General features: G+C 62.9%; 55 protein-coding genes (2 of these 55 running past the window's edge). 40 read left to right on the top strand and 15 right to left on the bottom strand.

All coding sequences use genetic code 11. The features are described from left to right. The 13 genes from DMX11_RS10205 to DMX11_RS10140 form a co-directional block, all read left to right on the top strand. Positions 1 to 80, top strand: the 3' end of a protein-coding gene (locus DMX11_RS10205; RefSeq protein ID WP_003247965.1) for a type II secretion system protein. It extends 295 nt beyond the left edge of the window; the window shows 80 of its 375 coding nt (coding positions 296-375); its start codon lies beyond the left edge, outside the window; its stop codon occupies positions 78 to 80. After that, positions 55 to 582 carry a type II secretion system protein gene (locus DMX11_RS10200; protein WP_110744415.1) on the top strand — a complete coding sequence of 176 codons (528 nt, stop codon included), beginning with the start codon at positions 55 to 57 and terminating at the stop codon, positions 580 to 582. The genes DMX11_RS10205 and DMX11_RS10200 overlap by 26 nt, the downstream gene beginning before the upstream one ends. Next, positions 579 to 968 carry a curli production assembly/transport protein CsgE gene (gene csgE / locus DMX11_RS10195; protein ID WP_110744414.1) on the top strand — a complete coding sequence of 130 codons (390 nt, stop codon included), beginning with the start codon at positions 579 to 581 and terminating at the stop codon, positions 966 to 968. The genes DMX11_RS10200 and csgE overlap by 4 nt, the downstream gene beginning before the upstream one ends. Continuing rightward, positions 965 to 1,378: a curli assembly protein CsgF gene (locus tag DMX11_RS10190; RefSeq protein WP_110744413.1), complete on the top strand. Its 414-nt coding sequence runs from the start codon at positions 965 to 967 to the stop codon at positions 1,376 to 1,378. The genes csgE and DMX11_RS10190 overlap by 4 nt, the downstream gene beginning before the upstream one ends. A 34-nt stretch (positions 1,379 to 1,412) precedes the next feature. Next, positions 1,413 to 2,264 carry a CsgG/HfaB family protein gene (locus DMX11_RS10185; RefSeq protein ID WP_110744412.1) on the top strand — a complete coding sequence of 284 codons (852 nt, stop codon included), beginning with the start codon at positions 1,413 to 1,415 and terminating at the stop codon, positions 2,262 to 2,264. Between the two features lie 265 nt (positions 2,265 to 2,529). Then, positions 2,530 to 3,015: an Hcp family type VI secretion system effector gene (locus DMX11_RS10180; RefSeq protein ID WP_110744411.1), complete on the top strand. Its 486-nt coding sequence runs from the start codon at positions 2,530 to 2,532 to the stop codon at positions 3,013 to 3,015. Beyond that, positions 3,012 to 3,725 carry a DUF4225 domain-containing protein gene (locus DMX11_RS10175; protein ID WP_256590573.1) on the top strand — a complete coding sequence of 238 codons (714 nt, stop codon included), beginning with the start codon at positions 3,012 to 3,014 and terminating at the stop codon, positions 3,723 to 3,725. Before DMX11_RS10180 ends, DMX11_RS10175 begins: the two co-directional genes overlap by 4 nt. A 644-nt stretch (positions 3,726 to 4,369) precedes the next feature. Beyond that, on the top strand, positions 4,370 to 4,744 hold the full coding sequence (gene tssD, locus DMX11_RS10165; protein ID WP_256590572.1) for a type VI secretion system tube protein TssD: 375 nt from the start codon (positions 4,370 to 4,372) through the stop codon (positions 4,742 to 4,744). Positions 4,745 to 4,808: 64 nt separating this feature from the next. After that, complete coding sequence (locus DMX11_RS10160; RefSeq protein ID WP_110744409.1) at positions 4,809 to 5,192, top strand: DUF4225 domain-containing protein; 384 nt, start codon at positions 4,809 to 4,811, stop codon at positions 5,190 to 5,192. A gap of 668 nt (positions 5,193 to 5,860) precedes the next feature. After that, positions 5,861 to 7,771, top strand: a complete 1,911-nt coding sequence (locus tag DMX11_RS10155) for a sigma-54-dependent Fis family transcriptional regulator (RefSeq protein ID WP_110744408.1) — start codon at positions 5,861 to 5,863, stop codon at positions 7,769 to 7,771. A gap of 1 nt (position 7,772) precedes the next feature. Continuing rightward, positions 7,773 to 9,506 (top strand): ABC transporter ATP-binding protein, encoded by a 1,734-nt coding sequence (locus tag DMX11_RS10150; protein ID WP_110744407.1) that lies wholly within the window; start codon positions 7,773 to 7,775, stop codon positions 9,504 to 9,506. Continuing rightward, positions 9,496 to 10,173, top strand: a complete 678-nt coding sequence (locus tag DMX11_RS10145) for a peptidase S8 and S53 subtilisin kexin sedolisin (RefSeq protein ID WP_110744406.1) — start codon at positions 9,496 to 9,498, stop codon at positions 10,171 to 10,173. Before DMX11_RS10150 ends, DMX11_RS10145 begins: the two co-directional genes overlap by 11 nt. Then, the gene (locus tag DMX11_RS10140) at positions 10,166 to 11,458 is read left to right on the top strand and encodes an NAD(P)/FAD-dependent oxidoreductase (RefSeq protein WP_110744453.1); all 1,293 of its coding nucleotides are present in this window, start codon (positions 10,166 to 10,168) and stop codon (positions 11,456 to 11,458) included. Before DMX11_RS10145 ends, DMX11_RS10140 begins: the two co-directional genes overlap by 8 nt. A gap of 37 nt (positions 11,459 to 11,495) precedes the next feature. Here the strand turns inward: DMX11_RS10140 and DMX11_RS10135 are convergent, their stop codons facing one another. Next, complete coding sequence (locus DMX11_RS10135; protein WP_110744405.1) at positions 11,496 to 12,809, bottom strand: hypothetical protein; 1,314 nt, start codon at positions 12,807 to 12,809, stop codon at positions 11,496 to 11,498. A gap of 96 nt (positions 12,810 to 12,905) precedes the next feature. Further along, positions 12,906 to 14,399 (bottom strand): aldehyde dehydrogenase, encoded by a 1,494-nt coding sequence (locus DMX11_RS10130; protein ID WP_110744404.1) that lies wholly within the window; start codon positions 14,397 to 14,399, stop codon positions 12,906 to 12,908. 435 nt (positions 14,400 to 14,834) lie between these two features. Between DMX11_RS10130 and peaA the strand changes: the two genes are divergently transcribed. From peaA to DMX11_RS10105, 5 genes are all read left to right on the top strand, one after another. Next, complete coding sequence (peaA, locus tag DMX11_RS10125; protein WP_110744403.1) at positions 14,835 to 16,400, top strand: quinohemoprotein amine dehydrogenase subunit alpha; 1,566 nt, start codon at positions 14,835 to 14,837, stop codon at positions 16,398 to 16,400. A gap of 47 nt (positions 16,401 to 16,447) precedes the next feature. Continuing rightward, complete coding sequence (peaB, locus tag DMX11_RS10120; protein ID WP_110744402.1) at positions 16,448 to 17,878, top strand: quinohemoprotein amine dehydrogenase maturation protein; 1,431 nt, start codon at positions 16,448 to 16,450, stop codon at positions 17,876 to 17,878. A gap of 1 nt (position 17,879) precedes the next feature. Continuing rightward, a complete protein-coding gene (gene qhpC, locus DMX11_RS10115) occupies positions 17,880 to 18,203 on the top strand; it encodes a quinohemoprotein amine dehydrogenase subunit gamma (protein ID WP_014590799.1) in 324 nt (107 codons plus the stop codon). A 31-nt stretch (positions 18,204 to 18,234) separates the two neighbouring features. After that, the gene (gene peaD / locus DMX11_RS10110) at positions 18,235 to 19,356 is read left to right on the top strand and encodes a quinohemoprotein amine dehydrogenase subunit beta (RefSeq protein ID WP_110744401.1); all 1,122 of its coding nucleotides are present in this window, start codon (positions 18,235 to 18,237) and stop codon (positions 19,354 to 19,356) included. 77 nt (positions 19,357 to 19,433) lie between these two features. Further along, entirely contained in the window at positions 19,434 to 21,107 is a 1,674-nt protein-coding gene (locus DMX11_RS10105; protein ID WP_110744400.1) for a fatty acid CoA ligase family protein, read from the top strand. Between the two features lie 36 nt (positions 21,108 to 21,143). Here DMX11_RS10105 and mobA read toward each other — a convergent pair whose 3' ends face one another. The 3 genes from mobA to DMX11_RS10090 all read right to left on the bottom strand — a co-directional run bounded on the left by mobA (position 21,144) and on the right by DMX11_RS10090 (position 26,096). Continuing rightward, positions 21,144 to 21,719, bottom strand: a complete 576-nt coding sequence (mobA, locus tag DMX11_RS10100) for a molybdenum cofactor guanylyltransferase MobA (RefSeq protein WP_110744399.1) — start codon at positions 21,717 to 21,719, stop codon at positions 21,144 to 21,146. Between the two features lie 61 nt (positions 21,720 to 21,780). Continuing rightward, complete coding sequence (locus DMX11_RS10095) at positions 21,781 to 24,909, bottom strand: efflux RND transporter permease subunit (RefSeq protein ID WP_110744398.1); 3,129 nt, start codon at positions 24,907 to 24,909, stop codon at positions 21,781 to 21,783. A gap of 11 nt (positions 24,910 to 24,920) precedes the next feature. After that, positions 24,921 to 26,096: an efflux RND transporter periplasmic adaptor subunit gene (locus DMX11_RS10090; protein WP_110744397.1), complete on the bottom strand. Its 1,176-nt coding sequence runs from the start codon at positions 26,094 to 26,096 to the stop codon at positions 24,921 to 24,923. Positions 26,097 to 26,305: 209 nt separating this feature from the next. Between DMX11_RS10090 and DMX11_RS10085 the strand changes: the two genes are divergently transcribed. The 4 genes from DMX11_RS10085 (at position 26,306) to ilvA (ending at position 30,680) form a co-directional block, all read left to right on the top strand. Beyond that, positions 26,306 to 27,007 carry a response regulator transcription factor gene (locus DMX11_RS10085; RefSeq protein ID WP_110744396.1) on the top strand — a complete coding sequence of 234 codons (702 nt, stop codon included), beginning with the start codon at positions 26,306 to 26,308 and terminating at the stop codon, positions 27,005 to 27,007. Between the two features lie 6 nt (positions 27,008 to 27,013). Beyond that, a complete protein-coding gene (locus tag DMX11_RS10080) occupies positions 27,014 to 28,312 on the top strand; it encodes an ATP-binding protein (RefSeq protein ID WP_110744395.1) in 1,299 nt (432 codons plus the stop codon). Between the two features lie 196 nt (positions 28,313 to 28,508). Further along, positions 28,509 to 28,940 carry a PACE efflux transporter gene (locus DMX11_RS10075; RefSeq protein WP_110744394.1) on the top strand — a complete coding sequence of 144 codons (432 nt, stop codon included), beginning with the start codon at positions 28,509 to 28,511 and terminating at the stop codon, positions 28,938 to 28,940. A 180-nt stretch (positions 28,941 to 29,120) separates the two neighbouring features. After that, entirely contained in the window at positions 29,121 to 30,680 is a 1,560-nt protein-coding gene (ilvA, locus tag DMX11_RS10070) for a threonine ammonia-lyase, biosynthetic (protein WP_110744393.1), read from the top strand. Positions 30,681 to 30,787: 107 nt separating this feature from the next. Here the strand turns inward: ilvA and DMX11_RS10065 are convergent, their stop codons facing one another. Further along, positions 30,788 to 31,327: a type 1 glutamine amidotransferase domain-containing protein gene (locus DMX11_RS10065; RefSeq protein WP_110744392.1), complete on the bottom strand. Its 540-nt coding sequence runs from the start codon at positions 31,325 to 31,327 to the stop codon at positions 30,788 to 30,790. 232 nt (positions 31,328 to 31,559) lie between these two features. Between DMX11_RS10065 and DMX11_RS10060 the strand changes: the two genes are divergently transcribed. Next, positions 31,560 to 31,802, top strand: coding sequence for a hypothetical protein (locus DMX11_RS10060; protein ID WP_110744391.1), 243 nt, complete (start codon positions 31,560 to 31,562; stop codon positions 31,800 to 31,802). Then, the gene (xth, locus tag DMX11_RS10055) at positions 31,799 to 32,596 is read left to right on the top strand and encodes an exodeoxyribonuclease III (RefSeq protein WP_110744390.1); all 798 of its coding nucleotides are present in this window, start codon (positions 31,799 to 31,801) and stop codon (positions 32,594 to 32,596) included. Before DMX11_RS10060 ends, xth begins: the two co-directional genes overlap by 4 nt. Before the next feature lie 71 nt (positions 32,597 to 32,667). Here xth and DMX11_RS10050 read toward each other — a convergent pair whose 3' ends face one another. Further along, positions 32,668 to 34,455 (bottom strand): thiamine pyrophosphate-requiring protein, encoded by a 1,788-nt coding sequence (locus DMX11_RS10050; protein WP_110744389.1) that lies wholly within the window; start codon positions 34,453 to 34,455, stop codon positions 32,668 to 32,670. A 147-nt stretch (positions 34,456 to 34,602) separates the two neighbouring features. Here DMX11_RS10050 and DMX11_RS10045 point away from each other — a divergent pair, with 147 nt between their 5' ends. After that, positions 34,603 to 35,127, top strand: a complete 525-nt coding sequence (locus DMX11_RS10045) for a cupin (RefSeq protein WP_110744388.1) — start codon at positions 34,603 to 34,605, stop codon at positions 35,125 to 35,127. 54 nt (positions 35,128 to 35,181) lie between these two features. Here DMX11_RS10045 and DMX11_RS10040 read toward each other — a convergent pair whose 3' ends face one another. Next, positions 35,182 to 35,550 (bottom strand): hypothetical protein, encoded by a 369-nt coding sequence (locus DMX11_RS10040; protein ID WP_110744387.1) that lies wholly within the window; start codon positions 35,548 to 35,550, stop codon positions 35,182 to 35,184. A gap of 256 nt (positions 35,551 to 35,806) precedes the next feature. Between DMX11_RS10040 and DMX11_RS10035 the strand changes: the two genes are divergently transcribed. Further along, positions 35,807 to 36,916, top strand: coding sequence for a Gfo/Idh/MocA family protein (locus tag DMX11_RS10035; RefSeq protein ID WP_110744386.1), 1,110 nt, complete (start codon positions 35,807 to 35,809; stop codon positions 36,914 to 36,916). Positions 36,917 to 36,954: 38 nt separating this feature from the next. Here DMX11_RS10035 and DMX11_RS10030 read toward each other — a convergent pair whose 3' ends face one another. Continuing rightward, positions 36,955 to 37,419, bottom strand: a complete 465-nt coding sequence (locus tag DMX11_RS10030; RefSeq protein ID WP_110744385.1) for a hemerythrin domain-containing protein — start codon at positions 37,417 to 37,419, stop codon at positions 36,955 to 36,957. A 262-nt stretch (positions 37,420 to 37,681) separates the two neighbouring features. On the opposite strand from DMX11_RS10030, the gene DMX11_RS10025 reads away from it, so the two are divergent. Both DMX11_RS10025 and DMX11_RS10020 read left to right on the top strand, forming a co-directional pair. Further along, the gene (locus DMX11_RS10025; RefSeq protein WP_110744384.1) at positions 37,682 to 39,280 is read left to right on the top strand and encodes a histidine kinase famiy protein; all 1,599 of its coding nucleotides are present in this window, start codon (positions 37,682 to 37,684) and stop codon (positions 39,278 to 39,280) included. Between the two features lie 195 nt (positions 39,281 to 39,475). Beyond that, positions 39,476 to 41,545 (top strand): PAS domain-containing sensor histidine kinase, encoded by a 2,070-nt coding sequence (locus tag DMX11_RS10020; protein ID WP_110744383.1) that lies wholly within the window; start codon positions 39,476 to 39,478, stop codon positions 41,543 to 41,545. A gap of 105 nt (positions 41,546 to 41,650) precedes the next feature. Here the strand turns inward: DMX11_RS10020 and DMX11_RS10015 are convergent, their stop codons facing one another. The 3 genes from DMX11_RS10015 to DMX11_RS10005 form a co-directional block, all read right to left on the bottom strand. Further along, positions 41,651 to 42,508 (bottom strand): SDR family oxidoreductase, encoded by an 858-nt coding sequence (locus DMX11_RS10015; RefSeq protein ID WP_110744382.1) that lies wholly within the window; start codon positions 42,506 to 42,508, stop codon positions 41,651 to 41,653. Positions 42,509 to 42,649: 141 nt separating this feature from the next. Continuing rightward, the gene (locus tag DMX11_RS10010) at positions 42,650 to 43,471 is read right to left on the bottom strand and encodes a helix-turn-helix domain-containing protein (RefSeq protein WP_110744381.1); all 822 of its coding nucleotides are present in this window, start codon (positions 43,469 to 43,471) and stop codon (positions 42,650 to 42,652) included. Between the two features lie 2 nt (positions 43,472 to 43,473). Next, on the bottom strand, positions 43,474 to 43,692 hold the full coding sequence (locus tag DMX11_RS10005) for a hypothetical protein (RefSeq protein ID WP_110744380.1): 219 nt from the start codon (positions 43,690 to 43,692) through the stop codon (positions 43,474 to 43,476). A 19-nt stretch (positions 43,693 to 43,711) separates the two neighbouring features. On the opposite strand from DMX11_RS10005, the gene DMX11_RS25860 reads away from it, so the two are divergent. From DMX11_RS25860 to DMX11_RS09985, 5 genes are all read left to right on the top strand, one after another. Next, complete coding sequence (locus DMX11_RS25860) at positions 43,712 to 43,891, top strand: hypothetical protein (RefSeq protein WP_146230348.1); 180 nt, start codon at positions 43,712 to 43,714, stop codon at positions 43,889 to 43,891. A gap of 126 nt (positions 43,892 to 44,017) precedes the next feature. Next, positions 44,018 to 44,944 carry a universal stress protein gene (locus DMX11_RS10000; RefSeq protein WP_110744379.1) on the top strand — a complete coding sequence of 309 codons (927 nt, stop codon included), beginning with the start codon at positions 44,018 to 44,020 and terminating at the stop codon, positions 44,942 to 44,944. 149 nt (positions 44,945 to 45,093) lie between these two features. After that, on the top strand, positions 45,094 to 46,020 hold the full coding sequence (locus tag DMX11_RS09995) for a universal stress protein (RefSeq protein ID WP_110744378.1): 927 nt from the start codon (positions 45,094 to 45,096) through the stop codon (positions 46,018 to 46,020). Then, positions 46,011 to 47,378: an MBL fold metallo-hydrolase RNA specificity domain-containing protein gene (locus tag DMX11_RS09990; RefSeq protein ID WP_110744377.1), complete on the top strand. Its 1,368-nt coding sequence runs from the start codon at positions 46,011 to 46,013 to the stop codon at positions 47,376 to 47,378. Before DMX11_RS09995 ends, DMX11_RS09990 begins: the two co-directional genes overlap by 10 nt. Before the next feature lie 21 nt (positions 47,379 to 47,399). Next, positions 47,400 to 48,044 carry a hypothetical protein gene (locus DMX11_RS09985; protein ID WP_256590568.1) on the top strand — a complete coding sequence of 215 codons (645 nt, stop codon included), beginning with the start codon at positions 47,400 to 47,402 and terminating at the stop codon, positions 48,042 to 48,044. 72 nt (positions 48,045 to 48,116) lie between these two features. Here the strand turns inward: DMX11_RS09985 and DMX11_RS09980 are convergent, their stop codons facing one another. After that, positions 48,117 to 48,542: a potassium channel family protein gene (locus DMX11_RS09980; protein WP_110744376.1), complete on the bottom strand. Its 426-nt coding sequence runs from the start codon at positions 48,540 to 48,542 to the stop codon at positions 48,117 to 48,119. Between the two features lie 165 nt (positions 48,543 to 48,707). On the opposite strand from DMX11_RS09980, the gene DMX11_RS09975 reads away from it, so the two are divergent. From DMX11_RS09975 to DMX11_RS09945, 7 genes are all read left to right on the top strand, one after another. Next, positions 48,708 to 48,920 (top strand): hypothetical protein, encoded by a 213-nt coding sequence (locus tag DMX11_RS09975; RefSeq protein WP_110744375.1) that lies wholly within the window; start codon positions 48,708 to 48,710, stop codon positions 48,918 to 48,920. A 33-nt stretch (positions 48,921 to 48,953) separates the two neighbouring features. Next, positions 48,954 to 49,379, top strand: coding sequence for a YeeE/YedE family protein (locus DMX11_RS09970; protein WP_110744374.1), 426 nt, complete (start codon positions 48,954 to 48,956; stop codon positions 49,377 to 49,379). A 1-nt stretch (position 49,380) separates the two neighbouring features. Next, complete coding sequence (locus DMX11_RS09965) at positions 49,381 to 49,824, top strand: DUF6691 family protein (protein WP_110744373.1); 444 nt, start codon at positions 49,381 to 49,383, stop codon at positions 49,822 to 49,824. A gap of 148 nt (positions 49,825 to 49,972) precedes the next feature. Beyond that, positions 49,973 to 51,148, top strand: coding sequence for an MFS transporter (locus DMX11_RS09960; RefSeq protein WP_110744372.1), 1,176 nt, complete (start codon positions 49,973 to 49,975; stop codon positions 51,146 to 51,148). Positions 51,149 to 51,175: 27 nt separating this feature from the next. Then, entirely contained in the window at positions 51,176 to 51,832 is a 657-nt protein-coding gene (locus tag DMX11_RS09955) for an alpha/beta hydrolase (protein ID WP_110744371.1), read from the top strand. A gap of 127 nt (positions 51,833 to 51,959) precedes the next feature. Next, a complete protein-coding gene (locus DMX11_RS09950; RefSeq protein WP_110744370.1) occupies positions 51,960 to 53,315 on the top strand; it encodes an MFS family transporter in 1,356 nt (451 codons plus the stop codon). A 12-nt stretch (positions 53,316 to 53,327) separates the two neighbouring features. Continuing rightward, positions 53,328 to 54,371 (top strand): hydroxyacid dehydrogenase, encoded by a 1,044-nt coding sequence (locus DMX11_RS09945; RefSeq protein ID WP_110744369.1) that lies wholly within the window; start codon positions 53,328 to 53,330, stop codon positions 54,369 to 54,371. 75 nt (positions 54,372 to 54,446) lie between these two features. Here the strand turns inward: DMX11_RS09945 and DMX11_RS09940 are convergent, their stop codons facing one another. Then, complete coding sequence (locus DMX11_RS09940) at positions 54,447 to 55,025, bottom strand: TetR/AcrR family transcriptional regulator (RefSeq protein ID WP_158286171.1); 579 nt, start codon at positions 55,023 to 55,025, stop codon at positions 54,447 to 54,449. A 184-nt stretch (positions 55,026 to 55,209) separates the two neighbouring features. Further along, positions 55,210 to 55,867, bottom strand: the 3' portion of a protein-coding gene (locus DMX11_RS09935; RefSeq protein ID WP_110744367.1) for a CoA ester lyase. The gene runs 158 nt beyond the window's last position; only the last 658 of its 816 coding nucleotides appear in the window; the start codon falls outside the window, past its right edge; it ends in the stop codon at positions 55,210 to 55,212.

Genomic DNA, 55,867 nt, shown 5'->3' with positions numbered 1-55,867 from the left:
GTGTGGCGGGCGGCGTGGCCGATATCAAGAGCGGTGCCACAGGGAGGGCGCGTGATGGCAGCCTTTTCGCTGAATGGTAAAGCCAACGGCGGCTTCACCTACCTGGGCGTGCTGCTGCTGATAGCGGTCAGTAGCGTCGCCCTGGCAGCCACCGGCACCCTTTGGGCCAGTGCCGCCCAGCGCGACCGCGAACGGCAGTTGCTGTGGGTAGGCGGCCAGTACGCCCAGGCCCTGCGCAGCTACTACCGCGCATCCCCCGGGCTGGCCCAGTACCCGCAGGACCTGGCTGACCTGCTGCAGGACAACCGCTTTCCGCAGGCCCGCCGGCACATTCGCCGGCTGTACCCCGACCCCATCACCAACAGCGACGATTGGGGCCTGCTGCGTTCGATCGACGGCCGTATCACTGGCGTGCACAGCCGCTCGGCCGACACACCGTTCAAACGCAGTGGTTTCAACACCGAGTGGAGCGGTTTCGAAGGGCTTGAGCACTACAGCGACTGGCAGTTCGTCGCCGAACAGGCGTTTACCGATAGTGCCGCCGGCGGGCAGACCCACAGTGGCCCGGGAGATACGCCATGAAGCGCCTGGCTGCGTTGTGCCTGCTGCTGGCGTTGGCCACATCGGCCAAGGCCGGGGTGGAGGACGAGATGCAGGGGTTTATCGTCGACAACACCATCTCGCACATCGGCCACGACTTTTACTACTACTTCGCCGACCGCCTGCGTGCCACCAGCCGCCTGGACTTCAACCTGGTGGTACGCGAACGCCCCGATGCGCGCTGGGGCAGCCTGGTGACCGTGGAGTTCGAGCGCGAAGTCATGTACCGGCGCTTCCTGCCACCGAACACCACCGAGCTCAAAGACGAGGCCGTTGCAGCTGCCGACCTGGTCAAGCAGCAAATCATTCAACGCAAGCTGCAACGCCTGCTGCAGGACACCACCGACTTGGAGAGGGACGAGCTATGAACCACCGCATACCCCGTTGCATCGCCGCCTGCCTGCTGGCCAGCGCCTGTGCGGCCCAGGCCACGGAACTGGTGTACACCCCGGTGAACCCGGCGTTTGGCGGCAACCCGTTGAATGGTACCTGGCTGCTGAACAACGCCCAGGCGCAGAACGACCACGACGACCCCGACCTCGAGGACCGCGCCTCGGCCTTTACCGGCACTACGGCCCTGGAACGTTTCAGCAACCAGCTGGAGTCGCGGATGTTGTCGCAGTTGCTCGACAACATCAGTAACGGCAGTACCGGCAGCATGGCGACCGATGCGTTTCTCATCGACGTCATCGACGATTCCGGGGCCTTGAGCATCAAGGTCACCGATCGCGCCACGGGAGAAATTTCGATCATTGAGGTCAGCGGCCTGAACCCCTGAGAGGGAAGGGCTTTTATGTTGGGGAGAGAACACCATGAAACGTCTGCTGAGCACGCTGCTGATCCTCACCGCCCTGGGCCTGCAAAGTGGTTGTAGCCTGCGCGAACCCATGTCGGCCGAACAGGACTCGGAAACCCCGACCCTGACCCCTCGGGCCTCGACCTACTACGACCTGATCAACATGCCCCGGCCCAAGGGGCGCTTGATGGCAGTGGTGTACGGGTTCCGCGACCAGACCGGGCAGTACAAGCCGACCCCGGCCAGCTCGTTCTCCACCAGCGTCACCCAGGGTGCGGCGAGCATGCTGATGGATGCCCTGAGTGCCAGCGGCTGGTTCGTGGTGCTGGAGCGTGAAGGGCTGCAGAACCTGCTGACCGAGCGCAAGATCATCCGCGCGTCGCAGAAAAAGCCGGATGTCGCGGAAAACATCATGGGCGAACTGCCCCCGCTGCAGGCCGCCAACCTGATGCTGGAGGGCGGCATCATTGCCTACGACACCAACGTGCGCAGCGGCGGCGAAGGCGCGCGCTATCTGGGCATCGACATCTCCCGCGAGTACCGGGTGGACCAGGTCACCGTCAACCTGCGCGCCGTGGACGTGCGCACCGGGCAGGTGCTGGCCAACGTGATGACCAGCAAGACCATCTACTCGGTCGGGCGCAGTGCCGGGGTGTTCAAGTTCATCGAGTTCAAGAAGCTGCTGGAAGCCGAGGTGGGGTATACCACCAATGAACCGGCGCAGCTGTGCGTGCTGTCGGCTATCGAAGCGGCGGTAGGGCACTTGCTGGCGCAGGGGATTGAACGGCGGCTGTGGCAGGTGGCTGGGGATGGGGGGGAGGGCAAGGCTACGGTGGACAAGTTCTTGAGTCAGAATCAGCAGCCTTGATCGACCTTGAGGGCCTCTTCGCGGACTCGCCCGCTCCCACAGGGATCGCGTGACCCAAGGTGCGATGCCGTCCCTGTGGTTTTAACCATGAAGAGGTCGGTGCAGAACTGAGCTCATGGCACCCTGTCCACGGGCATGTGCAGCTTCACAGAGGCCCTAATAAACAAAAGGTTTAAAGCACGCCCAGAAAATTTCAGACGCAGCCGACATACAGCCTTTTCCTTGCTCCGTAATCTTGGGCATCCACCTACAAGGAAATTTGGCCATGGCTAGTAACGGATACATGCGGATAAACGGTGAGCGACAGGGCTTGATCTCCGCAGGCTGCAACTCGCAGCCGTCCATTGGTAACCGATGCCAGCTCTCTCATCAGGATGAGATCCTGGTGCTGGCGTTGAACCACGCAATGTCCAACACCGACAACACCCGACGCGCGACTCACCATCCCGTGTCGATCACCAAACTGGTCGACAAGGCCAGTCCATTGCTGGCTCAGGCCGTGGATTCCCAAGAGGCGCTCGTCTGTGAAATAGACCTCTATCGCACGCACTCAGGAGGTCACCAGGAAAAATATTTTTCCATCAAGCTGGAAGGCGCGGTGATCGTAGCTCAGGAGCTGGATATACCCCATGCCGTGTTGATGGCCGATCAGCAGGCGCAAGAGCAATTGCTAATTCGCTACCGCTCGATCAGATGGAGTCACCATGCTGCCGGGACAACCGGGCACGCGGCGTGGGGGGAGATACCATGAGCCGGCAAGAGGAATTTGGCGATCGCCCGGACCAGGCGTTCTGGGAAGTGAATGCTGCAGCCGCCGGGTTGATCAGTCACGGTTGTACTGTCAGTGCGCGGTACCTGCAGGATCGCAGGTTGCGTATGCAGTTCAATCGGGAGCTCGCCTATTACGCGCAGCGAGTGGTGGACGATGTAGTTCAGCGACGTATTAGTCCGGAGGAGGGGCTGGGGCGTATCGAAGTTGAGGCTAAGAGCATGGGCTCGGAAATACAGCGCGTGATTCAGCAAGCTATCGGCCTGGCCGCTGGCGCCTCTCAGGCAGCTACAGGTTTGGCAAGCTGCATGGCTAGCCTGGGTACCACGTGTGCGTTTCATGGCGTGCCCTTGATGGCCCATGGTGGGAATAACTTTTATGAGAACGGCCGTGGGCTTTATGAAGGGCGCACGGATGTGGTAGGGCCGGTTCGGAAACTATATCAGGAGGCCGCCAAATCGGTGGGTTATGGTGAGCTTGAGGGGAACATGGCTTATTACAGCGCAGATCTGGTTTTCTCTGGGCGGGCTTTAAGTCGGCGGGTTCCTAAAAAGGGTGCCTGGCGTTTATATCGCTATTTGGATAGTGATATGGAGAGAAAGTACAGGCAGCTAGGTAGGACTGGCCTAGTGTTTGAGTTTGGTTCGTCGGCGTCGACGCTGATACAGTTAAATAATGAATTCAAAAAATGAAATTTTTTCTGTTTATTATTTTTGTAATGGGTGATGTTGTATTTAGATTGTTTTTGAACAGGACTGTTTTCAGGTCCCTGGGGAGCAATTGGATGTTGATCTGTGCGCTCTGTTATTTTGCGTTCATGATGAGGGTTTATTTGGATATAGTTGGAGGTGGAGGTTTGTTCGGTTTTTCCTTTCGGTCTGGTGATGTTATTACAGTGTCAGTAGTGCCTGCTGTATGCGTTTTTATGCTATTTTTTCATGTGTGGGCAGTTACTTCTCGGATGGACAGCTAGTTATTCGGCCATGCGCATGAGCGGCAGGAAAAGGTTGTGCAGGCTTCTGGTGCTTGTGGGCTGTTTTTGGCATTTTTGATTTTATGCACGGTATGTGGTTGACCTTGAGGGCCTCTTCGCGGGTAAACCCGCGCCCACAGGGATCGCGTGACCCAAGGTGCGATGCCGTCCCTGTGGTTTTAACCATGAAGAGGTCGGCTGCAGAACTGAGCTCATGGCACCCTGCCCACGGGCACGTGCAGCTTCACAGAGGCCCGAATAAACAAAAGGTTTAAAGCACGCCCAGAACATTTCAGACGCAGCCGACATACAGCCTTTCCTTGCTCCGTAATCTTGGGCATCCACCTACAAGGAAATTTGGCCATGGCTAGTAACGGATACATGCGTATAAACGGTGAGCGACAGGGCTTGATCTCCGCAGGCTGCAACTCGCAGCCGTCCATTGGTGACCGATGCCAGCTCTCTCATCAGGATGAGATCCTGGTGCTGGCGTTGAACCACGCAATGTCCAACACCGACAACACCCGACGCGCGACTCACCATCCCGTGTCGATCATCAAACTGGTCGACAAGGCCAGTCCATTGCTGGCTCAGGCCGTGGATTCCCAAGAGGCGCTCGTCTGTGAAATAGACCTCTATCGCACGCACTCAGGAGGTCACCAGGAAAAATATTTTTCCATCAAGCTGGAAGGCGCGGTGATCATAGCTCAGGAGCTGGATATACCCATGCCGTGTTGATGGCCGATCAGCAGGCGCAAGAGCAATTGGTGCCTCTCAGGCCGCTACAGGTTTGGCAAGCTGCATGGCTAGCTTAGGTACCACATGTGCGTTTCATGGCGTGCCCTTGATGGCCCATGGTGGGAATAACTTTTATGAGAACGGCCGAAGGCTTTATGAAGGGCGCACGGATGTCGTGGGGCCGGTTCGGAAGCTATATCAGGAGGCTGCCAAGTCGGTGGGTTATGGTGAACGTGAGGGAAACATGGCTTATTACAGCGCAGATCTCGTATTTTCTGGGCGGGCTTTAACTCAGCGGGTTCCCAAAAAAGGCGCCTGGCGTTTATATCGCTATTTGGAAGCCGATAGGGAGAGGAAGTTCAAACAGTTGGGTAAGAGGGGGTTGTGGTTCGAGTTTGGTTCGTCGGCATCGACATTGGAACAGCTCAGTAGTGAGTCAAAAAAATGAAAGTGCTGCTGTTTGTTTTTTTGCAGTGTGTGATGTGGTGTTCAGGTTGTACTTAAATAAAACCGTATTTAGATCGCTGAAAAGTAATTGGCGATTGGGCCTTGCGGGTTGCTATTTCGTGCTTATGATGAGGGTCTATACAGATGCAATGGGCGGGGACGGTTTGTTTGGGCCATACAAACCTGATGACAGTGTTATCATAGTGTGGGTGGTTTCTACTCTCTGCGTTGTACTGCTGTTTTTTCATTTGTGGGCAATTACTTCTCGGATGGATGACTAGTTTTTTGGCCAAGCGCAGACCGGAAAGGGGCGGGAAAGGGTTGTACAGGCGCGGGGTGTTTGAAAGGCTGGTTTGGGCATTTTTGATTTATGCGCGGTATGTGGGGGATCTTGAGGGCCTCTTCGCGGGCTCGCCCGCTCCCACAGGTACAGCGCAGACCTCAGGCCTGGTGCGAACCCTGTGGGAGCGGGCAAGCCCGCGAAGCAGGCGACGCGGGGATGGCGCCGGCAAGCCAGCCCCCACAGGGATTGCGCCAGCTTCAGGTCACCAGCCCAGCTACACCCCAATCCATCCGCTACCTGATGACGCCCAGCCATTTCTCCCGCACACTGCGCAAAATTCCCAAGCCCGTCTCCCGCCACCTTGCGGGGCACAGCCGGAGTAGAAAATGGCGCGACAACTAATAACAAACGCCCAAGACCCGCTGCACGAATCCCGCGAGGCCCGCCTGAAGCTGGCCAGCGAAGGCGAACTACCACTGGGCATGCTGCGCGACGAGATCGACGCCTCCTGGCGCCGCAGCCTGGGCCACGGCCTGGACTGCCTGCAGGGCGAACAGGTGGGCCTGGGCCTGGAACAGGGCCATGACCTGCGCCTGCTGCTGGAGCGCAACCGCCTGCTGATCGATGCCGTTACCCCCGAACTCGACTACCTGGTCGCGCGCCAGGGCAAGGCTGGCATCGTCATCCTCGGCGATGCCCAGGCCAATGTGCTGGCCATCGAAGGCCAGAAGCATGTGCTGCAACGCGAGGGCCTGCGCGACCTGCACCCGGGCAGTTGCTGGAGTGAATCGTTGCGCGGTACCAACGCCATCGGCACCGCCGTGGTAGAAGGCCGGCCGACGCTGATCAACTGCGGCGAACATTACCTCGACCGCCTCAGCCCGTTCTCCTGCACCTCCGTGCCCCTGCGCGACCCGCGTGGCGAAGTGATCGGCGTGCTCGACATCACCCGCGAAGGGGTGATGGCGCAGCCGCAGGACAGCCTGACGACGCTGATGCTGGCCGCCGGCAATATCGAAAGCCGTCTGTTCGGCCTCTGCCACCCGGACCATTTGGTGCTGGCCTTTCACAGCCGGCCGCAGTACCTCAACAGTGCCTGGCACGGCCTGTTGGCCCTGAGTCTGGATGGCGAAGTGCTGGCTGCCAACGACAGTGCCTGCCAGCTATTGCAGTTGCCGCGTCACGAACTGCTTGGTCGGCGCAGCACCGACTTGCTGGGCGAGCGTTCGCCGGCCTTTATCGCTCGCTTGTGGCAAGGCGGGGTGAGCAGCGTGCAGACCGCCAAGGGCGAGTTCTATTTCCGTGCCCTGCAGCTGCCGCGCCATGGCCGGGTCAGCTCCAGCACGCCACCCAGCAAACCGGCCTTGAGCAAACAGTCGCCTGCACTCGATGCACTGGCGGGTGGTGATCAACGCCTGGCGCGCAACCTGCGCATGGCTCGCCAGGGGCTTGGCAATGGTTTGCCAGTGCTGCTACTGGGCGAAACCGGGACCGGCAAGGAAGTGGTCGCCCGCGCCTTGCACCAGGCCAGCCCGCGTGCCGACAAACCGTTCGTGGCAGTCAACTGCGCGGCCATTCCCGAAGGGCTCATCGAGTCCGAGCTGTTCGGCTATCGCGAGGGCGCCTTCACCGGTTCGCGCCGGGGTGGCATGGTCGGGCGGCTGATGCAGGCCCATGGCGGCACGCTGTTCCTCGACGAAATCGGCGACATGCCGCTGGCCCTGCAAGCACGCCTGCTGCGGGTACTGCAGGAGCGCCGCGTAGCACCATTGGGGGCGGGCGACGAGCAGGACATTGACGTGGCGCTGATCTGCGCCACCCACCGCGACCTCAAGCGCCTGGTCCAGGAGCAGCACTTTCGCGAAGACCTGTACTACCGGGTAAACGGTGTGTCGCTGCGCCTGCCGGCCCTGCGCGAACGTGATGACCTGGCGGCGATCATCCAGGGCCTCCTGGACAAGGCCGATGCGCGTGGCGTAACCCTCGACCCGGCGTTGACCGCGTTGCTCGAAGGCTTCGACTGGCCAGGCAACATCCGCCAGCTGGAAATGGTGGTGCGCACCGCCCTGGCCATGCGCGAGGATGGCGAGCAGGTGCTGACCCTCGATCACCTTACCGATTGCCTGCTGGACGAACTGGCCAGCAGCACAGCGCCCTCCGGCAGCCTGAAGGACAACGAACTGGAACAGATCCGCGGCGCCCTGGCCCGCCACCAGGGCAATGTGTCGGCCGCCGCCGAGACGTTGGGCATCAGCCGGGCGACGCTGTACCGCAAGCTCAAGCAGTTGCGCGGCTGACGTGGGCGGCCTGTTCGCAAGGCTGGTGGACTCCAGCGATCCTGTACTCATGCGCCAGGCGTTGGCCTGGCTGTATGGTTTCGTGCGCCCACACCGGGGTGCCATCGGCCTGTTGCTCGGCTTGTCGCTGGGTGCATCGCTGTTGGCGCTGGCGCAACCCTGGCTGGTCAAAACCCTGATCGACGAGGGGCTGCTGGCCAAGAATTACCAAACGCTTTGGCACATGGCGGCAATCATGATCGGCGCAGGCCTGCTGGGCACTGTGCTGGCTGGGGTCAACCGCTACCTGCATACGCGTTTGTCGGGGCGCATCCTGTTCGCCCTGCGCGACGACCTTTACCGCCATCTGCAGCAGTTGTCACCGACCTTCTACGGGCGGCGGCGTATTGGCGATATTCTTTCGCGGCTGGATGGCGATGTGGCAGAGATCCAGCGCTTTGCGGTGGACTCCCTGTTCTCGGCGGTGTCGGCGGTGATCGGCCTGGTGGGCGCGGTTGCGTTGATGCTGATGCTGTCGTGGCAGTTGTCCCTGTTGCTGGCGTTGCTGGTGCCAATCGAGGTGCTGTGGCTGCGCTGGATGCGGCGCAAGGTGGAGCGCGAAGTGCGCAACTTGCGTGAGCGTTCGGCGGATGTGTCGTCGTTCCTGGTCGAGACCCTGCCGGCGATGAAGTTCATTCAGGCAGCCGGCCAGCAAAGCCGGGAAGCAGGGCGGCTGGACCAGCTTGGCCAGGGCTACATGCGCCAGCTGCTGAAGGTGCAGGTGACCGAGTTCTTCACCCAGGCCATCCCCGGCACGCTTACCTCGTGGTGCCGCGCCTGTGCGTTTTTGGTCGGTGGGTGGTGGGTTATCCAGGGCACCTGGCAATTGGGCGCGCTGATCGCTTTTTCGACTTACATGGGCATGGCGGTAGGGCCGGTTCAGAGCCTGTTGGGCTTGTACGTGGCGGTGCAGCGCATGGCTGTGAGCCTGGGAAGGGTGATGGAATTGAAGCAGGAAGCGGTGGCGGTACATCAGGCCGCCAACCCGCAGCCCATCCCCGATGGCCCCGGCGAGTTGCGCCTGGAGGCGCTGAGCTTTGCCCATGAGGGGCGCCAGGGTGCGGTACTGAACAACGTGCAGGTGAGCATCCCGGGCGGCCTGAAAGTCGCCATCAGCGGTGCCTCCGGGGTGGGCAAGTCAACCCTGATCGACCTGCTGCAGCGCTTCTACGACCCGGACGCCGGACGCATCCTGCTGGACGGCACCGACCTGCGCGACCTTGACCTTGTTGCACTGCGCAGGCGAATCGCCGTGGTCAGCCAGGACATCGTGCTGTTCCGTGGCACCCTGGCGCAGAACCTGGCTTATGGCGTGCCCGAGGCCAGCCGTGACCAACTGGAACGGGTGGTGCGCCTGGCGCGGCTGGACAGCCTGGTCGACAGCCTGCCGCTGGGCTTGGATGGCTTGCTGGGCGAGCGCGGCCAGCAGTTGTCCGGGGGGCAGAAACAACGTATCGCCATTGCCCGCGCAGTGTTGCAGGCCCCGGCGATCCTGGTGCTGGACGAGGCCACTTCGGCGGTGGATGAAACCACCGAGCGGGAAGTGATCGCCGCCATCGACCAGTTGTTCGCAGGGCGCACGCGCATTTTGATCAGCCACCGCGCCTCGACCTTGGCCGATGCCGACCTGCATCTGCAACTGCATGACGGCCAGTTGCAGGTGCGGCCGCAGGAGATCACCGAACATGGCCACTGAACTGCGCGTTGGGGTCATCGACAGTGGCTGCTCGCCTGAGCAGGCCGGCGATTTACTCGACGCCCGCCGTTTCTGGCTGGAGGGCGGGCAGTTACGTGATGGCGAAATGCATGCGGACCAACTGGGGCACGGCAGTGCGGTGCTTGCCAGTTTGCAACGTGAGGCCGGGCCGGTTCGGCTGCTGATGGCTCAGGTATTCAGCGCCCAGCCCAGTACCAGCGCCTTGCAGGTGGCTGCCGCCTTGCTGTGGCTGGTAGAGGCGGGCGCTACGCTGGTCAACCTCAGCCTTGGCCTGCAGCAGGATCGGCCGGTACTGCATCAGGCGTGCGCCGAAGCGCTGGCCGCCGGGGTACTGTTGTGTGCTGCCAGCCCGGCTCAAGGCGGGCCGGTATACCCCGCCAGCTATCCGGGCGTCATCCGAGTCACCGGTGATGCCCGCTGTGCGCCGGGCCAGTGGTCGTGGCTGGGTACGCAGCAGGCGGACTTTGGCAGCTATGTGGGCGCCGGTGGCAGGGCGGGTGCGAGCCTTGGCTGCGCGGCCTTGAGTGGGCGGGTGGCGGCGTTGTTGCGTGATGAGCCGGGCCGGGATCGCCAGCAGGTGCATGACTGGTTGCGTGAGCATGCTGCTTTCAAAGGCCCCGAGCGTCGAGGGCCCCGCCATGCCTGAACCGCGTATTGTGGTGCTGGGCGCAGGCCCTGCAGGTGCTGCCACGGCCATTGGTTTACGGCGGCTTGGCTACGCCGTCACGGTCGTCTCGGATTGGCGCCGGTTTGCGGCAGTGGAAGGAGTTTCCCAGCGGGTGCTGGAAGGCTTGCGTCACGCAGGCCTTGGCGGCGCCTTGGGCCACGCGGCGATGCCGGCCAGCCGGCAGGTGCACTGGAATGGCCAGCATTTGCAGATGAACCAGGAGTTTTTGCTCGACCGGCAACGCTTTGACAGGGCGTTGCGTGAAGACCTGCGAGGCGCAGGCGTAAGCGTGATCGAGGGCCGTGTGCGCGAGGTTGTCCAGCACGGTGAGTATTTCATTCGCCTTGAAGATGGCCAGCAGCTGACCGCCAGCTTCCTGGTCGAGGCACGGGGCCGTCAGGCGCCGCTGGCCACAGACCGCCTGCGCGGGCCGGAAACGGTCAGCTTGCTGAATGCCTGGCAGGGTAGCCCCGGGGCGCCAGCGTCGGCGGTGGAGAGCCTGGAGGATGGCTGGGCATGGATGGCTCGGCTGGAAGATGGCCGCTGCTATTGGCAGGTCACCCTTGAGGCTGCAGGGCTGCCGGGCAAGGCCCGATTGGCGGATTACTGCGCTGCGCGGCGTGCCGGCAGCGCTTTGGTGGCCAGGCTGTTCGATGAGCAGGCGCTGGTGCCTGCACCCGCGCATGCGCGCAGCAGTACCGCCATTCTGGCGGGTGAATGTGTTGGGCAGGACTGGATCCGGGTGGGCGATGCGGCGATGGCCGTTGACCCGCTGTCGGGCAACGGGATCTTCCAGTCGCTGTCCTCGGCGTTACAGGCGCCGGTGGTAATCAATACCTTGCTGCGCAGGCCCGAGCGGGCTTTGCTGGCGCGACAGTTTCACCAACAGCGCGTCGAGCAGCTGTTCTTGCGTTTTGCCCGGATCGGGCGGGATTTCTACGCGCAGGAGCAGGCACGGGCGGGGCAACCGTTCTGGGGCCGGCGCCAGGGCTGGCCGGATGCTCAGCCATTGCACCAGGCGGCGGATTGGCACGCAGTACGGGTCGAGCGGCGGCCTGTTCTGCGTGAAGGGCTGGTGGACGCGGCCGAGGTTGTGGTGACTGCAGACCAGCCGTTGGGAGTGTGGCATTTGCAGGGGGTGGAGTTGGCGCCTGTGGTCCGGGCAATACAGGATGGACGGCCAATTGAGGCGGTGTTGACAGGGCTTGCGCCTGAGCAGCAAAGGATGGTGCGGCGGTGGCTGGGGGAGCTGGGGTTGGCTTGAGATTGTCGGGGCCGCTTGGCGGCCCCGGGATGTCGGATCAGAAAAAGGTCCCGACAATCAATTGCAGGTAAGTCCCGGTATCCCGCCCACCCAGCTGCGTACCGCCATTGGCCGCACTGCGCTCCGGTTTGTAGAACCCCACCACCGGGCTGATCAGCAAGTGGTCGTTGACCATCCATTCCACATACAGGTCCAACTCGCGCCCGCCAAGGTTGCCCTGGTCGGTGTCCAGCGTGTCGAAGTTGAAGTACAGCGCGCCGACGGTCAGGTTGTCCCGTGGTTTGCCTTTCAGCGCTACATGGTGCACTTGGCTGTTCTTGTTGAACGGCCCGGCATAGTTGGCTGCCACTTCACCCTGGAACCAGGTGCCGTAGCCTCGGCTCAGGCCATAGAACAGCGGGTCGAAGCCTTCGGAGAAGCGGCTGTAGCGGTAGGTGGCGGTGGGTGACCAAGGCAGTTGGGAGAAGGTCCAGTTGCCCTCCAGGTACCAGGCATTCTCGCGCCCGCCGGTCTTGTCCTGGCTCACGTACTCGGCGGCCAGCTCAAGGTCTTTGACGCCCAGGTTGCCGCGCCCGCGCAGGCTGGCGGTGTCCATGCCGTCGCGATGTTCCAGGCCCATGATCTGCGCGTAGCGCTGGTCCACGTCGAGGCCGCGGATCCAGCTCAGGCCGACGGTACCGGTATCGGCGACGTGCTCCAGGTTGGCGACCGCCAGGGACGTGTCGGCCTGGTAATGGTTGTCGGACTTCAACCACATCAGGTCACCGCGCCAGCCCTGGTTGCCACCCAGGCGTAGCACGGCGGTGCGGTCGAAGGCCTTGCGTGCGGCCAGGTAGTAGGCGCCGCCGCGGTCGAAGTTGGCGCCCAGGTCGACCTTGCCCAGGTTGACCGGGTCGCCCTGAATCAGGAAGCCGTCGCCCAGGCTAACAACCTGACGGCCGCCAGAAATGTCCACGCCGTCTTCACCGAAGGCGGGGAACAGGCTGGCCGAGCGCCAGCCCAGGTACAGGTCTTCGATAGCAGTGCGGTGTTCGTCCCCCAGCGTCAGGCCGGCGGCGTCGCCATCGCCCCAGGTGGCAGAACTTAGCAGGTTGACGGCGCCGTAGAGGGTGCCGCTGTCGGCCATGGCCTGGCTGCCGCTGAGGCCGTATTTTACGTAGCCTTCCTGCCAGGCGGTGCTGCCGGGTTGACGGTTGCCGGCCTGGTTGAAGCTCTCGTCGCTGTGGAAGACGCCGAACAAGGCTTCGAGGTCGGCGTTGAGGGTGGTGCCATGTTGGTTGTACAGCTCGTAGGCGTGAGTGGCGGGTGCCGCCAACAGCAGGGCCAGTGTGCAGGCGAGTGGGTGCCTCATGGGTGTGCTCCATGGTTATTATTGTTGTTGTTTGCTTGTCGCCAGTCCCGGCCTCTTCGCGGGCAAGATCGGGAAGAGGCCGGGACTGGTAGAGGATCAGAGCCTGATCAACACCGATTTCAGCTCGGTGTAATGCTCGATCGCAGCCGCGCCCATCTCACGGCCAACCCCGGACATCTTGTAGCCACCAAACGGCAGCGCCGGGTCCAGCGCGCTGTGGCAGTTGACCCACACCGAGCCGGACTTGATGCGCGGGATCATGCGGTGCACGGCGGCCAGGTCGTTGGACCAGATGCTTGCACCCAGGCCATAGGGGTTGTCGTTGGCCATGGCGATCACTTCGTCGATGTCATCGAATGGCATCGCCACCAGCACCGGCCCGAAGATTTCTTCCTGCACCAGCCGGTGACGCTGGTCGACATCCACGATCACGGTCGGCTTGACGAAGTAGCCAGGCCCGAAACTTTCACCGCCGCAGGCGATGGTGGCGCCCAGTTCGCGGCCAAGTTCGATGTAGCCGGTGACACGGTCTTGCTGCTTGGCCGAGATCAGCGGGCCCATCTGCACCGCAGGGTCCAACCCGCTGCCCAGCTTCATGCCATTGGCGATGCCGGCAATGTCTGCCACTACGTTGTCGAAGTGCTTGCGGTGCACGTACAGCCGTGAGCCCGCGCAGCACACCTGGCCCTGGTTGAAGAAGATCGCCGTGGCTGCGCCGGCTGCGGCTTCCTGCAGGTTGGCATCAGGCATGACGATGGTCGGCGACTTGCCGCCCAGTTCCAGGGTGACGCGGGTCATGTTGTCCATGGCCGCCTTGCCGATCAGCTTGCCGACTTCGGTTGAGCCGGTGAAGGTCAGCTTGTCTACGCCGGGGTGACGGCTTAGCGCAGCGCCGGCGTTCAGGCCGGTACCGGTAACCACATTGAACACGCCGGCCGGGTAGCCGGCTTCGTCGACCAGTTCGGCAAGCTTGAGCACGCTCAGCGGGGTTTCGTCGGCTGGCTTCAGCACCACGGTGCAGCCGGTGGCCAGTGCCGGGCCGAGCTTCCAGCAGGCCAGCAACAGGGGGAAGTTCCAGGCGACGATGGCGCCAACCACCCCAACTGCCTCGCGGCGCACGAAACCGTGAAATTGGTCGTTGGGCATCAACGGCATGGACGCTTCGACGGTGCTACCCTCGATCTTGGTGGCCCAGCCGGCCATGTAGCGCAGGAAGTCGATGGCCAGCTGCACGTCCATCACCTGAGCCACGGCCGCGCTCTTGCCGTTGTTCAGGCACTCGAGTTCGGCCAGCTGGCGGGCGTCGCGCTCCATCAGGTCGGCCAGGCGCCACAGCAGGTTCTGCCGTTCACGTGGGCGCAGGCGGCTCCAGGGCGAGTCGTCGAAGGCCTGGCGTGCAGCGCGCACGGCGCGGTCGACATCTTCGGCCTCGGCGGCAGGCACTTCACCCAGCACTTCGCCGGTGGCCGGGTTGCGGAACTGCAGGGTGCGACCGCTGGCGGCGTCCTGCCAGTCGGCGCCAATGCGCATCTTCAGCTTGCGTTCGAGAAAGGCGCGGGTGGCGGGCAGGATGGGCAGGTCGGAAAGCATGGGGCTGTGCCTCTTGTCATTGGATGTGACGGGCACTGGCGCAATGGCCGTGCCAAGCTGGGCAGTTGGCAGCAAGGCATTGAGCTGATTGGGTTTTGCCGGGATGCAAGGTTCGGATTGCACGGGTGCGCTGTTGCACATTGAGACGGTGTGAGACGTTGGTGAAACACTGCTTTGTACGGCCCTCTTCGCGGGGCATGCCCGCCAAGGCCTGCATCGCAGGCCGCTGTCTCAGGATGAAACACCCTGTCGCGAAATGGCACGCTGCAAGTGGCCATCCTTGCTGCTGGCCAGACACTGAAAACCGCTTAAACGGTTGAAAGGAAACGCTTTTACCGCAACTGGCACAGTTCCTGTATCGCAACCTTCACATGCACACCTGCTGTACCAAAGCGTGCGAAAAACGATAAGAACAACAACCGTGGAGGTCTGACCTTGAAGACGACTCGACTCCGGCGGCATGCGGGCAAACTGGCGCTGGTCGCCGCCGCGCTGCTGAGCACCCAGGCCATGGCGGCCGAGCAGGGCCCGAGCTTGTTGCAGAACAAATGCATGGGGTGCCATATCCCAGAAGGCAACGATACCTACAGCCGTATCAGCCACCAGCGTAAAACGCCGGAGGGCTGGTTGATGAGCATCGCCCGCATGCAGGTGATGCACGGCTTGCAGATCAGCGACGACGACCGCCGCACCTTGGTCAAGTACCTGGCCGACAAGCAGGGCCTGGCGCCCAGCGAGACCGATGGCGTGCGCTACGCCATGGAGCGCAGGCTCAACACTGTCGAGCACTTCGATACCCAGCTCAGCGAAACCTGTGGTCGTTGCCACTCCGGTGCTCGCGTCGCCTTGCAACGTCGCCCAGCCAAGGAGTGGGAGCACCTGGTCAACTTCCACCTGGGCCAGTGGCCGTCCCTCGAATACCAGGCCCAGGCGCGGGACCGCGACTGGTTGCCAATTGCCCTGCAACAGGTGGTGCCGGAACTTGCCAAGCGCTATCCGCTGGACAACCCGGCCTGGGCTGAATGGCAGCAGGCAAAACCGAAGGCCGACGTGCTGGTGGGGCAGTGGGCGTTCAGCGGCCACATGCTGGCCAAGGGCGATGTCCGTGGGGTGATGAGCGTGACCGCCGACGAGGGCGATACCTTCAAGGTCGAGGTCAAGGGCGCTTACGCCGACGGCACGCCGTTCAACGGCAGCGGTTCGGCGATCCTTTACAACGGCTACGAGTGGCGCGGCAACATCAAGGTTGGCGACGCCAGCTTGCGTCAGGTGTTCGCAGCGTTGGACGGCGAGATGAAAGGCCGTATGTTCGAAACCGAGCACGATGAGCGTGGCCTGGACTTCAGCGCCGTGAAAGAGGGCAAAGCGCGGTTGCTGGCGGTACAGCCGGCGTTCATCAAGGCTGGCGCTGAAAGCGAAATTACCCTGGTCGGCAGCGGCCTGAGCGGCAAGCCGGACCTGGGCGCCGGGGTGGAAGTGAGCGAAGTGCTGGAGCAGACGCCGACCCTGGTACGGGTCAAGGCCCGCGCTGCGGCCGATGCCAAGCCTGGCCAGCGCGAGGTCGCGGTAGGGGCGCTCAAAGGTGGCAACCTGGCGGTCTACGACAAGGTCGACGAAGTGAAAGTGGTGCCGGCCTTCTCCATCGCCCGCATTGGTGAGAACGGCGCCTCGGTGCCAAAGGTGCAGGGCCGTTTCGAGGCCGAAGCCTGGGGTAAGGATGCCAACGGCCAGCCGCTGCGCATCGGCTACCTGCCGGCCAGCTGGAAGGTCGAGCCCTTCAACGAGCGTGCGGTAGAGGACGAAGACCTCAAGTTCGCCGGCAAGATGCAGGCCGACGGGGTGTTCGTGCCAGGCGGTGCGGGGCCCAACCCCGAGCGCAAGATGATGACCAACAATGCCGGTAACCTGAAGGTCATCGCCACCCTGGCCGACGGCGGCCAGACCGGCGAAGGGCACCTGATCGTCACCGTTCAGCGCTGGAACAACCCGCCGCTGCCGTAACGGCAAGGCGCAACGGTTTCCAACGGATCGATTATCGGGAGGTCGCCATGGGCGCACAACTGAACCTGGTCGAACGCAACCTGCATGAAGTGCAGGTCGATGCCGACCGCATGCTGTTCCATATCCCCAGCAGTTCGCTGTTTGCCACCGATGCGGTGACCGGCAGCATCATCGACGCCTTGCGCCAGCACGGCTGCTCGGCCGAGGAGCTGATGCAGCGCCTTGGCCAGCAGTTTGCCGGCGACGATATCCAGGACACCTTGCGCGAGCTGATCGCGCTGGAGCTGGTCAGCGACGGCTCGCCGCTGACCCCGGAAATCGCACTCAAGCAGGTCGAGCGCACCGCGCTGAATACCGTGGTACTCAACGTCAACACCGGTTGCAACCTCAGCTGTACCTACTGCTACAAGGAAGACCTGGACAAGCCTTCGGCCGGTAAGAAGATGAGCACTGACACCGCCGAAGCCTCGGTAGAGATGCTGCTCAAGGAGTCGCCCGACGAGACGCGCTACAGCGTGGTGTTCTTCGGTGGCGAACCGCTGTCCAACCGGCCGTTGATTGAGCACATGGTGGCCTACTGCGAGCGGCGTTTTGCCGAGGCGGGCAAGCAGGTGGAGTTCATCATGACCACCAATGCCACCTTGCTCACCGAAGAAATCATCGATTGGCTCAACGCCCACCGCTTCGGCCTGTCGATCAGTATCGACGGCCCCAAGACCGTGCACGACCGCAACCGCATCACCGTGGGCGGGCAGGGCACCTATGACGTGGTGCGGCGCAAGGCCGAGCTGTTGCTGTCGCGCTATACCAGCCGCCCGGTAGGCGCGCGGGTCACGCTGACGCGTGGCATTACCGATGTCGAAACCATCTGGAACCACCTGTTCAACGAAATGGGTTTCGCCGAGGTCGGCTTTGCCCCGGTCACCTCAGGCGACATGGCCGAGTTCAACCTGACTGGCGAAGAGCTGGTGCAGGTGTTTGCCAACATGAAGGCGCTGGGCCGCAAATACCTGGAGGCGGCGCTGGAACACCGCAATATCGGGTTCTCCAATCTGCACCAGCTGATTACCGATATCCACGAGGGCCACAAGAAGGCCCTGCCGTGCGGTGCCGGGCTGAAGATGCTGGCGGTGGACCACAAGGGCGAGTTGAACCTGTGCCACCGCTTTACCGGCTCCAACCTGCCGACCTTCGGCAACGTGCACCAAGGTGTCAAGCAAGCTCAGCTCAACGACTTCCTGTCGCAGCGCCTGGACCGCAGCAACACAGGGTGCGAAAGCTGCCGCATCCGCAACCTCTGCTCGGGCGGCTGCTACCACGAAAGCTATGCGCGCTATGGCGATCCGCAGCACCCGACCTACCACTACTGCGAACTGATGCGCGACTGGGTGGACTTCGGCATCGAAGTCTACAGCCGCATCATGGCCGCCAACCCGGCCTTCATCGATCGCTACATCACCCCGCGGAAGGCGCACTGACATGAAGCACTTGAAGCCCCTGAACAACAAGGCGCGCATCCTCGAGCAGGCTGCCGCCGAAGACCGTGTCGAAGAAGTGATGGCAATGAGTGCGGTGGCAGGCTGCACGGCCACTACCGACCCGGGCTGGGAAGTGGACGCCTTTGGTGGCGTGAGTTCGCTGTGCCAGCCGATGGAGGCCGACCTGTATGGCTGCTCCGACCCTTGCTGGTGGCCGGCCCAGGTGCCGGACATGATGAGCACCTACCAGGACTGGAACGCCCAGGCGACCAACTCGGCAGAGGACTGGCGCAACCTCGGCACCGTGTTCCCGAAAGACAAGTGACGGCCCAACAAGAATGACAAGGGGAAACCGCATGAAAGCTGGACGCTGCGCGCCACTCGCGCTCACCATCGCCGCCACGGCCTTTGCCGGCCTGGTACAGGCCGACGACACCGGGCCGGCACTGAAGGCTGGCCACGAATACATGATCGTGACCAACTACCCGAACAACCTGCATGTGGTCGATGTCGCCAGCGACAGGGTGTACAAGAGCTGCGTCATGCCCGACAAGTTCGGCCCTGGCACCGCAATGATGGCGCCAGACAACCGCACCGCCTACGTGCTCAACAACCACTACGGCGACATCTATGGCATCGACCTGGACACCTGCAAGAACACCTTCCACGCCAACCTGTCGAGCGTGCCAGGCGAGGTGGGCCGGTCGATGTACTCGTTCGCCGTCAGCCCGGACGGCAAGGAGGTGTACGCCACGGTCAACCCGACCCAGCGCCTGAACGACCACTATGTGGTAAAGCCGCCACGGCTGGAAGTGTTCAACAGCGCCGATGGCCTTGCGGCCAAGCCGGTGCGTACCTACCCCATGCCGCGCCAGGTGTACCTGATGCGCACCGCCGACGATGGCACACTGTATTTCGCCGGGCCGGATATCTACAAGATGGACGTGAAGACCGGCAAGTACACCGTGGCCTTGCCGCTTCGCAGTTGGAACCGCAAGGGCTACAGCGCCCCGGACGTGCTGTATTTCTGGCCGCACCAGAACCCCCGCCACGAGTTCTCGATGCTGTACACCATTGCCAAGTTCAAGGATGAGAAGCAGGACCCGAACGAAGCCGAGCTGCTGTACGGCTACCTCAGTGTCGACTTGAAGACAGGCAAGACCCACACCCAGGAATTCGCCGACCTGACCGAGCTTTACTTCACCGGCCTGCGCTCGCCCAAGGACCCTAACCAGATCTACGGCGTACTCAACCGCCTGGCCAAATACGACATCAAGCAGCGCAAGCTGATCAAGGCAGCTAATCTTGAGCACACCTATTATTGCGTCACCTTCGACAAAAAGGGTGACAAGCTGTACCTGGGCGGCACCTTCAATGACCTTGCGGTGTTCAACCCGGATACGCTGGAGAAGGTGAAGAACATCAAGTTACCGGGTGGTGACATGTCCACCACCACGCCGCAGGTGTTCGTCCGCTAGACCGGTGTGTGCTGCTTCGCGCGGTGACCCCGCGAAGCAGCCGGCACAGAACACACAAGAACAACAAGAGAGCGCCCATGCCCCAGCCAAGTCACTCCCAGGGCAACCAGGACAAGCCCCTGCTTACCCAATGCATCGGCGACGCCTTCGACACCACTGTCGCCCGCTTCCCCGAGCGCGAAGCCTTGGTGGTCTGCCACCAGGCCCTGCGCTTTACCTGGCAGCAACTGGCCGATGCCGTCGATCAGCACGCTCGTGCGCTGATGGCCCTCGGCGTGCAACCGGGTGACCGCCTGGGCATCTGGGCACCCAACTGCGCCGAATGGTGCATTACCCAGTTCGCCAGCGCCAAGGTTGGCGCGATCCTGGTCAACATCAACCCGGCCTATCGCTCCAGCGAGCTGGACTACGCGCTTGGCCAGTCCGGCTGCCGCTGGATCATCTGCGCCGACGCGTTCAAGACTTCCGATTACCACGCCATGCTGCTCGGTCTCATTCCGGGGCTGGCAAACGGCCAGCCGGGCGCGCTGACAAGCGAGCGCTTCCCTGAGCTGCGCGGCGTGGTCAGCCTGGCTGCCACGCCGCCATCGGGCTTTCTCGCCTGGCCCGATCTGCAAGCTCGCGCTGAATCCGTCAGCCGCGAGGCCCTGGCCGAGCGCCAGGCCCAACTGCGCTGCGACGACCCGATCAACATCCAGTACACCTCTGGCACCACGGGTTTCCCCAAAGGCGCCACACTTAGCCACAGTAACATCCTCAACAACGGCTACATGGTCGGCGAAAGCCTGGGCCTGACCGAGCACGACCGTTTGGTAGTGCCGGTACCGCTTTACCACTGCTTCGGCATGGTCATGGCCAACCTGGGCTGCATGACCCACGGCAGCGCGCTGATCTACCCCAATGACGCCTTCGACCCACTGGCCACGTTACGCGCGGTGGCCGAAGAAAAGGCCACCGCGCTGTATGGCGTGCCAACCATGTTCATCGCCGAGCTGGACCACCCGCAGCGGCGTGAATTCGACCTGTCGAGCCTGCGTACCGGGATCATGGCCGGCGCCACCTGCCCGATCGAGGTCATGCGCCGGGTGATTGGCGAGATGCACATGGCCGAGGTGCAGATTGCCTATGGCATGACCGAGACCAGCCCGGTGTCGCTGCAGACCGGCGCTACAGACGACCTGGATCGTCGCGTGACCAGTGTCGGTCGCACCCAGCCACGGCTGGAGAGCAAGGTGACGGATGTCGACGGCAACACCCTGCCGCGCGGCGAGATCGGCGAGCTCTGCACCCGTGGCTACAGCGTGATGCTGGGCTACTGGAACAACCCCAAGGCCACGGCTGAAAGCATCGATGAAGAGGGCTGGATGCATACCGGTGACCTGGCGGTGATGGACGAGCAGGGCTACGTGCGCATCGTCGGGCGCAGCAAGGACATGATCATTCGCGGCGGCGAGAACATCTACCCGCGCGAGCTGGAAGAGTTCTTCTTCACCCACCCGGCGGTGGCGGATGTGCAAGTGATTGGCGTGCCGTGCAGCAAGTACGGTGAAGAGATCGTGGCCTGGGTGCGGCTGCACCCGGGGCATACCGCCAGTGAAGAAGCGCTGCGTGAGTGGGCGAGGACGCGGATCGCACACTTCAAGGTGCCCCGGTACTTCCGCTTTGTCGACGAGTTCCCGATGACGGTGACCGGGAAGGTGCAGAAGTTCAGGATGCGCGAGATCAGTGTCGAGGAGTTGTCTGCCCGCTAATCATTACCTCGCTTCTACAATGACCGTGCCATGTGCTCAGTCCTGCAAGAGTTCCGGGCTGTTGAAGTTGCTCAACCGGCGATCATCATCGGCACACTCCAACCCCTGCACCGCCTCGCGCAGCAAGGCCTTCTGCAAACTCCGCTCTCCCGTCGCCCAGGCCTGCTCCAGCATTGGCAGTATCCGGCGTGGCAGCACGCTGAACATCGGCTGCCAAAACCCACCCTGACGTACCATTGCCGCACTGTCACTGACCACCGCCAGCCTTAGCAGCTCCTCGATCAAATCGCGGTCAACCAGTGGTGCATCGCAGGCCAGTACCACCATCCACTCATGCCGTGCCACCTTGAGCCCGGCAACCACCCCCGCCAACGGCCCGGGGAAGTCCGCTTCGGTATCGCCCACCAACTGGTCAGCGTACGTACGGTAAGCCTCCTGGTTACGGTTGCAGGAAATCACCAGGTCATCGCTTAGCGGCCGCACCACCCGCTGTAGATGCGCAACCAGCGGTTCGCCCTGCCACGCGACCAGGCCTTTGTCACGGCCGCCCATGCGTTGGCCACGGCCGCCGGCGAGAATGAGGATGGAGCAGGGGGGCAGTGCATCAGGCATGAAAAAGGGCTCCGGGCAGTCATTGCCGGGAACCCTCCCATTTCACGCGGGGCTTGTCCAGTCAGCTTTCGCTGATCCCGGCTTGTGCGTTGGCGTCACGCGCCTGACGCCGTCCCGCAAGGCGCATCACCACCACGAAGAATACCGGTACGAACACCACCGCCAGGGTGGCGCTGAGCATGCCGCCGATCACCCCGGTTCCAATGGCCTGCTGGCTGGCCGAGCTCGTGCCGGTAGCGATGGCCAGCGGTACCACGCCGAGGATGAACGCCAGCGAGGTCATCACGATGGGCCGCAGGCGCAGGCGCGCGGCCTGCACGGCGGCGTCAACGGCGTCCACACCCTGGTCGACCAGGTGCTTGGCAAACTCGATGATCAGGATGGCGTTCTTCGCCGACAGGCCGATCAGGGTAATCAGGCCAACCTTGAAGAACACGTCGTTGGGCATGCCGCGCAGGGTCACGGCCAGCACCGCACCCAGGATACCGAGCGGTACCACCAGCAGCACGGCGGTCGGGATCGACCAGCTCTCGTACAGCGCTGCCAGGCACAGGAGCACGATCAGCAACGACAATGCCATCAGCATCGGCGCCTGGCTGCCGGACAAGCGCTCCTGCAGCGACAGGCCGGTCCACTCCAGGCCAGCGCCGGGCGGCAGCTGCGCCACCAGGCGTTCGATTTCGGCCATGGCTTCGCCCGAACTGTGGCCGGCTGCCGGCTCACCGGAAATCGACACCGCCGGGTAGCCGTTGTAGCGGGTCAACTGCACTGGGCCGCTGACCCACTTGGCCTGGACGAATGCGCCCAGTGGCACCATCTTGCCGCTGTTGTTGCGTACGTGGATTTTCAGCAGGTCTTCGACCTGGCTGCGCTGGTCGCCTTCGGCCTGCACCACCACCCGCTGCATGCGGCCCTGGTTGGGGAAGTCGTTGACGTAGCTGGAGCCCACCGCCACATCCAGTACCGAGCCGATGTCGGCAAACGACACGCCCAGGGCATTGGCCTGGCGGCGGTCGATCTCCAGTTGCACCTGCGGGCTTTCGGCCAGCGAGGCTTCGCGCACGTTGGTCAGCACCTTGCTTTTGCCGGCAGTGGCCAGCAGCGTATCGCGGGCGGCCATCAGCTCGGCGTGGCCCATACCACCGCGGTCCTGCAGGCGGAACTCGAAGCCGGTGGACTCGCCCAGGCCGTCGATTGGCGGCGGCAGCACCGAAAACGCCACGGCGTCCTTCAGCTGAGAGAAGGCCGCGCTGGCGCGGTCGGCAATCGATTGGGCGCTGTCGTCGGCACCACGCTCGGACCAGTCCTTGAGGGTGGTGAAGGTCAGCGCCGCGTTTTGCCCGCTACCAGAGAAGCTGAAGCCGAGGATCACGGTGGTGTTGCCCACGCCGGGTTCTTCGGCGTTGTGTGCCTCGATTTGCGCGGCCACCTGCTCGGTGCGCATGCGGCTGGCCCCTGGTGGCAGCTGGGTGTCGGTGATGGTGTAGCCCTGGTCTTCGGTGGGCAGGAACGCCGTGGGCAACTGGCTGAAGCCATAGCCCAGCACCGCCAGCAGCACCGCGTACAACAGCAAATAGCGGCCGCTGCGCTTGAGCGCCTGCACCACCCAGCGCTCATAGCCGTTGCTCATGCTTTCAAATCGCCGGTTGAACCAGCCGAAGAAGCCTTTGCGTTCATGGTGCTCGCCCTTGGCCACCGGCTTGAGCAAGGTGGCGCACAGTGCCGGGGTGAGGCTGAGGGCCAGGAATGCCGAGAACAGGATCGACACGGCCATCGACAGCGAGAACTGCTGATAGATCACCCCCACCGAGCCCTGCATGAAGGCCATGGGCAGGAACACCGCCACCAGCACCAGGGTGATGCCGACGATTGCACCGCTGATCTGGCCCATGGCCTTGCGCGTCGCTTCCTTGGGCGGCAGGCCTTCCTCGGTCATGATGCGCTCGACGTTCTCCACCACCACGATGGCATCGTCGACCAGAATGCCGATGGCCAGCACCATGCCGAACAGGGTCAGCACGTTGACCGAGAAGCCCATGGCCAGCATGACCGCGAAGGTACCCATCAGCGCCACCGGCACCACCAGGGTAGGGATCAGGGTATAGCGCAGGTTCTGCAGGAACAGGAACATCACCGCGAACACCAGCAACATGGCTTCGAACAGGGTGGTAATGACCTGCTCGATGGACACCTTGACGAACGGCGAGGTGTCATAGGGGATGTCGTACTTGACACCTTCCGGGAAGTAACGCGCCAGTTCCTGCATTTTCGCCCGCACCAGGGTCGCGGTTTCCATGGCATTGGCACCCGGCGACAGCTGCACGCTGAACGCGGTGGCCGGCTTGCCGTTCAGGCGCGTGCCGTACTGGTATTCCTGGGCGCCGATCTCGACCCGGGCGACATCACCGACGGTGACCGTGGAGCCCTCCAGGTTGGCGCGCAGGACAATGGCGGCGAATTCCTCGGGGGTGCTCAGTTGGCCCTTGACCACCACGTTGGCGGTGATTTCCTGGGTGTCGCGGCTGGGCAGGTCGCCGATGCTGCCAGGCGCGACCTGGGCATTCTGCGCGGCAATGGCCTCGGCGACGTCGTTGGGCGTTAGGTTGAAGCCGATCAGCTTGCCCGGGTCGATCCAGATGCGCATGGCGCGCTCCGAGCCGTACAGCTGGGCCTTGCCCACGCCCTTGAGGCGGCGGATCTCGTTCATCACGTTGCGCGCGAGAATGTCCGACAGTGCGGTTTCGTCGAGCTTGCCGTCTTCAGAGGTGAGGGTGCCCAGCAGCAGGAAGCCGGTGGACACCTTTTCCACTTGCAGGCCCTGCTGGGTGACCGGGCGCGGCAGGCGGGACTCGACCACCTTCAGGCGGTTCTGCACGTCGACCTGGGCCAGGTCCGGGTGGGTCCCCGGGGCGAAGGTGGCGGTGATGGTGGCGCTGCCCAGGCTGCTCTGCGATTCGAAATACAGCAGGTTGTCGGCGCCGTTTAGCTCCTGCTCGATCAGGCTGACCACGCTCTCGTCCATGGTCGCGGCCGAGGCGCCTGGGTACACGGCGTAGATCTCCACCTGCGGCGGTGCCACGTTGGGATACTGGGCCACCGGCAGCTGGGGTATGGCCAGCGCCCCAGCCAGCAGGATGAACAGGGCGACGACCCAGGCGAATACCGGGCGGTCGATGAAGAATTGCGGCATGAATCAGGCCCTCACTGGCCGGTGTGCTGTGCGATGGGCGGTGCCCCGGATGCGTTGTCGACCTGCACCTGGTCACCGGCCTTGACGTGTTGCAGCCCCTCGACCACCACGCGCTCGCCGGGGGCCAGGCCCTCGCTGACAATCCAGCGATCGCCCTGGGCACTGCCCAGTACCACCTGGCGCTCGCTGACTCGCGCCTGCTGGTCGACCACCAGCACCTTGGGTACGCCGGCGCTGTCACGCAGCACGGCGCGCTGCGGCACGCTCAGGCCGCTGGGTTGCACGGCCTGCTCCAGGCGCACGCGCACATAGCTGCCGGGCAACAGATCGAGGTCCGGGTTGGGGAACTCGCTGCGCAGGGTGATCTGGTTGGTGCTGGGGTCGACACTGATGTCGGAGAACAGCAGCGTGCCGGGTAGCGGGTAGGCACTGCCGTCGTCCTGGATCAGCGTGGCGCGGGCCTGGCCATCGCCCACCTGCTGCAGCTCGCCGGCACGCAAGGCACGGCGCAGGGCGTTGAGCTCGCGGGTCGACTGGGTGACATCGGCATGGATCGGGTCCAGCTGCTGGATGGTCGCCAGCGGCGTGGTCTCGTTTTGCCCGACCAGTGCGCCTTCGGTAACCTGGGCCCGGCCGATACGGCCGGAGATCGGCGCGGTGACGGTGGCGTAGCCGAGGTTCAGCCGGGCGCGCTCCAGTGCCGCCCTGGCTTCGGCCACTGCGGCATCGGCCTGCATGAAGCTGGCCTTGGCGTTGTCGTATTCCTGGCGGCTGACGGCCTTGTCGTCGACCAGCTGGCGGTAGCGCTGCTCCTGCAGACGTGCCTGGTATCGGGTGGCTTCGGCCTTGGCCAAGGTGGCGCGAGCGCTGTCGTGGTCGGCCTTGAACGGTGCCGGGTCGATCAAAAACAGCACGTCGCCCTGCTTGACGTCACTGCCTTCGCGGTACACCCGCTTGAGCACCACACCGGCGACCCGCGCACGCACTTCGGCGGTGCGCGGTGCCAGGATGCGGCCGCTGAGTTCACTGCTGATGGCCAGCGGCTGCAGTTGCAGGGTTTCAACCCGAACTTGCGGGGTGGGGGGCTGTTGGTCTTGCTCGGCACTGTCGTTGCAGCCGGCAAGGGCCAGGCTCAGCAACGCCAACAGCGCCAGATGGCGCAGGCGCGGGGAGGGGATAGTAGGCATGCGGATCTTCCGATGATGACCGTGCCTATGCTAAGGCAGGTGCTGCCCAAGCGGCTGTTAATACCTGTAGGGCGAGTGTGAAAAAGTGTGAAGAACAATCCTGTCTTGCCGTGGTGTTCTATATCCTGAGTATTCCTGTGCTGAACTGATCGCGGGCAAGCCCCGAACAGCTCTGTCAGGTCTACCACAACCTAGATCCCCAAGCGCCTATGCCGAATATTTTCCTGGTCGAAGACGACAGCGCCCTGTCCGAGCTGATCGCCAGCTACCTGCAACGCAACGACTTCCATGTCCAGGTGATCGCTCGGGGCGATCACGTGCTGGACGAGTACCGCCGGCAAAAGCCCGACCTGGTCATCCTCGACCTGATGCTGCCGGGCATCGACGGGTTGCAACTGTGCCGCCTGCTGCGCCAGGAGTCCCAGGGCTTGCCGATCCTGATGCTGACTGCCCGCGATGACAGCCATGACCAGGTACTGGGCCTGGAAATGGGCGCTGATGACTATGTGACCAAACCCTGCGAGCCCAGGGTATTGCTGGCCCGGGTGCGTACCCTGCTGCGCCGCAGCAGTGTCAACGAGCCACGCCTGGACAACGAGCTGATTCTGATCGGTGGCCTGCGGATCGACCTGGCCGAGCGCACGGTCAGCTGGCGCGGCGAAGAAGTGGAACTGTCCAGTGGCGAGTACAACCTCCTGGTGGTGCTGGCGCGCAATGCCGGTGAGGTGATGAACCGCGACCGCATCCTGCAGCAGCTGCGCGGCATCGAGTTCAACGGCACCGACCGCTCGGTGGACGTGGCCATCTCCAAGCTGCGGCGCAAGTTCGACGATAACGCCGGGGAAGCGCGAAAGATCAAGACGGTGTGGGGCAAGGGCTACCTGTTCAGCCGCGTCGAGTGGGAGTGCTGACCTGCAATGCTCAAGATCCTGGTGCGGCTGTACCTGGTGATCATCGTCGCCTACGCCGGTGCGTTGCTGTTCATCCCCGACACCATTGTCGGGATGTTCCATGACCGTTTCATGGCCTACAACCTGGACCAGGCCAAGGGTGTGCAGTCGTTGATCGTGCGCCAGTTCCGCCAGGCGCCACGTGAGCACTGGCCGGCAGTAGAGCAGGAGCTGGCGGATGATTTCGCGCCGCTGCAATTGCAGCTGCTGCGCATGGACCAGGCCGACTTGAGCGAAGAAGAACAGGCGCGCCTGGAGCACGGCCTGTACGCGGTGCGGATCGCCGAATGGGGCTACTACGAGACGATCCTGGCGCCGCTGGACAAGCAATGGCTGGTGCGCCTGCATTCCCCCCCCGACCCGCTGGACATCAATGTGCTGTCCTGGGGCGTGACCGTGCTGATCGGTGCGGCCATGCTTGGTTGCCTGCTGCTGTGGGTATGGCCGCACTGGCGTGACCTTGAGCGCCTGAAGGAAACTGCCCGGCGCCTGGGCCAGGGGCAGATGGCCGAGCGTACGCACATTTCGCCACACTCCAACATCGGGGAGCTGGCTGGGGTATTCGACACCATGGCCAGTGACCTGGAGCGCCATGTCAACCAGCAGCGCGAGCTGCTCAATGCGGTATCGCACGAACTGCGTACGCCACTGACCCGGCTGGACTTCGGCCTGGTCCTGTTGTTCGACGAAGTGCCGCCGGCCAGCCGCAAGCGCCTGCTGGAGCTGGTCGGGCATGTGCGCGAGCTGGATGAACTGGTGCTGGAGTTGCTGTCCTACAGCCGCCTGTACAACGCTGACCAGGCCCGCGAGCGGGTCGAGGTGTCGTTGCTGGAGCTGGTTGACAGTGTGCTGGGCGGGTTTGCCGAGGAGCTCGATGGCCGGGGTATTCAGTGGGAAGTGCAGGCCGAAAGCGAGTTACCGCGCTTTGTGCTGGACCCACGGCTGACGGCGCGGGCCGTGCAGAACCTGGTGCGCAACGCCATGCGCTATTGCGATGAAAGCCTGCTGCTGCGCTTGCGCCTGGAGGCGGACGGCGCCTGCCTGTTGACGGTGGAGGATGACGGAATTGGCATTCCGGCACAGGAGCGCGAGCGGATTTTCCAGCCTTTCTATCGCCTGGACCGCAGCCGGGATCGCAATACCGGCGGGTTTGGCCTGGGGCTGGCGATCAGCCGGCGAGCGATCGAGGGGCAGGGCGGCACCTTGACCGTGGCGCAGTCGGCACTGGGCGGAGCACAGTTCAGGATTCGCTTGCCTGCGGGTTGATGCTGTACCTTGCCTGCCTGTTCGCAGGCATGCCTCGACAGGGGCTGACATCGGTAGGGTCCCTGTGGCAGCGGGCAGGCACCTGAAGAGAAGCACCGCGTAGCTGATCAGCCGAATGCTGGCTTGTCCAAATGCCAGGCTTTTTCTTATGGGCCAGTTCTTGTAGTTTTACAGGTCGTTTACCCGGGAGCTGAACATGCAAGGCAAGGCACGCAAGATCGTCCAGGCCATTCTTTACGAAGCCATCGCGGTGGCCTGCGTGGCACCTGCGCTGGAGCTGGCGTTCGGCGCCGGCATGGCGCAGTCGGCCGTGCTGTCGGTGTTGATGTCGGGTATCGCCATGAGCTGGAACATGGGCTTCAACTGGGCCTTCGAACGCTGGGAAGCTCGCCAACAACAGCGTGAGCGCACCTTCCTGCGGCGCCTGCTGCATGCCCTGGGCTTCGAGGGCGGGTTGGTGTTGATCCTGCTGCCACTGGTGGCCTACTGGCTGGGCGTGAGCCTGTGGGCGGCGCTGCTGACCAATCTGGCGCTGTTCGTGTTCTTCTTCGTGTACGCCTTTGTGTTCCAGTGGGCTTTCGACAAGGTGTTCGATGTGCCGCTCTCGGCGCAGCAAGCCAAGTGTTGACTTGTGACTGCGCGGCAGGCTAAGTTCCTGCCCATGAATACTTTCCCGCACATGAACGCCATTATTATTACCGCCATTATCAGCTTGGCGGGCTAGCGCGTACGTGCACCGAACCCGCCCTGGAGGCGGGTTTTTTCTCTCTGACTCCTGGGCAACGTGAAAATAGCCAAGGAGTCACAGATGACCAGCTTCAGCGTCCCACGCCCTGCCGTCACCCCCCAGCAACTGCTGTCGGAGCATGTGCGGCGCATTCTTGCCGCCCCGGTGTACGACCTGGCCATCGAAACCCCACTGCAAGCCGCGCCCGCCTTGTCGGCCAGCCTGGGCAACCAGGTGTTGCTAAAGCGTGAAGACCTGCAGCCTACCTTCTCGTTCAAGATCCGCGGCGCCTACACCCGGCTGTCGCGGCTGACCAGCGCGCAGCGTGAGCGCGGGGTAATCACTGCATCGGCAGGCAACCATGCCCAGGGTGTGGCCCTGGCCGCATCGCACCTGGGCCTGAAGGCCACCATCGTCATGCCGACCACCACACCTTCATTGAAGGTGGAAGGGGTGCGATCGCGCGGTGGGCATGTGGTGCTGCACGGTGAAAGCTTCCCCCATGCCTTGGCCCATGCACTGAAGCTGGCCGACAGCGAGGGTGCCACCTTCGTGCCCCCCTTCGATGACCCGGACGTGATCGCCGGGCAGGGTACGGTGGCGATGGAAATCCTTCGTCAGCACCCCGGTGCGCTCGATGCCATCTTCGTGCCGGTGGGTGGTGGCGGCTTGATCGCCGGCATCGCCGCTTATGTGAAGTACCTGCGCCCGGAGGTGAAGGTGATCGGCGTCGAGCCGGAGGACTCCAACTGCCTGCAGGCGGCCATGGCCGCTGGCGAGCGGGTGATCCTGCCGCAGGTCGGCACGTTTGCCGATGGCGTGGCAGTGGCGCAGATTGGCGCCCATTGTTTTGAGCTGTGCCGGCATTTTGTCGACGAAGTGGTGACGGTGAGCAGTGACGAGCTGTGTGCCGCAATCAAGGACATCTACGATGACACTCGCTCGATCACCGAGCCGTCCGGCGCCCTGGCTGTGGCCGGCATCAAGAGGTACGTGGCGCGTGACGGGGTGCAGGGGCGAACACTGGTGGCCATCGACTCCGGGGCCAACGTCAACTTCGACCGTTTGCGCCATGTCGCCGAGCGTGCCGAACTGGGCGAGCAGCGCGAGGCGATCATCGCCGTGACCATCCCGGAACAGCCGGGTAGCTTCCGCGCGTTCTGCCAGGCACTGGGCAAGCGCCAGATCACCGAGTTCAATTACCGCTATTACCCTGGCAAGGAGGCACGCTTGTTCGTCGGCGTGCAGACCCACCCGGTGCACGACCCGCGTGAGCGGTTGTTGGCCAATTTGTGCGAGCAGGGGTACAGCGTGCTGGACCTGACCGACAACGAGCTGGCCAAGCTGCACGTGCGCCATACCGTGGGCGGTCATGCCGCGCCTGGGGCCGATGAGCGAGTACTGCGCTTCGAGTTCCCGGAACGACCGGGTGCGTTGCTGGGCTTCCTCGAGCGGCTGGGCAAGCGCTGGAACATCAGCCTGTTCCATTACCGTAACCATGGCGCGGCGGAAGCGCGGGTGTTCGCGGCATTGGAGGTGCCGGAAGATGAGTTGCAAGGCCTGCCATTGGCACTGGCCGAGATGGGCTATCGCTACTGGGATGAAACCGACAACCCGGCGTACAAGTTGTTTCTCGGCTGACAGCCGTCCCCCGCAGCGCACCGCGTCAATCCTGGTCGATAGCCTCCGCGATGCGCGGGTGCGCCTGCCCGGAACGATGGTCTGGGCAGTGCGCACCGGGGGCGTACTCAGCGGGCCAGCGTGTTGATCAACTGTTCATTGAAGGCCGGGATATCGTCCGGCTTGCGGCTGGTGATCAGGTTACCGTCTACCACCACTTGTTCATCCACCCAGGTGCCGCCAGCGTTGCGAATGTCGTCCTGCAGGGTCTGATAACTGGTCATCCGCTTGCCTTGGGCCAGGCCTGCCGACACCAGCAGCCAGGCGCCGTGGCAGATCACCGCCAGGGGCTTGCCGGCTGCGTCGTGGCTCTTCACCAGTTTCTGCGCGCCCGGTATCAGGCGAATGGTGTCGGAATTCTGTACCCCGCCAGGTAGTACGATGGCGTCGTAGAGATCCAGTTGGGCGTTGTCGAAGGTGGCGTCCACTGCAAACTCATCAGCAGGCTTGTCGTGATTCCAGCCGCGAACCTTACCTTCCTTGTCACCCAGTATGTCGACCACTGCGCCGTGCTTTTCCAGGGCTTCACGCGGGCCGGTCAACTCGACCTGTTCAAAACCATCGGTGACCAGAAATGCCACGCGCTTGCCATCCAGTTTCGCATTCATCGTTGAGTCTCCGTTTTCGATAGGCCTGAGAAGGAAGGCTCTTGACCCGGCGTGAAGTTCCAACGCGCTGCATCAGCGGTCGGTACGTTGTGGCGCCTGATACACACCCGATAGCGGTGCGGGCGTATGAAGGCAGCGCGGCGCCTTGCGACTCGCTACCGCCAATGCAGCCCGGTTGAACACTGCGCGCCCACCGTGCTCTCACCCATAATGGTTTAGCGAGGGTGGCCCGATGAGTATCGAACGCAGCATTCCTGAACTGGAAGCCTGGTACGCGCAGTACGACGACATCAGTTACCGGCGCGAGTCGCCGGATGCCTACCATCATGCGCTGGTGCGCACCGCCGAGGCCCTGCGCGACGATGGCGCCATCGATTGGGACGACTGGCTGGCGCTCAAGCAACTGGCCGATCAGGCCCATGTGCGGGCACTGGAGGACGCTGTGCAGGCTCACGTGAACGACCCTGACGCATGAAAACGTTGAAGATCGCCACCTTCAACATCAACGGGATCCGCAGTCGTTTGCCGGCGTTGCTGGCCTGGTTGCAGCGGGAGCAGCCCGATGTCGCCTGCCTGCAAGAGTTGAAGGCGGCTGACCAGCAGTTTCCGCGTCAGGACATCGAGGCGGCAGGGTATGGCTGCATCTACATGGGGCAGCCAGCGTGGAACGGCGTGGCCATTCTGGCGCGGGGCAGCGAGCCGCTGGAGGTCCGGCGTGGTCTGCCGGGTATGCAGGACGATACCCACAGCCGGTACCTCGAGGCCGCAGCGCACGGGGTCCTGGTGGGGTGCCTCTATCTGCCCAACGGTAATCCGCAGCCTGGTCCGAAATTCGACTACAAGCTGCGCTGGTTCGAGTGCCTGATAAAACATGCCCAAGCACTCTATGACAGCGGCCACCCTACGGTGCTGGCGGGTGACTTCAATGTCGTACCCACGGACCTGGACATCTATGACCCGCGTTCCTGGCTTAAGGATGCGCTGCTGCAGCCGCAGTCGCGTGCGTGTTTCGAGCAGTTGTTGGCCCAAGGCTGGACCGATGCCATTCGGGACCTGTACCCGGAAGAGCGCATCTACACCTTCTGGGATTATTTCCGCAATCACTGGGCACGCAACGCCGGTTTGCGCATCGATCACCTGCTGCTCAACCGCGAACTGGCCCCCTACCTGAAACGTGCTGGCGTGGATGCCTGGGTGCGCAATGAGGCCAAGGCCAGTGATCATGCTCCGGTGTGGGTTGAGCTGGGCGGGCGGCGGCGCCGCAGTTAGCGCGTGTCGTACTGCCAACGCGGATAGATACCGCCGGGCAGGGTACGCCTGCCCCGGCGGCCTCAATCTTGTCATTTTTTGCCGGGCAGCACCGAGCTCAGGACTTGTTTGGCCGTTTGCACGATGACCCCTGCCTGGTCCGGATCGCCCTTGAGCAAGCTGCTGGCGAACTTTTTCGCCTGTTCCAGCTTGATGTGTGGGGGCAGGGGCGCCACGTTCGGGTCAGTCTTGAATTCGATCAACACCGGCCGGTCAGCCGCCAACGCCCGCTCCCAAGCGCCGGCGATTTCTTCTTCCCGTTCCACGTAGATGCCCTCCAGGCCAATGGAGATGGCGAAGAGGTGGTAGGGCACATCGGGGATCGACTGCGAGGCCTCGAACTTAGGGTCGCCTTCCATGACCCGCTGTTCCCAGGTTACCTGGTTGAGGTCTTCATTGTTGAAGACGGCGCAGATCCACTGCGGGTTGTCCCATTGATGCCAGTACTTGGCCACGGTGATCAGCTCGGCCAGGTTGCTCATTTGCATTGCGCCGTCCCCCACCAACGCCACCACGCTGCGTTGGGGGTGGGCAAACTTGGCGGAGATCGCATAGGGCACCGCCGCGCCCATGCTGGCCAGCCCGCCGGAAAGCGAACATTGCATGCCCTGGCGAACCTGCAGATCACGGGCAAACCAGTTGGCGCAGGAGCCCGAGTCGCTGGTGATGATCGCATGGTCGGGCAGGCGAGCGGAAAGCTCGTAGACCACGCGCTGCGGGTTGATCGGATCGGCCTTTGCCAATGCTCGCTTCTCCAGCGTCTTGTCCCAGCTCGCGCGCCAGCGTTCGATCTTGTCCCGCCAGCGCCGTTCGCGCTTGTGTTCGAGTAACGGCAGCAAGGCCTGCAGCGTCTCGCTGGCATCGCCCACCAGGTTCACCTCCATCGGATAGCGCAGGCTGAGCATGTCCGGCTGCAGGTCTATCTGCACCCCGCGGGCCTGGCCCTCCTTGGGCATGAACTCGGCATAGGGGAAGCCGGAGCCGATCATCAACAAGGTGTCGCACTCGTTCATCAGCTGCGCACTTGGCTCGGTACCGAGTAGCCCTATGGCGCCAGTGACCCAGGGCAGGTCATCGGGCAAGACTGCTTTGCCCAGCAGCGCCTTGGCAACGCCTGCACCAAGCGTCTCGGCCACCGCCATCACCTGCTCGGAGGCTTGCAGGGCGCCGGCTCCCACCAGGATTGCAACCTTGCGCCCAGCGTTCAGCACATCGGCGGCACGCTGCAGGTCCGCTTCGAAGGGCACCACCTTGGGCTTGCTGTAACCTACGCCAGAATGCACGGTGCCGTGGGCCCTCGCGGGCTCGTGGTAGGGCAGGTCCTGCAGGTCGTTGGGCAGGATAATGGCGGTGACCCGCCGTTCGCCGACGGCAGTACGCACTGCTCGGTCGAGCAGATGGCGCACCTGTTCCGGAGCGGACGCTTGCTGCACGAAAGCCCCGGCAACGTCCTTGAACATCGACAGCAGGTCCAGCTCCTGCTGATAGTGCCCCCCCAGCGCAGCCCGCGCCTGCTGGCCGACGATGGCCAGCACCGGTTGGTGGTCCATGCGTGCGTCGTACAGGCCCGTCAACAGGTGCGAGGCACCCGGGCCAGAGGTGGCGATGCAGACCCCCAGTTCGCCTGTGAACTTGGCATGCGCACTGGCCATGAATGCAGCCATTTCCTCATGGCGTGCCTGCACGAACTGGATCTTGCCCTTGGCCCGGCTCAGCGCGCCAAACACCCCGTTGATACCATCGCCAGGGTAGCCGAATATTCGCCGGACACCCCATTGGTACAAGCGCTCGATCAGAAAGTCACCTACCGTGCTGCTCATCATGCTCTCCCGTGCCGTATCGATAGGGGTCTGGACTGGGTAGGCGCCAGGAAAGTTTCAAGCATGTTCGCGCAGGTTTTCCGAGTGGAACCATTCAATCGGGAGTGGGTTCGCAACAGAACCGACCACTTGCCGAGGAAGCGGACCATGAAGGCCATCGACACTGCCCCTGCCACCGTGCGGACCTTGCACTTCGAGGATGACGGCGCTACACCGAACAACCGTTTTCCGGTCCTGCTGTACCACGTGCATATCGAACCGACGCAGGATGTTGCCGGCGGGTTCGAAGCGCTGTTCGCGGCGCACCGCTGGACGCCGGTCTGGCGCGCCGGCATCTACGATTTCCATCACTTTCACCCCAATGCCCACGAAGCATTGGGTGTCGTCTGTGGGTGGGCCCAGGTGATGCTTGGTGGGGAAGCTGGGCAGACCCTGGGCGTGATTCCGGGCGATGTGCTGGTGCTGCCGGCCGGCACAGGCCATCGATGTATTGAGAGCAGTGATGATTTTCTAGTGGTGGGTGCCTATCCACAGGGCCAGGAAAATTACGCCACTCAACGGCCCGATGCTGCACAGCATCAGCAGGCATTAGCCCGAATCGCCAGGGTGCCGGGCCCAGAACAGGACCCGGTCTGCGGCAGTCATGGGGCCTTGATGAAGTCTTGGCGCTGAGGCGGCGGGGCGAGGCTCGTCACCCCCCCCACGCCCTGGACAGCGATACACTCATCAGCTGCCAGCGCCGCTGCCGCCCCCTGCGCTACCGCCTGAGCCACCCGTGCCCGAGCCTGAACCGGTACCCTGGCCATTACCCGTGCCAGTCCCCGCTCCCGTGCCTCCGCTACCCGAGCCATTGGTGGTGCCATCACCACCTGTGTTGTCAGTGCCATTGCTGTTCGTACCGCCAGATCCAGTACCCATGCCATCCCCTGGGGTACCGGAACCGGTGGCGCCGCCGTTGCCATTCATCTGCCCGCTGTCGTGCGGCTGCGTAGTGGGGGCGCGCTGGTCGTTCATGTCGGTGGCGGCCAGCACCAGCGGCGCGGTCGCACCCAGGCACAGCACCAACATGAGGGAATGGGGCTTGATGCTTTTCATGGTGAATCTCCTTTCCGGTTGATCTCCTCTTCTTGGGCCGGCGCAACTCGCCATCCGTGCGCTGGCACCGACGGGTGGAGCGAACATTGCACGCCCCTCATTTTCGAGGGCCGGTAGCCGCGGCCCCTTGTTATATCGCCTGTGTCCCTGGCGTACTACGCGATGCCCGGGCAGATTTATGGAACCTCTCGCACGCTCGGCTTGCCCACTCCCATGACTCAAGCGATCAATCATCCTGATGAAAAGGAGCATTTGCATGCCCACCGCAGCAGGCAAGATTCGTTATGGCGTAGTGGCCGGAGGTTCGATCTCCCAAGGCGCCTTCATGCCCGGCATCGGCCAGACCGATAATTCGGTGATCACCGCACTGGTGACCGGCGATGCGCAGAAGGCCACTCGCCTGGCCGCTCAATACGGGCTCAAAGCGTATGACTACGCGGACTATCCGACACTGCTCAGCTCAGGTGAGGTCGATGCGGTATATGTCGCCACGCCTAATTTCCGCCACCGTGAGTTTGTAATACCGGCGCTGGAGGCTGGGATCCATGTGCTGCTGGAGAAGCCAATGGGCACCAGCGAGGCCGACTGCCAAGCGATGATAGAGGCTGCGCAACGCACCGGGGCCAAGCTGATGATCGCCTACCGGTTGCACTGCGAACCAGGCACGCTGGACATGATCGAGCGGGTGCATGCCGGCAACTTTGGTGAGCCGCGGTTGTTCACCTCGACGTTCACCCAACGGGTGAAGGCCAGCAATCACCGCGCGCAAAGCGGTTTTGCGGCCGGCCCGGTTGCGGACATGGGCCCGTACCCGCTGAATATGGTCCGCCAGCTTTTCAATGCCGAGCCTATCGAGGTCACTGCCGTCGGCGTACATTCGCCAGGTAGCACCCTCGACACCTGGGACACGGTCACCGTCAGCCTACGGTTTGCTGACGAGCGCCTGGCGCAGTTCACCGTGAGTTATACCTTGCCGGACACCGAGCGGTTCCAGCTGCTGGGCACCCAAGGGGAAATCGAGGCGTCGCCATGTTTCGGTTACGGGGAGGGGGTCGCCATCAGCTACAGGGCCACGATCGATGGCGAAACCCGAATTCATGTGAACCCGGTTGTCGATCAGTTTGCGGGAGAAACTGCTTATTTTTCCGACTGCATTCTACGCAATGAGGCGCCTGAGCCTGACGGCGACGAAGGCTGGCGCGACGTGCGGGTGATAGCGGCGATTCAGCGAGCCTTGGAAACCGGCCAGCCCCAGCGTCTGGCCCCCCTGGCGGCGCGGCCGTTTGCCCGACGGCGCGAGCAGCGCCGTGCGTTCGCGCTGGCCGAGGTACCCCCGATGATCAACACTGAAGCACCTACCGAATAGGTCAGGGCCTGCGCGCCCGTGGGGCGCGCAGGTGAGGCTCATGCTGCCCGCTGCTCACCCTTGAGCAGTTTCTTCTGCGCTTCCATGGCATGCCCCATCTCTTCAAGTTCCTGCTTGCCCAGCAACTTGCGGGCCGTCGGGAACAGCTCGTTTTCTTCCTCCTCGATATGATGCTCCAGCAGTTCCTTCATTACCTTGACCCGACCGGCGAATTCCACGGTCCCGGTTTCGGTATGCAGCAAGTCGGGAATCACCAACGAGTCCACGGTACGGTGTTCTTCCTTGGCTTCGTAGTACATCTTTGCTTCTTCCTTACCCCCGGCCTGCTTGATCGCCGGGTACAGGATTTCTTCTTCCAGCGCCGTGTGAATGCTCACCTCCTGCTTGATACGCGCAAGCAGTTCGGCGCGTTTCTTGACTGCGCGCTCGGTGGTTGAGGACAGTTCCTCGAGCAATTTTTTCACCAGTTGGTGGTCCTGGATCAGCAGTTCGATAGCGTTCATGCGACACCTCTCAGTGGGCTGGGAAAGTCACGGTTGCGAACAGTTGAGCTGGCTGCAACTGGCAAGGTTCAATGCGGTTGATCAGCGCAGGCACGGCTGCTCCTGCACGCTGCAAATGGCCGGGCGGGAAACTAAGCGAGGCGATAATGAGTCGACATGCCTGCAACCGTCCGGGTTTCAACCGCGGCTGACATGGGTGAGCAACTTGCCCGTGGTGGCTGTCCAGATGGGACGGATATCAACCATCATCGAGGAGTTCCCCGTGAGCAGCACGAAGGCGCGCGTCAGCAACCAGGCATCAGGGGACATCTCACAGCTGCCGCACGACATGTTCTTCGCAGCTGTCGAAACCACCCGGATGCCAATGATCGTCACCGACCCGAATCGTGACGACAACCCCATCATTTTCGCCAATCGGGCTTTTCTGGAAATGACTGGTTATGCCTTGGCGGAAATCATCGGGCGTAATTGTCGGTTCCTGCAAGGCCCTGAAACCGACCGTTCGGTCATCGACGCCCTGCGCGATTCCATCAACGCGCGCGTGGACATCGCCACTGAAATCCTCAACTACCGCAAGGATGGTTCCAGTTTCTGGAATGCACTGTTCATTTCCCCGATCTTCAACGAGCGCGGCGAACTGATCTACTACTTTGCCTCGCAGTTGGACGTCAGCCGCCGGCGGGACGCCGAAGACGCCTTGCGCCAGGCGCAGAAAATGGAAGCGCTGGGGCAACTGACGGGCGGCATCGCCCACGATTTCAACAACCTGCTGCAGGTGATGGGTGGGTACCTGGGGTTGATCGCCAGCGAAGCAGACAAGACCCAGGTGGATCTTAACCGGATCCGGCGCAGCGTCGGCCATGCCCAGTCGGCAGTGGAACGCGCCAGCACCTTGACCAAGCAACTGCTGGCTTTCGCGCGCAAGCAAAAACTGCATGGACGCGTACTCAACCTGAATCATCTGGTCGAGGATATGCGACCCATGATGGAGCGTACCTTCGGCAGCGATGTGTGGGTGGAATTCGACTTCGAAGCCAACCTGCGCAATTGCCGGATCGACGCGACGCAGGCGGAGGTGGCGCTGCTCAACATCTTCATGAATGCGCGGGATGCCCTCATAGGGCGCAAGCGTCCGCACGTGTTCATTGAAACCCGCAACGTGATGGTCACCGACATCAACCTTTCCTTTGATGGCCTGTTGCCAGGCAGCTATGTGAGCCTGTCGGTCACCGACAATGGCATCGGCATGCCGGCCAGCATCCGTGATCGGGTGATGGACCCATTCTTCACTACCAAGGAAGAAGGCAAAGGCTCAGGGTTGGGCCTGTCGATGGTGTACGGCTTTGCCAAGCAGTCCGGTGGGGCTGCCCGCATCTATACCGAAGAGGGTGAGGGCACGACATTGCGCCTGTACTTCCCGGTAGACGAGGCCAATATTGTACAGCAGCAGCCGGTAAAGGTGGTTGAACGGAGTGGGGGCACCGAGCGCATCCTGATTGTCGAAGACCGGCCAGATGTGGCCGAGCTGGCAAAGATGGTGCTTGAAGACTACGGCTACGCCGCCGATATGGTGCTCAATGCGCGTGAAGCGTTAAAGCTTGTGCAGGCCGGGGAACGCTACGACCTACTGTTCACCGACCTGATCATGCCCGGCGGGATGAATGGTGTGATGCTGGCCCGTGAGGTGCGCCGCCTGCAACCGCAGATAAAGGTTCTGCTGACGACTGGCTATGCCGAAAACTCGATCGAACGTACCGACATCGGCGGCTCGGAGTTTGAAGTCATTTCCAAGCCCTGCCAACCCCACGACCTCGCGCGCCGGGTCAGGCAGGTGCTGGATGGGCCGACTGGTGTGGGTTGAGGCGCTGAAGCCGTGAGCGCCAGGCAATTGAATTGTTTTCCGCTCCTGGTGGTCGAATGCATTGCACTCGTGTCTCAGTCTGTGTACACATTCGTCTACAGCCTGGTCCTTGGGCCGCAGCCCCCGTCATGTGGGGCTTGACGGGGGCGCTCAGCCGTCATTGCCAGTATTTTGAAGCTCTACTCGAGGTGAATCATGGATAAAGACGGGGTTGCTGCACAGCCGGCACTGAATGCCGGTTCTGAAATGCTCCCTGTCGCAGATGATTCCTCGGAAAAACTGCGGCTTGTGCTGGAAGCCGCTGCTGTCGTGGGCACCTGGGTGTGGGATATTCCCAATGATCGGGTGACAGCCGACGAACGCTTCTCCCGCTCGTTCGGGATACCTGCCCAGATGTGTGAGGCGGGCATTCCGATAGCCGAAGCTTTTACCGCAATCTACCCGGAAGACCGTGAGCGTGTTCATCGCGATATCCAGGATGCGATGGCACGAGGCGGTGCGTTTCGCTGTGAGTACCGGGTGCGCAACACGGACGGTATCTACCACTGGATCGAAGCCAACGGTCATGCTGAACTGGATGAAACCGGGCAAGCCGTTCGCTTTCCGGGCGTGCTCATGGACATCGAGTCGCGCAGGGCTGCCGAGGCAGAGCGGGATCGAGTGTCGGCGCTGTTGCGCACGTTCACTGCTGCCGTGCCAGGTGTGGTCTACGCAAAGGATCTTGAAGGCAGGATGCTCATTGCCAACCATGGGGCGACCCAGCTGATTGGCAAACCCCCTGAATTTTACCTGGGCAAGACCGATCTCGAGTTTCTCGAAGACAAAGCCCAGGCACGCCAGGTGATGGAGACAGACCGGCAGGTAATGCGTGGCGGCAAGGCGGTGCAGATCGAGGAGCGGGTCGACATGCCCGATGGCTCGGAGACCACTTGGTTATCGGTCAAAGCCCCGCTCGTCGATGAGGTCGGGCAGGTCATAGGGCTGATCGGTTCCTCCATTGACGTGTCTGCCCGAAAACGAGCCGAGGCGGCGCTCCTGAATCTGAACCGCACGTTGGAGGACCGGGTCAGTGAGGCGGTGGCCCAGCGGGAGGCGGCACAGGAGGCGCTGCGTCATGCGCAAAAAATGGAGGCCATAGGCCAGCTCACAGGGGGCATTGCCCACGACTTCAACAATCTGCTGGCCGGAATCATCGGCAGCCTGGACCTGGCCCGCTTGCGCGGCAAGCAAGGGCGCGCTGAGGATGTCGAACGTTACATCGCGGTTGCGCACCATGCGGCGCAAAAGGCGGCCGCGCTGACGCATCGGTTGTTGGCATTCTCTCGCCGTCAGCCGTTGCAGCCAGTCTGCATGGATGTGAATGGGTTGATTGGAGGGCTCCAGGACCTTGTCTGCCGCACCGTCGGCCCGTCGATTTCCCTGACGGTCGACTTGAATGCGCCAATGGCCACCTGTCTGGTAGACCCGGTCCAGGTCGAAAATTCGCTGTTGAACCTCTGTATCAACGCGCGCGATGCCATTGGTAAAAGGGCCGGCAAGATTTCGATTGTGACCGCCAACCATACCCTCGTGGCAGGCCCGGAGCTGGATACCGAGCTCCAGCCCGGTAATTACCTGACCATCAGTGTGACTGACAATGGCGTGGGCATGTCTGCCGAAACGCTGTCGAAAGCGTGCGATCCGTTCTTCACCACCAAATCCATCGGCGAAGGCACGGGGTTGGGGCTGTCGATGGTTTATGGTTTTGCCAAACAGTCCGGGGGGCAAGTCAGGATCTTTTCACGAGAGGGTGAGGGGACGCGCGTCGAGCTTTCGCTACCCGCTGCCATGGGCCAAGCGGAGCCCGCCGGTCGCGCAGTGCATCACTCTGATTTCTCCAGCAGCTGGCCAGACCGCACCGTGTTGATTGTCGATGACGAGCCGTCCGTGCGCTTGTTTGTCAGTGATGTGCTCAGCGGTCTGGGGTGCACGGTCATCGAGGCGGCTGACAGCCAGGCTGGCCTGCAGGTACTGGTTTCAGACACACGCATCGATTTGCTGGTGACCGATATTGGCTTGCCCGGCGACATCGATGGCCGTGAGATGGCAGCCGCCGGGCGCAAGGCCCGCCAAGGCTTGCCCGTTATCTTCATGACCGGTTATTCGCGCCCTTCGGTGTTCGAGGATGGCCTCCTGCGGGATGGGTCGGCAGTGCTGACCAAGCCGTTTGCTGTCGAGGAACTGGTTGCCAATGTTCATGCGATGTTGGGACCGCGCCCAGCGTGATCGACCAGACCTGGAGCGCCAGCGCACAGGTTGTGTGGGCAGGTAATCTCAGTTGTTGTGCTGAAGCTGAGGAAGGGCTCGCCTGTCTGGCGAGCCTCATGGCCGTCAAAGTATCGGTTTACCGCCAGTGACACCGTAACGCGACCCACTGATATAGCTGGCCTCATCAGAACCCAGCAGTACATAGATCGGCGCGACTTCCACGGGTTGCCCTGGTCGCCCCATGGGATAGCTGGAACCGAAATTCTTCACCGCCTCGTCTGGCATGGTTGACGGGATCAAGGGCGTCCAGATGGGGCCAGGGGCCACGCTGTTGACCCGGATTCCCTTTTTGCCCAGCAATTGGGCCAGGCCAGCGGTGAAGTTGGCGATGGCGCCTTTGGTGGCGGCATAGGCCAGCAGGGCGGGAGAAGGATCGTCGGAGTTCACCGAGCTGGTGTTGATAATCGAGCTGCCCCTGGGCATCGATGGCAAGGCGGCCTGGCAGATCCGGAAGATGGCGGTGATATTGGTATCGAAAGTTTTCACCCATTCCTCATCGTCGATGTCTTCCAAGTTCTCGTGAGCCATCTGAAAGGCTGCGTTGTTGACCAGGATGTCGATACGACCGAACTGTTCGACGGTTTTTTCGACGATGGCATAGCAGTGCTGTTTTTGCGCCAGGTCGCCAGGTAGCAGGAGACATTGCCGGCCTGCGGACTCGACCCATCGTGCGGTTTCTTGCGCGTCTTCGTGCTCGTCGAGGTAGGCGATGGCCACGTCGGCCCCTTCGCGGGCATAGGCAATGGCTACAGCCCTGCCAATCCCGCTGTCAGCACCCGTGATCAAGGCTATTTTGCCCTCCAGACGATTGTGGCCGGTATACGACTGCTCTCCGCAATCAGGGTAGGGCTCCATCTTGCGTTGCGAACCGGGTACCTCCTGGGGCTGTGAAGGGAAGGGGGGAGTAGGGAAGTCTCGCATGGTAGAAGCTCCTGCAGTTGAGAGTGCTCATACCGGTTCGAAAGATCTGGCCCTACGGTGTTGGTTCCAATCCATTGATGGCACGACGAGCGGTGCAGTTGGGCGTCATCCTTGCGCCGCGACACGACGCCGTGGCTAACTTCAGCCTGTCGAGCAGGGCGCGTTCAAGGTTTGCCTGCGTTCACTGCCCGGGTCACCCTGCTGAAGCGCTATCAATGCGGGCATGTCGAGTATTTCCACCAGCCTGCCGCGCAGGTCGAGGATACCTTGCGCACGCAAGCGGGCGACCGACCGGCATACGGTTTCCAGGCGCAGGCCCAGGTACGATGCGATATCCTCGCGTGACATGCGCAACATGAAGCCATGGGCGGAGTAGCCCCGGGTGACGAAGCGCCCGGACAGCCCGATCATGAAACTGGCCAGGCGCTGCTCGGCGGTGAGGTTGCACAGCATCAGCACGCGCTCGTGCTCCCGCACGATCTCCCGGCTCATCAAGCGGTTCAGGCTTTGCTGCAATACCGGAAAGTCGCGCGCCAGCGCTTGCAGGCGACGGTACGGGACCGGGCACACTTCGCTGTCTTCCAGGGCAATGGCGTCGCAGACGTGGCGGTCGGTGGCGATGGCGTCCAGGCCAAGCACGTCACCCGGCATCCAGAAGTTGATCACAACGCCCTGGCCTTCGGCGCTGTTCATGCTGGTCTTGAAACTGCCACAGCGCACGGCGTACAGCGTGGTCAAGGGGTCATTGGCGTTGAACAGCGCTGCGCCTTTGCGGATGCGCATGCGTGGCCCGATCAGCGCGCCCAGGCAGCTGTTGTCATGCAGGGGCAGACCGGTGGGCAGGCACAGGCCGCTGACCCGACAATCGCGACACAACGTGACCAGTGGCCTCAGGTGAATCGGCGGGGACGTGCGCGACGTAGCTGGCTGCTCGAGCAGCGTGACTTTCAGTTGGCCAGACATGTTCAAGCCCCCCTCGCACATCGCACATCCGCGTGGGTTGTCACGCCTGAACGGGGCGACCAACCTGCCAGCATGTCCAGCGAATGGGGGGCGTTGAGGCGGGCGTTGAGCCGCTCGACAAACTGTTGGGCTTCAGCTGCCGTGCTGAAACTGACCCGCCACTTGTCCATGCGGACCCAGCAGCGGTGCTGTTCGGTGTTGTTCTCGACGTAGACCTTCATGGGTGCCTCCGGAGCATGCATGGGCAAAAAACTGCGCAACAATGCAAACAAAGGCATCCCTGCCGGCAACGCACGAGGCTCAAGGCCTGATCGCCACATCCACGCCGCATTTGCCTACGAGCGCCATGGCACGCCTCCGGGACTGGAGATTGTTGTTGGTATGGAAGTAGCGTGCGCCCTGCAAGGGGCGAATCGTTGATCCACGTCAAGTTTGTGTGCTGCGGGAGAGACCGTTGGTCCGTGGGGCGTCAGTTGACAAACGTCAAGTCTGCAGAGCACGGGTGAACGATGCTTGGGATACCTATCGCAATCGTAGAGGTGTGCCATGGAAACCCCGCAAAGACTGCTGTTGATCGCATCGCCCCTGATGCGTCGAACCCCCGTCTACGACCGAGCCGCGGCCTTGGCCAAGGCCAAGGGCATGGCGCTGCACATCGTGGCTTTCGATTATGTGGAAGGGCTTGCCACGGCGGGCCTGGTAAATGACCAGGCACTGGCGGTGATGCGCGACGGCTACGTGCTGCAACATCGGGAGTGGCTGGAAAGCCAGGCTCAGCCGATGCGGCGTAACGGTGTCACGGTCACCACCGAAGTGGTGTGGGTGCAGCATCCCTTGAACGAGATTCTGGTGCACCTGCGCGAACAGCCGTTCGCCCTGCTGATCAAGGAACTCGAGCATGAGCCTTGGTGGATGCGCGCCATGTTCACCTCCCTGGATATCCAGCTGCTGCGTGAAACCCGCATCCCGCTGCATCTGGTGCACAAGGCCAGCCATGCATTACCGCGCAGGATCCTGGCGGCCGTGGACCTGACCCGGCCCGAGGATCAGTTCGAAGGCTTCAATGACCAGATCATCAGCGAGGCGCTGAAACTGGCTTTGCAGTGCAGCGCGCAGATCGAATTGCTGTATGCCTACGACCTGGGTTCCATGTACCTGGACGCCGGTGGCAGCCGGGAGCATTCGTTCCTCTTCGATTCCAACCTCGCCCGGACGCTCCACGAAGCCCAGAGCGACGCCTTCCAGGCCCTTGCCGAGCGCAATGGCATAGCCGTCGAGCACCGGCACATGCGCATAGGTGACCCGACCAAGGTCCTGGGAGTGTTCATGGACAACAACGATATCGACGTACTGGTCATGGGCAGTTATCACCACCACGGCATCGGCTGGTTCATTGGCAGCACTGCCGAGCGGGTATTGCATCGCTTGTCCAGCAGTGTGCTGGTGATTTCCCCCGAGCATTCCCGGGGGTAGGGCACAAGGCCCGCAAGGGCCTTGTTTTCAAGCGCGCAGGTCAAGTTCGGGGCGGATCATGTGTTTCTGATCTGCATCAAACGCCAGCACAGCCGCACCCGGAGAATCCTTTTCATCACCTACCAGCCGCGCAAGCCCGGAGGTTCACCATGGGTCAATATCGACAACTGCTGGTGCTGCTTACCGAGGTCAACCCCCATTCGGCGGCGCTGCGCAGGGGGCTGGCGCTGGCGCATGTCAGCGGTGCCAGCGTGCACGTGCTGGGCCTGTTCGAACCGAGTGAGGAGCACCTGCTGCGCGAAGAGCGCCTGAACGAGGCGGATATCAAACGCCAGTACGACCACTATTGCCTGCAAATACGCGCGCTGGTCGAGCGGCACCGCGGCAGCGGTGTGGCGCTGACGGTGGACAGCCTCGCCGTCGACGATACATGCAGCGAAGCCATCGACTACATCAGCGAACTGCAGCCTGACCTGGTCATCAAGGACTGCGAACCCGCCTCGGCCCTGGCGCGGCTGTTCGGCACCCCGCTGGACTGTGCATTGATGCGTGGCAGCAAGGGGCAGACCCTGTTCGTACCGAAGGCGGCTGTTTCACTGCCGCGGCGCATTATGGTCGCCGTGGATACCTGTTTCAGCGAGACGCCGGACGCTCAGCAGCGCTTCAACCGGGGGCTGATTCACGTGGCCGAGGCACTGGCACTGCAGTGCGGTGCTGCGTTGCACCTGCTGTCGGCCTACAACCTGGCCGGGGTGTTCGCGGCAGACATGACGGTCACCCAGGCATGGATCGAGGAGATGCGCGAGGCGCTTCAGCAACCGTTCGATGCGTTGGCCGAGGCCGAAGGGGTGGCGCAGGACCGCCGGCACTTCATGGAGGGCGGGCCGGTGCAGGTGATCCGCGAACAGGTCGCGACACTTGAGATAGACGTCTTGGTGATGGGCGTGGTGCAGCCCAAAGGGCTGGACAAGCTGCTGGGCGACACCACTGAACGCGTCATCGGCCACCCACCGTGCAGCGTGCTGACCGTTCATCCCCATGTGTTCGAAAACCAGGAGCCTTGGCCATGCAACTGACCTTTCTCGGCGGCACCGGGACAGTGACCGGCAGCAAATTCCTGTTGACCCGCGACCGCACGCGGCTCCTGGTCGACTGCGGGCTGTTCCAGGGCTACAAGCAATTGCGCCTGCGTAACTGGGAGCCCTTGCCACCGGCACTGAAGGCGCTGGATGCGGTGGTGCTCACACACGCCCATCTCGACCACAGCGGTTACCTGCCAGTATTGGTCAGGGAAGGCTATAGCGGACCGATCTATGCCACCCCGGCTACCTGCGCCCTGGCTGAAGTGCTCTTGCTCGACAGTGCGCGGCTGCAGGAAGAGCAGGCCGAGCATGCCAATCGCCATGGCTACTCCAAACATACGCCGGCACGGCCGCTCTATACCGAGCAGGATGCGAAGCGGGCGCTGGCATTGTTGCGCCCGGTGGAGCTGCATCAGCCAACGCTGATCGCCGAGGGCATGCACCTGCTGTTGCGCACGGCTGGCCATATCCTGGGCGCGGCGACCGTGCAGATCAGTGCCGAGGGGCAGACCTTGGTCTTTTCGGGTGACCTGGGCAGGCCGCAAGACCCCATCATGCGCGCGCCGGAATTGATCCGCACGGCGGATGTGCTGCTGGTGGAGTCCACCTACGGTGATCGCCAGCACCCGGCAGAAGCGACCGAGCAGTATCTGGCCCAGGTCATCAACCAGACCCTTTTGCGCCATGGGATCGTCCTGGTTCCTTCATTCGCTGTCGGCCGCGCCCAGCTGCTGATGTATTACCTGTACAAGCTCAAGCGCGACCGGCTGATCCCGGACATCCCGGTGTACCTCAATAGCCCGATGGCCACCGATGCCACCGCGCTTTATCAGCAGTTTCGCAGCGAGCATCGGCTACCGGCAGCGGAGTGCGCCGCGATGTGCAAGGGCACACGGATCATCCGTACGGTCGATGAGTCCCGCCACCTGGACCAGCTGCGCGAGCCGGCGGTAATCATTGCCGCCAGTGGTATGGCCACCGGTGGGCGGGTGCTGCACCACCTGAAGGCGCTGGCACCCAACCCGCGCAACAGCATCCTGTTCTCTGGTTTTCAGGCGGGAGGCACGCGCGGCGCCGATATCGTCGCCGGCGCCAGCAGCGTACGCCTGCAGGGCGAAGACGTGCCGATCCGGGCACAGGTGCATGCCATGGAAAACCTTTCTGCCCACGCTGACGCCGACGAGATCATGGAGTGGCTGCGTGGCTTCACCCGGCCACCCCGGCAAACCTACGTCATCCATGGTGAGCCACACGCCGCCGACACCCTGCGACGGCGCATCAGCCTGGAGCTGGGCTGGCAGGTGTGCGTGCCGGAATATCAGGAAACCGTAGCCATCGACCCTGGGCGCTGAACCCCGGCGCAGGAGGTAGTCATGAACATGCAAGCACGAGCGAAACTCCGGGCCTGGATGCACCGGCCCAGGGGTAGCCTGGGCTGGATCGTGGCCATCGCCGTGTTACTCGTCGCGGCCTCTGTCTACCAGGCCTTGAGCTCGAGTTGGCGCATGCCCATGCGTGATCCGGCCGTGCTCCTGAGCTTGCTGGCATTGAGCGTGGCGCTGGGTTGGGCCGTTCAGCGGGGCGTGAAACGCACGGTCGGCAAAGCCATTTTCAATGGCCAGGAGACGGGCTGGCAGGCCAGGCTGGCATTCCTGCGGTCGATCACCCGGGAATCGAACGTGCTGATGGGTACGCTGTTGCTCCTGGCGGTGCTGGGCGGTGCCACCCTATGGTTGGCCGGGCGCTCCGTGGAGCAGATCGTGGAAAACTGTTCGGCCAACCTGCAGGCACAGGTGCAAGCACCGCAAAACGAGCAGCTTGCGGCGTTGATCGGCAAGCCTGTCTGCACCTGCCTGGCGCAAACCTTCATGGCCCGCAATGGGGTGATCCGCCTGGCGTTGTTCAACACCCCGCTGCAGGAAGTGAGCGGCCTGCGGGCGTTGACCCCGGCTGATGAGCAGCGCTGCCTTGCCCAGTTCGATCTGTTACCCGAGCAAGGCAGTGCCGCCACGCCCTGACCGCAGCCGCCTGATGAGCGCACCCGCGCAGGCGCGCCGCGGTGCCTTGGCCTTGGCGTGATCGCTCGATGTTCATTTGGCTTTCCAGTACTTCTGCATTTCCAGAAACAGGAACGAGGCGGTCCAGCTGATCAGCACCAGGCCCGTGAGCGCCTGCAAGCCGGTGAGGTATTTGAGGTGGCCGGTAGGCGCGATGTCGCCGAAGCCAATGGTGGTGTAGGTGGTGAAGGAAAAATACACGCAGTCCAGAAAGCTGCCGTCAAAATTACCGCTGAGTGTCCCCCAGCCCTCGGCATGGGCCATCAGGTAATAAGCCAGGGCGAAGCACCAGACCTCCACGGCATGGGCCAACAACGCGCCGAACACCCCCGCGACGATACGGAACCGGCTCCACAGCCTGAGGCGCGGCAGCCAGTCATTCATGCGCAGCAGGCATTCGTAGTGAATGATCACCACCAGAATCACGATCAGCATGTTGATTAGCGTGACAGTGAGCATTGTCATTACTCGGGCCGGGGCGGGTTGAACAGGCCGACTGCACGGCAGCCAGCACTGCAATAACGACTGCCAGGCACTATAGCGCCTTCCCGTTTTCTACTCCTGGGCCCGCCGACGCGGTTGACAAATGTCAGGTCGCAGCGGGTGGCATTACCGATACTCAGGGTGTCTCGAGACGCAAGAGGGTATGCACATGCAACGCTATCTGCTGCTCGGGCACGCCTGGAGTCGGCACAGGACAATGCCACCGCCCAGTTGCGCGCCGACCAGGTGTGCTACCGTATCGCCCTGGACGAGCAGACCGCCAATGAGGCCCTGCGCCGTGCAACCCTGGCTTTGGACCAGCTGCAACAGTTGCAGCAAGCCAAGCGTCAATAGCCGCTATCTCACACCGATGGCTCGGAGTTGGGTATGACCGATTTCACCCCATGGTCGGCGCTGGCAGGCGGCGCCATGATCGGCCTGGCCGCGGGGCTGTTCGCCGTGGCCAATGGGCGTATTGCGGGTATCAGCGGCCTGATCGGCTCGTTGTTGCAGCGTGGCGAAGAAGGGCGTGGCGAGAAAGCGTCATTTCTGCTCGGCATCATCGCCGCGCCGCTGCTATGGCGCTTCTTTTCCACGTTGCCTCCGGTGCATATCACCGCCTCACCGTTATCGCTCATTGCGGCCGGGTTGCTGGTGGGCATCGGTACGCGTTACGCCGCAGGCTGCACCAGTGGCCATGGCGTGTGCGGCCTATCTCGGTTGTCGCCACGCTCGGCGGTGGCAACCCTGTGTTTCATGGCCGCCGGTTTTGCTACCGTCTATTTCCTTCGTCATGTTGTGGCAGGTACGTAACATGCAGCGATTCATTGGTTTTCTGTCCGGCGCCCTGTTCGGCATGGGCTTGTTGCTGTCCGGCATGGCAAACCCTGCCAAGGTCCTCGGGTTTCTCGACCTTGCCGGGCAGTGGGACCCATCGCTGGCACTGGTCATGGTCGGTGCCATAGGCGTGGCCTTGCTGCCCATGGCGTGGGCAAGGCGGCACACCCTGGCATTGCTGGGGGGAAAAATGCAATTGCCAACGCGGCGTGACGTCGACCGCCGGCTGGTCGGCGGTAGCCTGCTCTTTGGGGGCGGTTGGGGGCTGGCCGGCCTGTGCCCCGGCCCTGCGCTGGTGCTGCTGGCCGGGGCCTATTGGCAGGCTTGGGTGTTCGTCGCGGCAATGGTCACTGGGATGCTGGTGTTCAACGTGTTGGAAGCGGTACGGCGCACAGGATCATCACCGCGTCGCCCGGCATAGCTGAAATGCCGGGATTCAATAGCAGGCCTTCGCTCATCCCAGTAGACTTGAGCCGCCGCGCTAGGCTTCGCGCGCAACAGCGCCCCCTCGACACCCATCGGCGACGGTAATCACCGGCGTCGATCTCCTCCGTACATGAAGGCCGTTTGTGAACGCTGCTCTACGTCTCCCCGGACCCATCGGCATCTTGTGCCTGGGGTTACTCCAGATCATGGTCTGGGGTGGGTCCTTCTTTATCCTGGCGGTCATGGGTGAGCCCATCCTGCGCGAGACTGGCTGGGATGGCCATTGGGTGTATGGCGCGCTGTCGCTGGGCTTGATGGTGTCCGCACTGCTGGCGCCGCTGGCGAGCCGCCTGGTGGTTCGCTACGGTGGTCGCCTGCAGATGGCCGCGAGCGGAGTCGTGGTGGGGGGCGGGCTGCTGATCGTCGCCAACGCGCACAGCCTGCAAGTGTTCTTGCTGGCCTGGGTCGTCATTGGCGCCGGCATGGCCATTGGTCTCTACGAAGCCCTGTTTGCCACGCTTGGCGCCTTGTACGCCGAGCGGGCGGGCAGGGCGATCACGGGTATCACCTTGATCTCTGGTTTTGCCACGACCATCACCTGGCCGCTGGTAGCGTTCGCAATCGAGCAATTCGGCTGGCGGGTCACCTGTAACGCTTATGCGCTGATGCTCATTGTCGTGGTCGCGCCGCTGTACCTCTGGGTGCTGCCGGCGGGGTCGCACGGGTCAAAAAGCAAGCCTGCGCTAGCGGCGACCGATGTCAGCGTCGACCGACGTCTGTACCTGTTGCTGATGTGGATCTTCGCGATCGGGGCGATCATCATGACCGCGGTTTCGGTGCAACTGGTGGCAGTGCTGCAGGGGTTGGGCCACAGCCTGACCACGGCAATCGCGCTGAGTGCGCTGTTGGGGCCCAGCCAAGTGGCATCGCGCGTGCTGCAGATTGTCGCCCGCAAGCGACACCCGATCTGGACCGCATTGGTTTCTTCGGTTCTGGTGGCCGTGGGCGTGGCACTGGTTGCCCTGGCGCCTGGCGCTACGGCACTGGGGCTGTTGCTCTACGGCTGCGGCAATGGCTTGCGGGCCATCGTCCGGGGTTTGCTGCCCCTGGCGCTGATGCCGCCGGCGCAGTACGTGGCGCTGATGGGCAAGATGTCGCGTCCTTCGCTGATCGGTCAGGCGGTGACGCCGCTGGTCGGCGGCTACCTGCTTCAGCACTTTGGCGCCATGGGGGTGCTGGCAACGCTCGCTGCCCTGGCCGTTGTCAATGTCGTGCTGGTACTGCTGGTCATGCGCTCACTGCCGGGCAGGGCCGCGTGAGCGCCAACCCTCGAGGAGTCAATTGCAATGTCACGACTGGACCGTGAAGAGCTGCTGATCGATGGCGGGGTGGGCAAGCTCCACCTGCTGCTCGATCATCCACCCACCCCGCCGAAGGGCGTGGCGATCGTCAGCCATCCGCAACCCCTGCTGGGTGGCAGCCCCCGGCACATCGTGCCAGTGACCCTTGCCCGGCAGTTGTGTGCCAGCGGCTGGCTGGTGGTGCGGCCGAGCTTTCGTGGGGTGGGGTTGAGCGAGGGCAGTCATGCTGGCGGCATCGGCGAGACTGAGGACAGCCTGGCGGTGCTCCAGCACATGGCTGCAACGATGCCTGGGCTGCCCATCGCCTTGGTTGGGTTCTCCTTCGGCGCCCATGTGTTCGCCAGGTTGGCCAGCGCATCGCCTGGAGCGTTCGATGCCTTGGCCCTGCTGGGGCTGCCGGTCGGCGATGTGCCCGGGGGCCGCCATTATCCCGCGCCGGCCTTGCCCGACGATTGCCTGCTGGTGCACGGCGAGTGCGACCAGATGGCGCCTCTGCCGGGCCTGCTGGGGTGGGCCGCTGGCGAACAACGCCGCGTATCGGTGTACGCCGGCGCCGACCACTTTTTCAAAGGCTGCCTTGGCCGGGTCGCTGAAGAAGTCTGCCGCTATCTGCAGCACAAACGGCCCGAAAGCCCGGCGTAGAGGGCCATGCCTGCCAGGCATAGCTGTTAGACCAGTGGCACCTCTTCCCCCAAAACGACGCTATGCAAAGCTGTACCCGAGTTGGCAAAAAAAAATAACAACAAGGGTAGCGATCATGAATGCAGACATGAGCACGGCACGTCCGTTGACGCGCAAAGAGCGCACCACCGCAATTGTGGGTGTATGCTCCGGCAACCTGGTGGAGTGGTACGACTTCTTCATCTACGCCTACACCTCGATCTACTTCGCATCACTGTTCTTCCCCGCTGGCGACCAGACCAGCCAGCTGCTGGCCACGGCCGGTATCTTCGCTGTCGGTTTCTTCATGCGTCCACTGGGTGGCTGGATTTTCGGCTACATCGCCGATACCCGAGGGCGCAAGATCTCGATGATCATCTCAGTGTTCATGATGTGCGGCGGCTCGTTGATGATCGCGGTCATGCCCACGTATGCCACGGTGGGTGTCGCAGCGCCGGTGCTGCTGGTGATCGCGCGGCTGATGCAAGGGTTATCGGTAGGCGCCGAGTACGGCACCGGCGCCACCTATATCAGTGAGGTATCCCGCGCCGGGCGGCGCTCGTTCTACGGCTCGTTCCAGTACATGACGATCATCGCCGGGCAACTGCTGGCGCTGCTGACGGTTGCGGTACTGCAACTGGTGCTGTCGGAACAGGACCTGAAGGCCTGGGGCTGGCGGGTACCGTTCCTGATCGGCGCGCTGGCTTCGATCGTGGTGGTCATTCTGCGCCGCACCATGCGCGAGACAGCCACTGAAGCGGGCATGAAGAGCAAGGAGTCCGGCTCGCTCCGAGGCCTGATGCAGCACCGGCGCGCGGTGTTGCTGACCTTTACCATCACCATCGGCTGCTCGCTGTACTTCTATACCTTTACCGCGTACATGCAGAAGTTCCTGGTAGTGAGTGTCGGTATCCCGGCCCCCACCGTGAGCATCATCATGGCTTCTGCACTGGTGATCTTCATGCTGGTGCAGCCGGTGTTCGGCATGCTCGCAGACAAAATCGGCGTGCGCCGCAACATGATCTTGTTCGGCCTGCTGTCCACCTTCCTGGTTATCCCGTTGCTGTCCGCGATCAAGACAGTGCAGGACCCGCTTGCCGCGTTTGGGCTCGTGCTCGCCGGGTTGCTGATCGCAGCCTTCTATACCCCGGTCACCGGTGTACTCAAGGCCGACTTCTATCCGCCGACCGTGCGCGCCCTGGGTGTAGGGCTGCCGTACGCCGTGGGGGCCGCAATGTTCGGCGGATCGGCCGAGTACGTGGCGCTGACCTTCCGGTCCTTGGGGATGGAGCAGTACTTTTACCTGTACGTGGCGGTCATCGGCGCCATCACCCTGGTGTCGGCGCTGCTGATGCCAGACCTTGGCAAACACGGTTATCTCGATGGCGACGGCAAGGTCGAAGCGAACATCGGCGTACGCAAGTTCATGGGCCGTAAAACGCTACCCACCCACCCCAGCCACTGAGGCAAGGCGAGCATGATTGCTGAAAGGAAGAAGATCGTGCGCTTCGACGTCTGGTATCACCCGGTGATGGCCCAGATCCTCGAAGCTTCGCCCGATGTCGTGCTGCAAACCGTTGGCCGTGACCAGCCGCCTGCCGTCATCCTGCAGGCGCTGCGCAGCTGCCAGGTATACCAGGTGCCTTCGGCGCGGGACGAACTCCCGCGACCGTGGTGTGTGACCGAGGCGCTGCTGTGCCAGTTGCCTGACCTGCTGTGTGTCTCGACCAATGGCGCCGGTTTCGACACGGTGGATGTCGAAGCCTGCACCCGCGCAGGTGTGTTGGTCGTCAACCAGTCTGGCGCCAACGCCCAATCTGTGGCCGAGGCCACGGTTGGGCTGATGCTCGATTGTGCGCGGCGTATCAGTGAATCGGACCGGCGCCTGCGCCGGGAACGCGGGTTTTCGCGTGAAGACTTGATGGGTAGTGAGCTGTGCGGTAAGACCTTGGGGCTGGTCGGTATCGGTGAAATCGGTAGCCGTGTCGCACGCATAGCCCAGGCGTTGGGCATGCAGGTGCTTGCTCATGATCCTCTGCTGAGCGCGGAACAGATCGGCCAGCGGGGCGCAGCCAGTTGTACGTTGCCGAGCCTGTTGCAGCACAGTGATGTGGTCTCGCTGCATTGCCCGCGTCTGGCTTCGACCTTGAACCTCATGAACGCGTCGACTTTCGGGGCGATGCGCAAAGGGGCTGTGTTCATCAATACCGCACGTGGCGGCTTGCATGACGAGGCCGCTTTGTATGACGCGTTGGCTTGCGGTCATCTTGGCGCTGCGGGAATCGACGTTTGGGACCAGGAGCCGCCGGCATTGGATCACCCCTTGCTCGGCCTTGAAAACGTAGTCGGCCTTTATCACACCGCAGGCGTCACCCGCGAGGCCCGCAAGCGCATGGGAGCGTGGGCGGCTGAGCAGATTCTGCAGATCCTGCGCGGTGAGCCAGGGCCACGTATGGTCAACCCGCAGGCGTTCGATGTGTTCCGGCAACGGCTGAAGGCCAGTGACCATCGCGATACCTAGTGCCGCTTGCAGTACGCTCTGGCGGGTGCTGATCCGCCAGAGCATGTATTCCCCACTCACCTTGAAGGCAGTTCGTCAACCGGGGCATTGCCCGGGCTGCAGCAAGGCATTGCACATACGCAAGATGTGCTGCTCGATCCATCCTTCCTCGAAGGCCGTATTGCCAACCCGCAGACTATTGGCGCTCTCGATGATCGCCAGGAGCGCAACGGCGGCCCGGGCTGTGTCGCGTACGCAGTACTGACCGATAGCGCAACCCCGCTCGATGACCTGGTGCAGTGGCTCGGCCAGTTGCCTCATTGCCCGCTCCAGCCAGAGCCGGTGGCGGCCTTGCAGGTGCCTGGTTTCGTGACGAAGGATCATCTCCTCCTGGGGAAGGGCAACTTGCCGTGCCAGCGCAAAACGCACATAAGCATGCAGATCTTGAGGTTGGGCGCGGTTTGCCCAGGCCTGCTTGCGGCGCTCGACGATATCGAGCACGACATTGAGCAGCAGATCCTGTTTGCAATCGACGTGATGGTAAAGGCTGCCGGGGAGAATACCGACGCGCAGGGCCAGCTTCCTCATGGTCATGGCGGTGTAGCCCATCTCGACCATCAGTTCGGTTGCAGCCTGGGTCAGGGGGGAGGGGCTGGGACGGGCAGCTTCAAGCATAGGCCGGCATCCTCGACAGTGCGCCCAGCAGCCGGCAGAGCAGGCGTTTGCAGTGGCGCCGGGACCGGGGTGTGCCAGTGAGCAGACACATGGGGCACCTCTCTGGGTAGATGCCCCCGGTACCGCAGGCCGCTGCGCGTCAGAACAGAAGGAGTATGCGGTGCCGGGGGCGATAACGGGAGCGTCAGCCGGCCTGGAGCAGCATGGCGCGGGCGCGCAGGATGACGGGAGCGTCGACCATCTGGCCATCGAGGGTGAACACGCCAGCGCCAGTTTCAGCGTGTTCGACCACCCGCTGCGCCCAGTCCAGCTCGGTAGCCGAAGGCTTGAGCGCGGCGTGAATCACGCTGACCTGGCCAGGGTGAATGCACAGGGCGCCGGCAAAGCCCATGTCCCGGGCGAAGCGCACCTGACGCTGCAGCCCGTCGGTGTCCTGGATGGCAGGGAAGACGCCGTCCAGCGGCGCAGCCAGCCCGGCGACGCGGCTGTGCAGCAACACCGCATAGCGGGCATGGTCCAGTACCTGCCCGGCGGCGGCACTGCCGACGTTCAGCCCGAGGTCCAGGCCCAGATCCAGGCTGCCGAACGACAGACGGTCGACGCCTGTCGCTGCCGCCAGGAGGGGCAGCGCAGCCAGGCCCTTGGCACTTTCGATGATCGGCCACACCGCCTTGCCGGTGGCATGTGCGCGTTCGATCTGGCCGACGGTTTCCGCCTTGGGCAGCAAAATGCCGACGACGCCGGGGTGGCGCTGGCACAGCGCCAGGTCGGCATCGTGGGCCCAGTGACCGGGCGCGTTGACACGCACAAGTACCTGGGCCTGGGGCTGATCACTGAGAAAC

This window comes from Pseudomonas sp. LB-090624 (assembly GCF_003205205.1).
Lineage (GTDB): Bacteria > Pseudomonadota > Gammaproteobacteria > Pseudomonadales > Pseudomonadaceae > Aquipseudomonas.
The sequence above is the reverse complement of the archived record's forward strand: the minus strand, read 5'-3'. Positions and strand labels throughout refer to the sequence as shown.

Coding starts and splice junctions, on each gene's coding strand:
- DMX11_RS10200 (WP_110744415.1), top strand. CDS start 55: ATGGCAGCCTTTTCGCTGAATGGTAAAGCCAACGGCGGCTTCACCTAC.
- csgE (WP_110744414.1), top strand. CDS start 579: ATGAAGCGCCTGGCTGCGTTGTGCCTGCTGCTGGCGTTGGCCACATCG.
- DMX11_RS10190 (WP_110744413.1), top strand. CDS start 965: ATGAACCACCGCATACCCCGTTGCATCGCCGCCTGCCTGCTGGCCAGC.
- DMX11_RS10185 (WP_110744412.1), top strand. CDS start 1,413: ATGAAACGTCTGCTGAGCACGCTGCTGATCCTCACCGCCCTGGGCCTG.
- DMX11_RS10180 (WP_110744411.1), top strand. CDS start 2,530: ATGGCTAGTAACGGATACATGCGGATAAACGGTGAGCGACAGGGCTTG.
- DMX11_RS10175 (WP_256590573.1), top strand. CDS start 3,012: ATGAGCCGGCAAGAGGAATTTGGCGATCGCCCGGACCAGGCGTTCTGG.
- tssD (WP_256590572.1), top strand. CDS start 4,370: ATGGCTAGTAACGGATACATGCGTATAAACGGTGAGCGACAGGGCTTG.
- DMX11_RS10160 (WP_110744409.1), top strand. CDS start 4,809: ATGGCTAGCTTAGGTACCACATGTGCGTTTCATGGCGTGCCCTTGATG.
- DMX11_RS10155 (WP_110744408.1), top strand. CDS start 5,861: ATGGCGCGACAACTAATAACAAACGCCCAAGACCCGCTGCACGAATCC.
- DMX11_RS10145 (WP_110744406.1), top strand. CDS start 9,496: ATGGCCACTGAACTGCGCGTTGGGGTCATCGACAGTGGCTGCTCGCCT.
- DMX11_RS10140 (WP_110744453.1), top strand. CDS start 10,166: ATGCCTGAACCGCGTATTGTGGTGCTGGGCGCAGGCCCTGCAGGTGCT.
- DMX11_RS10135 (WP_110744405.1), bottom strand. CDS start 12,809: ATGAGGCACCCACTCGCCTGCACACTGGCCCTGCTGTTGGCGGCACCC.
- DMX11_RS10130 (WP_110744404.1), bottom strand. CDS start 14,399: ATGCTTTCCGACCTGCCCATCCTGCCCGCCACCCGCGCCTTTCTCGAA.
- peaB (WP_110744402.1), top strand. CDS start 16,448: ATGGGCGCACAACTGAACCTGGTCGAACGCAACCTGCATGAAGTGCAG.
- qhpC (WP_014590799.1), top strand. CDS start 17,880: ATGAAGCACTTGAAGCCCCTGAACAACAAGGCGCGCATCCTCGAGCAG.
- peaD (WP_110744401.1), top strand. CDS start 18,235: ATGAAAGCTGGACGCTGCGCGCCACTCGCGCTCACCATCGCCGCCACG.
- DMX11_RS10105 (WP_110744400.1), top strand. CDS start 19,434: ATGCCCCAGCCAAGTCACTCCCAGGGCAACCAGGACAAGCCCCTGCTT.
- mobA (WP_110744399.1), bottom strand. CDS start 21,719: ATGCCTGATGCACTGCCCCCCTGCTCCATCCTCATTCTCGCCGGCGGC.
- DMX11_RS10095 (WP_110744398.1), bottom strand. CDS start 24,909: ATGCCGCAATTCTTCATCGACCGCCCGGTATTCGCCTGGGTCGTCGCC.
- DMX11_RS10090 (WP_110744397.1), bottom strand. CDS start 26,096: ATGCCTACTATCCCCTCCCCGCGCCTGCGCCATCTGGCGCTGTTGGCG.
- DMX11_RS10085 (WP_110744396.1), top strand. CDS start 26,306: ATGCCGAATATTTTCCTGGTCGAAGACGACAGCGCCCTGTCCGAGCTG.
- DMX11_RS10080 (WP_110744395.1), top strand. CDS start 27,014: ATGCTCAAGATCCTGGTGCGGCTGTACCTGGTGATCATCGTCGCCTAC.
- DMX11_RS10075 (WP_110744394.1), top strand. CDS start 28,509: ATGCAAGGCAAGGCACGCAAGATCGTCCAGGCCATTCTTTACGAAGCC.
- ilvA (WP_110744393.1), top strand. CDS start 29,121: ATGACCAGCTTCAGCGTCCCACGCCCTGCCGTCACCCCCCAGCAACTG.
- DMX11_RS10065 (WP_110744392.1), bottom strand. CDS start 31,327: ATGAATGCGAAACTGGATGGCAAGCGCGTGGCATTTCTGGTCACCGAT.
- DMX11_RS10060 (WP_110744391.1), top strand. CDS start 31,560: ATGAGTATCGAACGCAGCATTCCTGAACTGGAAGCCTGGTACGCGCAG.
- xth (WP_110744390.1), top strand. CDS start 31,799: ATGAAAACGTTGAAGATCGCCACCTTCAACATCAACGGGATCCGCAGT.
- DMX11_RS10050 (WP_110744389.1), bottom strand. CDS start 34,455: ATGAGCAGCACGGTAGGTGACTTTCTGATCGAGCGCTTGTACCAATGG.
- DMX11_RS10045 (WP_110744388.1), top strand. CDS start 34,603: ATGAAGGCCATCGACACTGCCCCTGCCACCGTGCGGACCTTGCACTTC.
- DMX11_RS10040 (WP_110744387.1), bottom strand. CDS start 35,550: ATGAAAAGCATCAAGCCCCATTCCCTCATGTTGGTGCTGTGCCTGGGT.
- DMX11_RS10035 (WP_110744386.1), top strand. CDS start 35,807: ATGCCCACCGCAGCAGGCAAGATTCGTTATGGCGTAGTGGCCGGAGGT.
- DMX11_RS10030 (WP_110744385.1), bottom strand. CDS start 37,419: ATGAACGCTATCGAACTGCTGATCCAGGACCACCAACTGGTGAAAAAA.
- DMX11_RS10020 (WP_110744383.1), top strand. CDS start 39,476: ATGGATAAAGACGGGGTTGCTGCACAGCCGGCACTGAATGCCGGTTCT.
- DMX11_RS10015 (WP_110744382.1), bottom strand. CDS start 42,508: ATGCGAGACTTCCCTACTCCCCCCTTCCCTTCACAGCCCCAGGAGGTA.
- DMX11_RS10010 (WP_110744381.1), bottom strand. CDS start 43,471: ATGTCTGGCCAACTGAAAGTCACGCTGCTCGAGCAGCCAGCTACGTCG.
- DMX11_RS10005 (WP_110744380.1), bottom strand. CDS start 43,692: ATGAAGGTCTACGTCGAGAACAACACCGAACAGCACCGCTGCTGGGTC.
- DMX11_RS25860 (WP_146230348.1), top strand. CDS start 43,712: ATGGGCAAAAAACTGCGCAACAATGCAAACAAAGGCATCCCTGCCGGC.
- DMX11_RS10000 (WP_110744379.1), top strand. CDS start 44,018: ATGGAAACCCCGCAAAGACTGCTGTTGATCGCATCGCCCCTGATGCGT.
- DMX11_RS09995 (WP_110744378.1), top strand. CDS start 45,094: ATGGGTCAATATCGACAACTGCTGGTGCTGCTTACCGAGGTCAACCCC.
- DMX11_RS09990 (WP_110744377.1), top strand. CDS start 46,011: ATGCAACTGACCTTTCTCGGCGGCACCGGGACAGTGACCGGCAGCAAA.
- DMX11_RS09985 (WP_256590568.1), top strand. CDS start 47,400: ATGAACATGCAAGCACGAGCGAAACTCCGGGCCTGGATGCACCGGCCC.
- DMX11_RS09980 (WP_110744376.1), bottom strand. CDS start 48,542: ATGCTCACTGTCACGCTAATCAACATGCTGATCGTGATTCTGGTGGTG.
- DMX11_RS09970 (WP_110744374.1), top strand. CDS start 48,954: ATGACCGATTTCACCCCATGGTCGGCGCTGGCAGGCGGCGCCATGATC.
- DMX11_RS09965 (WP_110744373.1), top strand. CDS start 49,381: ATGCAGCGATTCATTGGTTTTCTGTCCGGCGCCCTGTTCGGCATGGGC.
- DMX11_RS09955 (WP_110744371.1), top strand. CDS start 51,176: ATGTCACGACTGGACCGTGAAGAGCTGCTGATCGATGGCGGGGTGGGC.
- DMX11_RS09950 (WP_110744370.1), top strand. CDS start 51,960: ATGAGCACGGCACGTCCGTTGACGCGCAAAGAGCGCACCACCGCAATT.
- DMX11_RS09945 (WP_110744369.1), top strand. CDS start 53,328: ATGATTGCTGAAAGGAAGAAGATCGTGCGCTTCGACGTCTGGTATCAC.
- DMX11_RS09940 (WP_158286171.1), bottom strand. CDS start 55,025: ATGCTTGAAGCTGCCCGTCCCAGCCCCTCCCCCCTGACCCAGGCTGCA.